The 57,671-nt window shown below is 53.3% G+C and carries 42 protein-coding genes and 1 other annotated feature; of the genes, 6 read left to right on the plus strand and 36 right to left on the minus strand.

Annotation, left to right across the window (positions count from 1 at the left end; all coding sequences use genetic code 11):
- Positions 1-138: 138 nt before the first annotated feature.
- The 19 genes from guaA to DVH26_RS34275 form a co-directional block, all read right to left on the minus strand.
- Positions 139-1,677, minus strand: coding sequence for a glutamine-hydrolyzing GMP synthase (gene guaA, locus DVH26_RS34185; RefSeq protein WP_239630068.1), 1,539 nt, complete (start codon positions 1,675-1,677; stop codon positions 139-141).
- Positions 1,678-2,055: 378 nt separating this feature from the next.
- Positions 2,056-4,584: a transglutaminase-like domain-containing protein gene (locus DVH26_RS34190; RefSeq protein WP_239630069.1), complete on the minus strand. Its 2,529-nt coding sequence runs from the start codon at positions 4,582-4,584 to the stop codon at positions 2,056-2,058.
- A complete protein-coding gene (locus tag DVH26_RS34195) occupies positions 4,547-5,779 on the minus strand; it encodes a DUF58 domain-containing protein (protein ID WP_239630070.1) in 1,233 nt (410 codons plus the stop codon). Before DVH26_RS34195 ends, DVH26_RS34190 begins: the two co-directional genes overlap by 38 nt.
- 12 nt (positions 5,780-5,791) lie before the next feature.
- Positions 5,792-6,769, minus strand: a complete 978-nt coding sequence (locus tag DVH26_RS34200) for an AAA family ATPase (RefSeq protein WP_239630071.1) — start codon at positions 6,767-6,769, stop codon at positions 5,792-5,794.
- Positions 6,770-6,909: 140 nt separating this feature from the next.
- A complete protein-coding gene (locus DVH26_RS34205) occupies positions 6,910-8,574 on the minus strand; it encodes an ABC transporter substrate-binding protein (protein ID WP_239630072.1) in 1,665 nt (554 codons plus the stop codon).
- 27 nt (positions 8,575-8,601) lie between these two features.
- The gene (locus tag DVH26_RS34210) at positions 8,602-9,498 is read right to left on the minus strand and encodes a carbohydrate ABC transporter permease (protein ID WP_239630073.1); all 897 of its coding nucleotides are present in this window, start codon (positions 9,496-9,498) and stop codon (positions 8,602-8,604) included.
- Positions 9,499-9,516: 18 nt separating this feature from the next.
- The gene (locus DVH26_RS34215) at positions 9,517-10,437 is read right to left on the minus strand and encodes an ABC transporter permease (RefSeq protein ID WP_239630074.1); all 921 of its coding nucleotides are present in this window, start codon (positions 10,435-10,437) and stop codon (positions 9,517-9,519) included.
- A 115-nt stretch (positions 10,438-10,552) separates the two neighbouring features.
- Positions 10,553-12,904, minus strand: a complete 2,352-nt coding sequence (locus tag DVH26_RS34220; protein ID WP_239630075.1) for a helix-turn-helix domain-containing protein — start codon at positions 12,902-12,904, stop codon at positions 10,553-10,555.
- Positions 12,905-12,994: 90 nt separating this feature from the next.
- Positions 12,995-14,179, minus strand: coding sequence for an alpha/beta hydrolase family protein (locus DVH26_RS34225; protein WP_239630076.1), 1,185 nt, complete (start codon positions 14,177-14,179; stop codon positions 12,995-12,997).
- 212 nt (positions 14,180-14,391) lie between these two features.
- Entirely contained in the window at positions 14,392-16,782 is a 2,391-nt protein-coding gene (locus DVH26_RS34230) for a glycoside hydrolase family 95 protein (RefSeq protein ID WP_239630077.1), read from the minus strand.
- An 89-nt stretch (positions 16,783-16,871) separates the two neighbouring features.
- Positions 16,872-18,179 carry an ABC transporter substrate-binding protein gene (locus DVH26_RS34235; RefSeq protein WP_239630078.1) on the minus strand — a complete coding sequence of 436 codons (1,308 nt, stop codon included), beginning with the start codon at positions 18,177-18,179 and terminating at the stop codon, positions 16,872-16,874.
- A gap of 96 nt (positions 18,180-18,275) precedes the next feature.
- Complete coding sequence (locus tag DVH26_RS34240; RefSeq protein ID WP_239630079.1) at positions 18,276-19,892, minus strand: extracellular solute-binding protein; 1,617 nt, start codon at positions 19,890-19,892, stop codon at positions 18,276-18,278.
- A gap of 101 nt (positions 19,893-19,993) precedes the next feature.
- Positions 19,994-20,860 carry a carbohydrate ABC transporter permease gene (locus DVH26_RS34245; RefSeq protein ID WP_239630080.1) on the minus strand — a complete coding sequence of 289 codons (867 nt, stop codon included), beginning with the start codon at positions 20,858-20,860 and terminating at the stop codon, positions 19,994-19,996.
- Positions 20,861-20,911: 51 nt separating this feature from the next.
- Positions 20,912-21,766, minus strand: coding sequence for an ABC transporter permease (locus DVH26_RS34250; RefSeq protein WP_239635588.1), 855 nt, complete (start codon positions 21,764-21,766; stop codon positions 20,912-20,914).
- Positions 21,767-22,157: 391 nt separating this feature from the next.
- Positions 22,158-22,532 (minus strand): Rieske (2Fe-2S) protein, encoded by a 375-nt coding sequence (locus DVH26_RS34255; protein ID WP_239630081.1) that lies wholly within the window; start codon positions 22,530-22,532, stop codon positions 22,158-22,160.
- Between the two features lie 4 nt (positions 22,533-22,536).
- A complete protein-coding gene (locus DVH26_RS34260) occupies positions 22,537-23,631 on the minus strand; it encodes an amidohydrolase family protein (RefSeq protein ID WP_239630082.1) in 1,095 nt (364 codons plus the stop codon).
- A gap of 94 nt (positions 23,632-23,725) precedes the next feature.
- Complete coding sequence (locus DVH26_RS34265; RefSeq protein ID WP_239630083.1) at positions 23,726-25,243, minus strand: extracellular solute-binding protein; 1,518 nt, start codon at positions 25,241-25,243, stop codon at positions 23,726-23,728.
- A 103-nt stretch (positions 25,244-25,346) separates the two neighbouring features.
- Entirely contained in the window at positions 25,347-26,225 is an 879-nt protein-coding gene (locus DVH26_RS34270; protein WP_239630084.1) for a carbohydrate ABC transporter permease, read from the minus strand.
- Positions 26,226-26,266: 41 nt separating this feature from the next.
- Positions 26,267-27,247 (minus strand): ABC transporter permease, encoded by a 981-nt coding sequence (locus tag DVH26_RS34275; RefSeq protein WP_239630085.1) that lies wholly within the window; start codon positions 27,245-27,247, stop codon positions 26,267-26,269.
- A 209-nt stretch (positions 27,248-27,456) separates the two neighbouring features.
- On the opposite strand from DVH26_RS34275, the gene DVH26_RS34280 reads away from it, so the two are divergent.
- Positions 27,457-29,757, plus strand: a complete 2,301-nt coding sequence (locus DVH26_RS34280; RefSeq protein ID WP_239630086.1) for a helix-turn-helix domain-containing protein — start codon at positions 27,457-27,459, stop codon at positions 29,755-29,757.
- 51 nt (positions 29,758-29,808) lie between these two features.
- Here DVH26_RS34280 and DVH26_RS34285 read toward each other — a convergent pair whose 3' ends face one another.
- From DVH26_RS34285 to DVH26_RS34305, 5 genes are all read right to left on the minus strand, one after another.
- Entirely contained in the window at positions 29,809-30,102 is a 294-nt protein-coding gene (locus DVH26_RS34285; protein WP_239630087.1) for a Dabb family protein, read from the minus strand.
- Between the two features lie 27 nt (positions 30,103-30,129).
- Positions 30,130-32,343 (minus strand): helix-turn-helix domain-containing protein, encoded by a 2,214-nt coding sequence (locus tag DVH26_RS34290; protein WP_239630088.1) that lies wholly within the window; start codon positions 32,341-32,343, stop codon positions 30,130-30,132.
- Positions 32,344-32,427: 84 nt separating this feature from the next.
- On the minus strand, positions 32,428-33,744 hold the full coding sequence (locus DVH26_RS34295) for a polysaccharide deacetylase family protein (protein WP_239630089.1): 1,317 nt from the start codon (positions 33,742-33,744) through the stop codon (positions 32,428-32,430).
- Between the two features lie 198 nt (positions 33,745-33,942).
- Positions 33,943-34,422: a thioredoxin-dependent thiol peroxidase gene (gene bcp, locus DVH26_RS34300; protein WP_239630090.1), complete on the minus strand. Its 480-nt coding sequence runs from the start codon at positions 34,420-34,422 to the stop codon at positions 33,943-33,945.
- 66 nt (positions 34,423-34,488) lie between these two features.
- Complete coding sequence (locus DVH26_RS34305) at positions 34,489-35,796, minus strand: serine hydrolase domain-containing protein (protein WP_239630091.1); 1,308 nt, start codon at positions 35,794-35,796, stop codon at positions 34,489-34,491.
- 259 nt (positions 35,797-36,055) lie between these two features.
- Positions 36,056-36,332 (plus strand) — a binding site (T-box leader).
- A 173-nt stretch (positions 36,333-36,505) separates the two neighbouring features.
- Here DVH26_RS34305 and metG point away from each other — a divergent pair.
- Positions 36,506-38,134, plus strand: a complete 1,629-nt coding sequence (gene metG, locus DVH26_RS34310; RefSeq protein WP_239630092.1) for a methionine--tRNA ligase — start codon at positions 36,506-36,508, stop codon at positions 38,132-38,134.
- Positions 38,135-38,294: 160 nt separating this feature from the next.
- On the opposite strand, the gene DVH26_RS34315 is transcribed toward metG, so the two are convergent.
- From DVH26_RS34315 to DVH26_RS34325, 3 genes are read right to left on the minus strand one after another with little or no spacing between them, the layout of a single operon-like run.
- Positions 38,295-39,080 carry an ABC transporter permease gene (locus DVH26_RS34315; protein WP_239630093.1) on the minus strand — a complete coding sequence of 262 codons (786 nt, stop codon included), beginning with the start codon at positions 39,078-39,080 and terminating at the stop codon, positions 38,295-38,297.
- Positions 39,081-39,086: 6 nt separating this feature from the next.
- A complete protein-coding gene (locus DVH26_RS34320; RefSeq protein WP_239630094.1) occupies positions 39,087-39,881 on the minus strand; it encodes an ABC transporter permease in 795 nt (264 codons plus the stop codon).
- Positions 39,874-40,935: an ABC transporter ATP-binding protein gene (locus DVH26_RS34325; protein ID WP_239630095.1), complete on the minus strand. Its 1,062-nt coding sequence runs from the start codon at positions 40,933-40,935 to the stop codon at positions 39,874-39,876. Before DVH26_RS34325 ends, DVH26_RS34320 begins: the two co-directional genes overlap by 8 nt.
- A gap of 372 nt (positions 40,936-41,307) precedes the next feature.
- On the opposite strand from DVH26_RS34325, the gene DVH26_RS34330 reads away from it, so the two are divergent.
- The 4 genes from DVH26_RS34330 to DVH26_RS34345 all read left to right on the plus strand — a co-directional run bounded on the left by DVH26_RS34330 (position 41,308) and on the right by DVH26_RS34345 (position 50,162).
- Positions 41,308-42,402 carry an LCP family protein gene (locus DVH26_RS34330; RefSeq protein WP_239630096.1) on the plus strand — a complete coding sequence of 365 codons (1,095 nt, stop codon included), beginning with the start codon at positions 41,308-41,310 and terminating at the stop codon, positions 42,400-42,402.
- A 229-nt stretch (positions 42,403-42,631) separates the two neighbouring features.
- Positions 42,632-43,429, plus strand: a complete 798-nt coding sequence (locus tag DVH26_RS34335) for a PhzF family phenazine biosynthesis protein (protein WP_239630097.1) — start codon at positions 42,632-42,634, stop codon at positions 43,427-43,429.
- 57 nt (positions 43,430-43,486) lie between these two features.
- On the plus strand, positions 43,487-44,833 hold the full coding sequence (locus DVH26_RS34340; protein WP_239630098.1) for a glutamate-1-semialdehyde 2,1-aminomutase: 1,347 nt from the start codon (positions 43,487-43,489) through the stop codon (positions 44,831-44,833).
- Between the two features lie 778 nt (positions 44,834-45,611).
- Positions 45,612-50,162, plus strand: coding sequence for a glutamate synthase-related protein (locus DVH26_RS34345; RefSeq protein WP_239630099.1), 4,551 nt, complete (start codon positions 45,612-45,614; stop codon positions 50,160-50,162).
- Positions 50,163-50,333: 171 nt separating this feature from the next.
- On the opposite strand, the gene DVH26_RS34350 is transcribed toward DVH26_RS34345, so the two are convergent.
- The 9 genes from DVH26_RS34350 to bioB all read right to left on the minus strand — a co-directional run bounded on the left by DVH26_RS34350 (position 50,334) and on the right by bioB (position 57,508).
- Positions 50,334-50,801 carry a YiaA/YiaB family inner membrane protein gene (locus DVH26_RS34350; RefSeq protein WP_239630100.1) on the minus strand — a complete coding sequence of 156 codons (468 nt, stop codon included), beginning with the start codon at positions 50,799-50,801 and terminating at the stop codon, positions 50,334-50,336.
- A gap of 251 nt (positions 50,802-51,052) precedes the next feature.
- Positions 51,053-51,541 (minus strand): hypothetical protein, encoded by a 489-nt coding sequence (locus DVH26_RS34355; RefSeq protein ID WP_239630101.1) that lies wholly within the window; start codon positions 51,539-51,541, stop codon positions 51,053-51,055.
- A 116-nt stretch (positions 51,542-51,657) separates the two neighbouring features.
- Entirely contained in the window at positions 51,658-52,287 is a 630-nt protein-coding gene (locus DVH26_RS34360; protein ID WP_239630102.1) for a nucleotidyltransferase family protein, read from the minus strand.
- 41 nt (positions 52,288-52,328) lie between these two features.
- Complete coding sequence (locus DVH26_RS34365; protein ID WP_239630103.1) at positions 52,329-52,964, minus strand: adenylate kinase; 636 nt, start codon at positions 52,962-52,964, stop codon at positions 52,329-52,331.
- 201 nt (positions 52,965-53,165) lie between these two features.
- A complete protein-coding gene (locus DVH26_RS34370) occupies positions 53,166-53,633 on the minus strand; it encodes a GlcG/HbpS family heme-binding protein (protein ID WP_239630104.1) in 468 nt (155 codons plus the stop codon).
- 185 nt (positions 53,634-53,818) lie between these two features.
- Complete coding sequence (locus DVH26_RS34375; RefSeq protein WP_239630105.1) at positions 53,819-54,481, minus strand: bifunctional 2-keto-4-hydroxyglutarate aldolase/2-keto-3-deoxy-6-phosphogluconate aldolase; 663 nt, start codon at positions 54,479-54,481, stop codon at positions 53,819-53,821.
- Between the two features lie 118 nt (positions 54,482-54,599).
- A complete protein-coding gene (locus DVH26_RS34380; RefSeq protein ID WP_239630106.1) occupies positions 54,600-55,574 on the minus strand; it encodes a sugar kinase in 975 nt (324 codons plus the stop codon).
- The gene (gene kduD, locus DVH26_RS34385) at positions 55,574-56,329 is read right to left on the minus strand and encodes a 2-dehydro-3-deoxy-D-gluconate 5-dehydrogenase KduD (RefSeq protein ID WP_239630107.1); all 756 of its coding nucleotides are present in this window, start codon (positions 56,327-56,329) and stop codon (positions 55,574-55,576) included. The genes DVH26_RS34380 and kduD overlap by 1 nt, the downstream gene beginning before the upstream one ends.
- Positions 56,330-56,506: 177 nt before the next feature.
- On the minus strand, positions 56,507-57,508 hold the full coding sequence (gene bioB / locus DVH26_RS34390; RefSeq protein WP_275590440.1) for a biotin synthase BioB: 1,002 nt from the start codon (positions 57,506-57,508) through the stop codon (positions 56,507-56,509).
- Positions 57,509-57,671 lie beyond the last annotated feature (163 nt).

Below are 57,671 nucleotides of genomic sequence, written 5' to 3' on the forward strand. Positions count from 1 at the left end.
GCATAGTCGCGGAATGGAGCCCTAGACTGCTAATTGCGAGCGATATTGATGCAATAAGAAAGAGCCCTTTTCCAAGGCGGAAAAAGGCCCTTATATCTATGCCGTGTCAGCAGGCAGTCCTTCTGCACAAGCGAATGATTATTCCCACTCAATCGTAGCCGGCGGTTTGGATGTAATGTCGTAAACAATCCGGTTCACGTTGTCGACTTCGTTGACGATACGTACGGAAATTTTCTCCAACACGTCCCAAGGGATACGCGCCCAGTCAGCGGTCATGCCGTCGATGGAAGTAACTGCGCGAATGCCTACGGTGTAGGAATACGTACGGGCGTCACCCATAACGCCAACGCTCTTCATGTTCGGCAGCGCAGTGAAGTACTGCCAAATTTCGCGGTCGAGTCCGGCTTTGGCGATTTCGTCGCGCAGGATCGCGTCGGATTCGCGCACGATCTCGAGCTTCTCTTCGGTCACTTCGCCCAGCACGCGGATCGCAAGACCCGGTCCAGGGAACGGCTGGCGCCATACGATAGCTTCAGGAAGGCCGCACTCTTCGCCTACTTTACGAACTTCATCCTTGAACAAAGCTTTAAGAGGCTCAACCAGCTCGAATTTCATATCTTCCGGCAATCCACCCACGTTATGATGCGATTTGATCGTGTGAGCCGTCGCCGTGCCGCTTTCTACGATATCCGTGTACAAGGTACCTTGCGCCAAGAACGCGAAATCGTCGAATTGCGCCGACTCCTCCTCGAACACGCGGATAAACTCGTTGCCGATAATTTTCCGTTTTTGCTCCGGATCGTCCACTCCGGCCAATTTGCCCAGGAAACGCTCGCGCGCGTCGATTTTGACCACTTTCATATCGAACTTGCCGACAAAGGTCTCCATAACGCCTTCCGCTTCCCCTTTGCGCAGCAAGCCGTGGTCGATGAACATACAAGTCAATTGGTCTCCGATCGCCTTATGAATCAGCATCGCCACAACGGAGGAATCCACGCCTCCGCTCAATGCGCACAGTACCTTTTTGTCGCCTACCTGCGCACGGATATCGCGAATCGTATCCTCGATAAAGCTTTCCATGCTCCAGTCGCCGGCACAGCCGCACACGTGGTACAGGAAATTGTGGATCATGTCGTTACCGTACACGGAGTGGCGCACTTCCGGATGGAACTGAACCGCGAACATCTGCTTCTCCGGGTGGCTCATCGCCGCTACCGGAGCATGCTCCGTGCTGGCATCAACGACGAAGCCTGCAGGCGGCTCGACAACGAGGTCGCTGTGGCTCATCCATACCGTTTGCTTTTTGTCCAGGTTATGCACGAGGCCGCAGTGGTCGGCGAAATCAACCTCCGCTTTTCCGTATTCGCGCTTCGACGCTCTTTCCACTTTTCCTTGAAGCTGATGAGCCATCAGCTGCATCCCGTAGCAAATGCCCAGGATCGGCACGCCTAAATCGTACACGCCCGGATCTACCAGCGGGGAATCTTCACCGTATACGCTCGCAGGTCCTCCCGAGAATACGATCCCCTTAGGCTGAATTTGCTTCAGCTTCTCGGCAGACGTGTTGTAAGGCAGCAGCTCGCTGTATACACCCAAATCCCTGATCCGGCGAGCGATCAGCTGGTTGTACTGTCCGCCAAAGTCCAGCACTACAATAATTTCATTCGGCTTGTCCATATTGTCCTCCTTAAAAGTTCGTTCCAGTTCGTTCAACTAAACATACAACAGATGAGCTATCGTTCCCGCGGGCGGTAAAGCCAGGTTCGCACGCAAGCGTCAGCCTTTTCGATCCGACAAAAAGTATGGCGCTCTGCTCTAAATCAATAGTCATTATTATAAGCTTACGGAAAAGAAAGGGCAATGCCTGTGTCGAAAAAGGACGATAGGCAATAAGAGTCGTTCCTAGTATTGTCATTTTTCACTAGCGTCACTAAATTTGCACAAAAAAATCCTCCCTGCCGGGAAGCGCAAGCAGCGGGAAATTTTTCGAGGCCGGAAGGAAATCCGGCTGTTCCCGGACGAAGAAAAAAGCCCGCAAGCCGGGGCCATCCGGCATTACAGGCTTTTTCGAATATCCGCCCAAGCTTCATAAAGCTTGCGGCTTGTAACCGCGGCGGACCCGCCATGGTATTTGAGCGCTTCCCGAAGCCGGACAAACCGCAGCAGCGATTGTCTCTGCTCCTCCGTCGCATTGGAACGGGTGAGCAAATACTCGCGCATCGTTTGTGCAGGCTCGGCCCGCCCGAAGCGGCGCTGCAGCTTGCTCCACTGACGCTCGGCCAGCCGGTGTGCGGCGTGCGAGCGCATGCGCTCAAGCCCTAACAGGCGGCTTATGTTGGCCTGGGAGCCCGAAGCGAAACGAACCTTCTCTCTGCTTCCCCCAGGCTTGAGCTGTAGCTTTATCCATAGCCATGCGCCGGCAGCTGTCAAAGCAGCCGCAGCTATCCACAAGGATAAAGGCAGGTACGGCGCTATCCACAACGCGCCCTTGTGCAAAACTGCGAGTCCAGCCGATGCCAGAGTGGATAAGAAGGCCGCCGTATGCTGCGCCATGAGGATAAAGCGGTTCATGGACGATTTCAAGCTGTTGTAGATGGAGGATAAGTCCCATCCATCGTCAGGTGTCTCCGCTGGCGCGGCCGACGCGGCGGCAGCCGCTTCCTTGTTGGCCGACCCGTTGTAGCCGGGGGTCGGATCGAAGGCGACCCAGCCTGTTGACGGGATGAACACCTCCACCCAGGAATGGGCGTCTTGATTGCGCACTTCGACCTGATATAGGGTATCTCGGCCGGATTCGGCCGGTTCTGCGGAAACGACCTGTCCCGGTGCGAACCCTTTGACCCAGCGGGTATGCACCCCCACGGTACGCAGCATGACCGTCATCGCGGTGGAGAAATGATCGCAATAGCCCATCCGCTGCTCGAACAAAAACTGGTCTACGAAATCCTGCCCGCCGGCAGGCGGTTTCGTTCGATCTAAATTGTAGGTATAGTGCGTTTTCAAATAAGTTTCAACCGCCTGCGCCTTATCGTAAGCCGTACTCGCGTTCGCCGTTACCGTTCGGGCCAATTCGGCCACTCTGTCCGGAAGCCGGTTCGGCAGCTGTATATACTCATCACCTGGCAAACCAGTCTCAGTACCGGGTGCAGCAGACCGCCGTCCTTCCTTATCCGGTACGGTTACCTGAACCGCATAGGAAGCTAACGGATCGGCCAGCGCGGGCAGGAAGTACCGGTCGGTTTTCATATCCTTCCACACCCAATCGGGTGATACAAGCTTGCCCGTCTCGGATACAAGGGACTCCACCTCATGCAGGGAGCCTCCCACAAACAATTGGCGGAACGGCTGCTTCAAGTACACCTGCTGCGTCACGATGCCGATATGCGGTTCTTCCGGAGGGACGGAAGCAGGAACGAAGCCCTCGTTATCCATGCCCGCCCTATTTCCGTCAAGCTCCGCAGCCTGCTTCGTATCCGGCTTCGTATCCGGCACGGCAAGCACCGGTTCAGACACGGTCTGCTGCCAGCCTTGACCGGTATACGTCGATTTGGACTCCCCTCTCCAATAGGTGAGCCGGGTCGTCTTGGCGATGAATGCAACCGCATCGTCCTGGGTCAAGGGCGAGCCCAGATGCGAATCGTCGGTGCTGTATCCGGTTCGGCCCGCCGATAAGGAGGCAAGGGCGGCTCTTTCGCCGATATGCTCGGCTCCATCAAATAGCCGTTCCCATGGCGCCAATGATCCAGACCATTCCACCGTCTTGCCTTCCGTAGGATGCAATTGAGCCCCCATCCAGGCGCATATCACGAGCATTGCGGTAACAATGCAGCTGGAGGCGATCCGTTTCCAGAGGCCGGCCTGTTCCGCCCCAGCGGAGTGAGCTGAAGCCGTCACCCGGCTTGCACCACCGGCGACAGCCCCGTTAGTACCCGCCGATACATCCTCCGAATAACCTGCCCCCGCCTGCTTCCAACGGAGCCACCGTTCCGCCTGCAGCCAGCCCTGCAAGAGCAGACCGGCGCCAACCGCGCCCAGCAGACTGGCAGACATGTCGGTATCGAACACGATCTGTAGCGCAATCAGATACAGCATCGTCATAATGACAAACCAGAGCAGCTGCATCCGGTCTGCGACGAACGATTGCAGCACCCAGATGAAGAAGCACCATCCGGTCAAGAACAGCATCGTCCTAGTCGCGGACGAAATGTACCCGAACTGTCCCGACAGCGCATGAAGCGCATCCGACGACAACTCGCGCAGCCACGAAGCCCACCAGCCGGCCTCGGGCAGCCAATGCCCGCTGTGCAGCACCGCGGTCACAGCAAGGATGGCCGCTGCCCGCAAAGGCCAGGCGGCGGAGCCTGGCATGCGGAACATGCCGACGGCAAGGAAGAAAGCGAACGCCCCCAGGAACGGGGCGATCCGGTACACTTCCGTGACGTCGGACAGCTGCTGCAGCGGGACGAGCCATGCGCGGATCAGCCAGAACAGCAGCAGCGCGTAGCCGATGCGCAGCGGCCACGGCTGCTCCGGCTCCGCCGGAAGCTTATGCGCCGGCGGCGGCACGGTTGGCTTCTGCGCCATGGCCCTCACCTCCTGCGGCGGCGCGGCGTCCGGACGCGCTGACCGCCGTAAACCGGCAACCTGCTGCCTCCGCCCGCTGCCGCCATTGCTCTGCCGCGTCGGCTGCGGCGCCCTTGCCGTGCACATACACCATGTGCACCTCGCGCCCTCTCAGCCGGTACAGCAGGCGCAGCAGCTGCTCATCCGGCTGCGCCGTAACGACGGCTACGCCCGCCCCGGGGCCGGCCTGCTGCGCTTCGCGCTGCACGCTGGCCGCAAAGGGCAGGTCGCCGTCGCAAGGCAGCTGCGCGAGCAGCTCCAGCAGCTCCGTGAAGCGCTCGCCGCCCCGCGCTTCCGCCGCTTGCCCTTGCCGGTCCGACGCGGCAAGGCGCACGCGCAGGCCCAGCTGCAGCCCGCGCTGGGCAATGCCTGCCGCGGCCTCGACGGCCGTGGCGAACGCCGCTGCGTTCGCTACGCCCTTGGCCGCGTCGAGACAGACGAGCAGCCGGTCGAAGCCGGGCTGCTCGGTCTCCTTCGCGCGCAGCATGCCCGTGCGCGCGGTGGAGCGCCAATGGATCCGGTTCAACGGATCCCCGGGCGCATACGGCCTCGTCCCCTGCACGAGCGGGGACGAGGCTTGCCGCTGCAGCCGAAGCTGCGGCCGGCGCGGGAGCTCCTCTCCCGCGGCAGTGGCAGCCGACGCCAGCGGCAGCGGCTTAGGCAGCACAAGCATCCGGTGCTGCCCTGCGCTTACGCTGCGGAGCCGGAGCCGCAGCAGCCCGAACGCGTCGGAGATGCCGACGCGGGTCTGCTCCAGGCTGTAAGCTCCGCGGGGCAGGCCAGGCACGTGCAGCGACGCTTGCACGGCGCCGGACATCGTCAAGCGCACCGTGTCGCGCACGATGACCGACTCCCCTGTACCGGTATGGGTCCAGCGCTCCTCAACAAGCAGCCAGCCGGAAGGAAGTCTCCAGCCTCCCGGTTTGATCCGAAGCTTCATGCCGATTGCTTCTCCGCTCCAATACCGCTGCGTCTGTGCAGGCCGTTCGATCCGCACGGCGCGGGACCAGCTCACGTACCCAACGCATAAATAAAGCAGCAGCATGCCGAGACCGTAGAAGCAAATCCATGCGGAGCGGCCTCCGTACCCTTCCGCCCAATACCAGGAGCCTGCCCAGCCTGCAAACAACAACAGCAAGGTCGCTATATTGCGCATGACAGCTCCTCCTTACTGTGCCGGGGCATAGGCACAGGAAGGGATCGGAGTGGAAGCGGCGATCGATTCCATCACCGCTTCCGCCTGCCTTTGCGCCATAGCCGCTTCCGGGCTCAGCATGAGACGATGGGCTAATACCGGCACCGTCAGCTGCTTCACATCGTCGGGAATGACATAGCCCCGTCCCGACAGAAACGCTCTGCCTTGGGAAGCCCTCATTAGCGCAACCGTAGCGCGGGGACTCGCTCCGAGAGCGATGTCCGGATGGCTTCGGGTCGCGGCCGTAAGCTGCACGATATAGCTCTTGACGGCATCGTCCACGTGGACGCGGGACGCTTCCTTTTGCAGCAATACGAATTCCTCGGGCAGCAGCAGCGGACGAAGCTGGTCAACCGGAGGCCGGGACTCCACCCGGTTCAGCAGCTCCTGCTCCTCCATGGCATTAGGGTAACCAAGACTCAGCTTCATCAGGAAGCGGTCCAGCTGCGCCTCCGGCAGCACGAACGTTCCTTCGAAGTCGAACGGATTTTGCGTAGCCAGCAGAAAAAACGGCTCCGGCAGCGGGTACGTCTGCCCGTCTACCGTAATCCGTTTCTCCTCCATTGCTTCGAGCATCGCCGATTGTGTTCTCGGCGTCGCCCGGTTCAACTCGTCAGCCAGCACCAGATTGGCCATCAAAGGCCCGGGACGAAATTCGAACTGCGCCGTCTGCTGATTGAATATGCTGCTGCCCGTCAAATCCGACGGCAGCAAATCCGGCGTGCATTGAATCCGCTTGAAGCTGCCGTCGATGGTGCGAGCCAGCGCTCGAACCATCATCGTCTTCCCGACTCCGGGCACATCCTCCAGCAGCACATGCCCTCCGCACAATAAGGCGATCAGCAGCTTTTCTATGACATCCCGTTTACCGATAATGACTTTTTCCATTTGATAGATTACCCGCTCCAGTACGGCCTGCGGCGGATCGAAGAAAGATGAATGCACCTGCATCGCGAAATACCTCCTCAATAGATTTACACTCTATTGACTCTAGTATTTCCAAACCGCCCGGTCTTTAGACGGTTCCTGCACATTCCTGCCGGATGTTCTCCCGCCGCAGCGCCGATTAACGCGGATAAAATGTCTTAGGGTTACTTTTTCTTATGCTTTGAATCGTAAGCGTCCTGATAGATTTGCAAATATTTTTTCAAGTTCATATTTTCAAGCGTTTTAATATAGTTGTCCCAGCCCTTGTCGATATCCATATCTCCGATAATGAAACGGGCCGTCATCTGATTGATGTAATCGCCGATCGTCTTGGACAAATCCGCGATTTCGGCCGATTGCTCCTGGGAGAAGAAGAGCGGAGGCACGACGTTCTCCAGCTTTTGGGCGTACGGCTCGTACTTGGTTTTCGTTTCCTTGTACAGCAGCACTTCCTGATCGGAATCGAGCGCTTTGTCCTCACGGGCTTGGCTGAGCCGCATTTCGCTGTTGCGGAACGACGGACCGGTCTGCTGCCAATGGACGTTTTGCGGGAACGCCAAATGCGTCAGCTGCTTCCACTTGGCCGGATTGCCGTCAATCCCTATCAATCCCGGCTTGGCGACCTCCCAATCGCGGTCCTGCACGCCGACCAGGCTGCGCATCGAAATATCATAGGCGTACATAGCGTCCGCCCAACGTACTGCAACCTCCGGATACTTGGCCGCCTTGGTCACGATGAACTCCCCGAATTTATGCCCGCCATACGGGAACAGCGCAGTAGTGCGGACTCCTTGCGGACCCTTTAACGGCGGTACGGCGACATAATCCTTCCACCGTTCCAGCTCCAGCGAGGTCAATCCTGCAGGCGACAGCATCGGCATCGCTCCTACAAAAACGGCGTCCGGGTTCGTGCCGAGCTTTTTCAGCTGATTCGAGTCCTGGGTGAACGTCTCGGGAGCGATCAGCTTCTCCTCGTACAGCTTATGGATATATTTCAGCCCTTCCTTCCACTCGGGCTTGTTGTACACGACATCGATTTTGCCGTTTTGCAGCACCATCCGCTCGCTCATATCGTCTACGATAAAGGCGGACATGAGAAAGCCGTCGATCTGGATTTTGCCGCTCGCGTTGTTAGCGCTCACCAGCGGAATTTCGTCCTGCTTGCCGTTCCCGTTCGGATCCTTCTCCTTGAACGCCTTCAGCACTTGATAAAATTCCTCCGTCGTTGTCGGAACCTGCAGGCCGAGCTTATCGAGCCACGGCTTGTATATCCACATTTTTCTCGAAATCGTACAATGGAAGCAGTCGTTAATATGCGGCATATCGTATATATTTCCGTCCGGTGCCGTTACCGCCTCTTTAATAAACGGCATTTTCTCCCATATTTTCTTCGTCTCGATACCGTACTTCTCGATATATCCGTTCAGCGGAAGAAAGACGCCCTGCTTGCCGTAATTCATCTGCTGTGCAGGGGAAACGGCCATATCCATGATGACGTCCGGGTAGTCTCCGCTTGCCAGCATCAAGTTCAGCTTATCCTGAAAACCCTTCTCCGGCGCGACCTCCCATTCCACATGCACGTTCGTTTTATCCTCGTACCATTTGGTAAATTCATTCGTCGTAAAGTCGACGACGCTTCCGTTGCCCCGTACGAGCACCTTTAAATTCACCTTATCCTTAACGACGGGGAACGTCCCTTCCGGGGTGACCACAGGCGTTTTGTCATCGGATGCGGTTCCCGGATTCGCCTCTTCCTTGGCCGTACATGCCGTCAACAGCAGTGTGGAGCACAGAATCGTACTTAGCAGCGAGCCTACGATATTTCGCAAAATAAATCCCTCCTCGAATGGTTGCCCTTACCCTTTCAATGAGCCGATCATAACGCCTTTCACAAAATGTTTCTGCACAAACGGATACACGATCATCAGCGGAAGCGTGGCGATCACGATCAGCGAATATTTGAGCAGCTCCCGCAGCCCTTCTCTGGCCGCCGCATCCTTCACGTCTACGATCATATCGCTGCTGATGTCGTTTTGGACCAGCACATCTCGCAGCACCAGCTGGAGCGGAAACAAGCTCTGGCTTTTCAAATAAATCAAAGCATTGAAGAACGCGTTCCAATGGCCGACGGCGTAAAACAGCGCATTGACCGCAATGATCGGTCCGGACAGCGCCAACACGACCTTCCAGACGAACTTGAAATCGTTGCAGCCGTCCAGCTGCGCCGCCTCCAGCAGTTCCGTAGGTATCGTCGTCTGAAAATACGTACGGGTAATAATCATATTCCATACCGACAGCGCACCGGGCAAAATCATCGCCCACGACGAATTTAACAGCCCCAGCTCCTTCACCAGCAGGTAGCTCGGAATCATCCCTCCGGAGAACAGCATCGTAAAGACGAACAGCAGCATGATGCCGTTTTTGCCGAATAAATCGGACCTGGACAAAGGATACGCCGCCAAGATCGTCACGACGACGTTCAATGCGGTTCCCGCCACCGTATAGTAGACGGAGTTCCAGAAGCCCGACCAAATCAGCTTGTGCTTGAACACCGCCTCATAGCCTGACAGCGTGAAATCGACGGGCCAAATCCACACCTTCCCGGAAACGACCGCCTGCGGCGAGCTGAAAGAAGCGCTTACAATAAAAAGAACAGGATATAGAATCGTCAGCAGGAACAACGTCAGCACCGTATAATTCGTTATCGAAAACAGCCGGTCGCTTCTTGAATCCCGCACCGTATTTCGTTTCACCTTGAAGCCCCCCTTAAGCTACCATAGACTCGACTGCTTCGCCCGCCGTGCGATACTGTTGACGAACAGCAGCAGCAGCAGGTTAATGACCGATTTGAACAGGCCTATCGCCGAGGAATACGAGAAATCAAGCGCAGGGGATGCCAGACCGATCTTGTACACATAGGTGTCGATAACTTGCGAAGCCGTTTGGTTCAGCGGGTTTTGCATCAGCAATATTTTCTCGAACCCGGTATCAAGCATATTTCCTGCATTCAGGATCAGCAAAATGACGGCAATCGGCATAATGCCGGGCAGGTCGATATGCCGCATCCTCTGCAGCTTGGTCGCTCCATCCACGACAGCAGCCTCATGCAGAGCCGGATCGATACCCGCCAGCGCAGCCAAATAAATAATGCAGCTGAAGCCGACGTTCTGCCATATCCCCGACCATACATAAATGTGCGGGAAATAATCGGCATTGGCCATGAAGTTGACCGGCTCGAAGCCCAGAAGCTTAATGGCATTGTTCACGATGCCGGAATTCGGCGACAGGATCTGCAATATAATGCCTACCATGACCACGATCGAGAAAAAATGCGGCGCATACGTCAGCATCTGCGCGGTATTCTTGAACTTTTTATTGCCTACGTAGTTGAAGCATAAAGCCAGTAAGATCGGAACGGGAAATCCGGCGATCATGCTGTAAAAGCTGAGCACGATCGTATTGCGCATAATGGCTGCGAAATCGTAAGAGTGAAAAAACCGGCTGAAATGCTTCAGCCCCACCCAATCGCTTCCCCAAACCCCCTTGGTTACGGAATAATTCTGGAAAGAAATCAGCGCCCCGTACATCGGCACATACTTGAACAAGACGATGTACAGGATCGGCACGAGCAGCAGCACGTACAGCTGCCAGCTTCGTTTAAGCCTGGCTGTCGACGACGAAGCCGCCTGCATAACTCACTCACCTCCTTTTGTTACCATCAAACCACATTTCCCGGAACATACAATTGGAAATGTTTATTGGAGTGTGCAATGGTTAGGCAAACGGATTATTCCTTTTTTAAGCGAGTTAGCTTTTCTTAATCCCGGCCGTGCCGGAGCCGCTGAGTCGCGCCGTTGTGCGCCGAAAGCTGGTCGCGCTGACGCCGTTCAATCGCTTGAACGCCCGGCAAAATGTATTGAGCGAATTGTAGCCGACACGGCCGGCAATTTGCTGAATCGGCAGCTCGGTCTCCGCCAGCATCGTCTTGGCGTGGTCCATGCGGATCTGCTCCACATAATCGGAGAAATTGATACCGACATGCTCCTTGAAAAATTGCGACAAGTATACCTCCGACATGCCGAATCGGGACGATACCGTGGTCAGGCTCAGGTCCGGCTGCATGTACGCCGTCTGAATGTGAGCCGTCATGTCTGCGCTTAATTCGGTATGCTGGCTTCTCAACCGTTCCTTCACAGCGTCGCACACCAGGCCGTACGCTTCCAGAAGCGCGTCGAACTGCTCCTGTACGCTATGATTCCGAAATACGACGGACGTTTCCATCGCTGCGCCCTGAATGCCTCCCGCCACGTGGTCCAGCAGCTTCGCAATTGTCGCCCACAATTCATATACAAACAGCTGCTGCATCGTTAAGGTCAGCTGTCTATCCTTGAAATTCACTGCATACAGCTCCTCGAGCATTCGGAGCGTCTCGCGCTTCTCCCCCGCCATCACCAAATGAATGATTCGCTGCTCGACATCGGATGGATAATAAAAGCTGTTGCTCGTGACCGGCAGCTCGTCGTAGCGGATGATTGTATCCGGTCTTCGCTGCATTTTATAGGTTAACGCAAATTTGGCTTCCTCAAAGGAACGGGCAATATTCATCACGCCGTCGTATTCATTGCCGACACCGAATACTACCTTATATTGAAGCTGTTGATCGAGCTCGTCGCTTATGGATTGCAGCAGGCTGCCGATAAACTTCACGGTTTGTCCTGTGTTTGCAGGAAGAGAGTCGGAAACATGGCCGTGAAACAGCAGGACGATTTTATCCTGCTCGATATCGTGAAGGTAGCCGCTTCCACCTAGCCTCAGCTGAATAGCTTCCTTAACGACGACGCGCATCATATCGAGCTTCTCTAGCACGACCGGATGATATTCTTCGCCGTATCCTCCCAAATCGGCGATGGCGACGCGGAATCGGCTGCCGTTCCATTGCAGCCCGATATGGCGGGAGACCGCCTCCATCGCCTGCCGGTTCATCAGCTCGCCCCTCATCATTCGCTCGAATAAGGCCGCCTTCAAAAAAGGGAGCTGCTCCTTGTAATCGGCCTGCAGCTTCTCGTTGTTCGCCGCCAAAGCCGCGAAGCTGTTCTGGATATACCGGTACGCATCCTTCTCCTGCTCCTGGTCGGATTCGTTGTCCCCGCCGAATCGTTCCCGGATGCCGTTCACAATCCGCTTCAGCGGCTTGCTGTTTCTTAACGCCATAAAGTAAGCGGTTACAATTCCAGCCAGCAATGACAGAGCCAGCACTACGTAGATGTCTCTTTTTAAATAATGCACCTTTTCCAGCACAATAGCGGCCGGCTGCGCAACGACATATTTCCAGCCGTTATCCGAGGTAATGTACGTTATCATCCGGTTCCCGTTGCTCGCATCAGGGAGGAGTACTCCATTAGGCTCGCGGCCGTCGAATCCGATCGGGGTTACGGGTTCCGAGCCGGAGGATACCGAGCTGATGATCTGGTTGTGCTCATTGGCTATATAAGCCCAGCCGCCGCCCGAGAGGTTCAATCCTTTTAGCAGCTTTTGAATATTATCGTTATCGATCAAGACCACGATGCTGCCGTTATGATGGTCCGGAAATCCGAGCGACTGAATATAAGTGACGACACGGTACGTTTTACCGCCTTTCGTGATGGCAGCCGCCGGAAGGATATGCTTGTCATAGTAGCGGCTGAAGAACAGCTCGGTCCACTGGCTGTAGCTCTGCCCCGCATAAGAGAGATATTGATCGTAAAATTCGGAAAACCGGTACGTCATGTTCGGCCGCATGGCCAGTTCGCTTCTTTTGAAAAAAATAAAGTATTCCAGCAAAAAGTTGTTGGACAGCGAATAATCGTAGAGGCCGAGCCTCGTATCCAATATGCGCGAAGGAGTGACCCCCTCGAACGGATCCTCCACGTATTGGAACTGAATCACCTTGGAATTGGCTTGAAGCTGTCTTACGATCATGTCGATTTCGGAAAACCGCTGGTTCAATATTTGGCTGCTCTGCTGCAGCAGCGTCCGGTTCGCCTTGACGACTTCGTCCTCGACGACGCGGACGGTATTCGTATAATTAATGACGCTAATCGTCAAAGGAATTAACAAAATGACAAGGTAAGGAATTAAAAAGGTTCTGAATATCCGATCCCCCCGCGTCCTTTTCTTCACGTCGATCTCCCCTTAGCATCGTGGATTAACGCAAATCGGGGTGCACGAAAGCACCCCTTGCAAGACCTGTATGCCGCTATTGCCGGTCGCTTACGGCAGCCGGCGAATGTCCGAGCAAACGACGCCGTCCCGTTCATCCGTAATTAGGACAAAATAAGCTTGTGCACCGTCCGGTATGACCGCCGTTATCTCTTGAGAATCGCGGTCGATCGTAACCTCCGCGGTCTTCCAATTCATTGCGAACCAATCGGACGTGTCCGTTGCGTACCTCAGCTCCGCCTGCCGGACGGCGGTATCGCCTGAGTAGCTAACGGCTGCAGTGTTACCGTTCGTCTGCAGCGGAGACACGTGCAGGAGAGGCTCGGTTCCCTTCGTCATTTGATCGGCGAACCGGTAAATCTCCTTTGGCTGCCAGCCTTTGACATGGGAATGTCCCAGGCCGAACTGGATGCTCAGCAGCGACTCGCTTCGGCGGCTGCGAGCCGTCTCGAACGATTTGCTGAACAGGTTGAGAGGAAAATGTGCGTCGGCGTCGCCGTTTACCCACAGCATGGGCATCGTCACGTTCGGCAAGTGGGCCGACGGGTCCCACAGCCGCTTAATGTTCTCCGAATCCGCTTCGGGCATGCGGGCGAAGCCTTCGCCGTACCGGTTCGTCGCCTCGTACAGGTAGCCGCACCCGTAGACGGGTATCGCGAAGGAGAACCTGCTGTCGACGCCGGATACGATGCTTGTAACGATACCGCCCCAGGAGATGCCGTTGATGCCTACACGGCTTGCATCCACCTGCGGCAGCGAGCGAATGAACGAGTGCGCCTTGATAACGGCGGCGACCGCGTGGTACATCCACTGCTCCTCTACCGGCAGTGCATAGTCTTCGAACTCGCCCTGCCGTGATGGACCGCTCCAAGCATGCTGGGGCCGCTTGCCCTCGCTATCCTTCTCCAGAGGCAGGTGTCCCTCCAAATCCATAGCAATGGCCGCATAGCCCCGATCCGTCCAGATGCGTACCCACTCGTGAAACGCGGTCCCTCCTCCGCCATGAACAAGCACCATCGCAGGGACCGGTGCAGCCGGATCGGCCTCCTCAGGCAGCGCATAATACGCAAACACCCGGGTCGGCTTTCCTTGATAAGGCAAGCCATCATAATAGACGGCTTCGATATTGCCTTGGTCCATCTCCGGAATGCAAACAATCTGCGGAGCTGCCGATAGTTCCGCCATATTCCATGGATGAGGCAAAGGGTTGGTAAATGGGCTTGTAAGGCTGGACAAAGCTTATTCCTCCTCTTTAACAATACGATCCGTTTTAGAAAATTATAGCAGGGGGCCTTGTTTAAATCTATGTTAACGTTAACAATTTGGAGGATAAAAAAGCTGCAATGTTCCCATGGCTGCATCGCTGACCAACGGCTTCTGCCGGCTATCGCACCCAACCGGATAGCCTCTTAAATATAGAAAAGGGGGCGCCAGCCCCCTCACTAATGCTACATCTTCAGCTCCAGCTTGAGCGGAACTCCCTCTTCCAAATGAATGCCGACGATCCGGTTTCCATCGCACCGCAGTCCTTCCACAGGAGATACCGGACGCGGGAATTGCAGCGTCACGTCCTGGCTTCGGCTGCGCGAGAGCAGCTCCAGCTGAACCGTGCCCGCATCTTGATCCCATGCGATCGTCACTTCAACAGCACCTCTGGCGAGCAGCGGGCCTGCCTGTCCTTTTCTCCACTTGGTCGGCAGAGCCGGCAGGATGCGGAGCGTACCGTTCAGCGAGAACAGCAGCATCTCCTGCACGGCTGCCGTCCAGCCCATATTCGCATCGATCTGGAACGGTGCCCAGTCCGCATCTACGCCGACGCCCATTTTGCGCCAATCGTTATGGAACGTATAGAAATTGTTAATAACGCAGGTTCGGCTCAGCAAATCCAGACATTCCAGCGCCAAATCCCCTTCACCCATCCGCGCGTAATGATTGGACATATGAGCAAGCGACCAGCCGGTCTGCTCCTTCAGCCCGATTACCAGCCGTTTCTTGGCGGCGGTGACGAATGCTTCGAACAGCTCGGGATCGTTCTCCCTTGTTACTTCCGTACCCGGGAATACCGGATAAATGTGCGATTGATGGCGGTGATGGTAATTATCCGTAAAATCCGGATGCATCCATTCGCTGACAGCACCGTCCTCGTTAATCCGGTAAGGCGGGATGCGCTTCAGCATCGCCTTCCATTTCTCTACCTCCTCTTCATAGACGCCGGCAGTCTCCGCTCCTTCGATCAAATGAGCGAGCACCTCCTTCGCAATGGCGAAGTCCATCGTGCTGTTGATCGCCGTCTCGGTCAGCGGCTTCTTGCCCGGCCCTTGCATATAATTGCCCGGCGCGTTCTCCGGTGAATTCGACGGGCAGCTGACATAATAGCCGTCCTCGTCTTCGATGAAGAAATCCTCGTAGAACAACGCTGTTTCTCTCAGGAACGGCAGCGCCCGCTCCCGCAAAAACTGCTCGTCGCGAGTGTACAGGTAATAATCGTAGTAATGCTGGGCAATCCAGCCCGCCGCCCCGGTCCAATGAATAATATGCGGCGCTTTATGCTTCAGCAAACCTGTATCCGGCGAGGTCGGAGCCGGAATGTAGATACCGCGGCAGCCATACAGCCGCTTCGCATTAGTCCGGAAATCGTCGATCAGCCGGTCGAAGTAATCGAACATGGCCAGGAGCAGCTCCGGCATATTGCCCGAGAGCGCCTGCCAATAAATCATCTGAATGTTCTCGTTGGACATGTTGAACGCCCACATGCCCTCATATTCTCCGCACCATAAGCCGTACAAGTGGCACGGCTGCCCGCCGTCGCGGGAGCTGGAAATGAGCAGATAGCGGCCGTAGGCCCACATTTTCTCCGTCATTTCGAGCGATGCCTCTCCGCGGTAGGCGTCGAGCAGCAGCTCCTCGTTCGATCGGTCGTAGCCGTCCGCCTGGAGGTCCAGCGTCGAAGCGCGGAACAGCCGTCCGTGCTCCGTCACGTGTGCTGCGAGCAGCTCGTCGTATTGGAGCTGCTTGCCGGCCAGCTCGTTGCGGAGCCGCTCCCATTCCGCTGCGCGTTCGCCGCGGACGAACGGCTGGATCACTACGAGCACGCTCTGCGCGCCGCTCACTTTCAGCCGTCCGTCGACGGTTCCGAGCACGCCGCCTTGAGGGATTACCCGAGCGACGGCACCGAAATCGGATTCGTCGTCGTTTTCCGCCGCATACAGGAGCAGGTCTCCCTCCGCGATCAGCTCGACCTTCTCCGGCAGTGTCGCCGAGCGGCGAATATCCTTCGGATCGTGCAGCTCGAGGCCGAACGTCGCTTGAATCGGATCGGGACCTTCGGCGCGAATCTCGAATACGATCCAGTCCGCCGGCCGCGACACGAATACCGCCCGTTCATACCGGGTAGGGCCGTCCGACCACGATACCGTCACTTCTCCGGTTTCCATGTTCAGCTCCCGCTGGTAAGCCTTGAATCCATGCGGGGAAGGCATGATGACCTTGAAATCGGCCAGCGGGAGCGGCCATGCCATCTTCGGCTTGTAGCCCCGCTCCTCCAGCGTATCCGCCATGATACGGTTCGCCTTCGGGGCGTCGCCGCCTAACAGCAGGCTGCGCACCTCCGGCAGCTTGTCGCTAATATCCGGCAGATCGGGAGTTTGGCTGCCCCGCCACAGCTCCTCATGCGTCAGCATGATCGTTTCCTCGTATACGCTGCCGTATACGGCGGCGCCTATTTTTCCGTTGCCGGAAGGCAGAGCCTCCCGCCACTTCGCTCCCCACCAGGAGGAAGGGTAACGCAGTATCAGCTTGTTTTTGTTGTCCTCAGTCGGTTTCTCTCCAGTTGTATTCATCCTCATCGTCCTCTCCTTGCGTCTATTAAGAAAATTCAGGGCGAAATAGGACCCGCTTTACAGGCGGGTCCTATTTGCCATGGCCGTAACTACTGCTGCTTGCGCTGCTCCTCGATCGACTTGTTAATCAATTCCTCGGCTTCGCGCAAAGCCGTATTGACATCCGCCTGGCCTGTTGCATATTTCTTGAACTGGGCGCGCAGGATGCCGAACGCTGCCGCATCGTATTTCGTAATCGACGAGAACGGCTTGGCATTTTTGTTTTTAATGAACGCTTCGCGGTTTTTGCCCTTCAGCACCTCGATATCCAGTCCGAAGTCCTTGTTAATGTCCGCATTCGTAAGTACCGCCGCGTTGCCGTTGCGGGCAATGAGCCGCTGGGCATCTTCGGTCAGCATGGCGCTAAGAGCCAGGAACGCCTGATCCTTATGCTTGGACGTCGTCGAAATCATCCGTCCCCCGCCCTCGAACTGAACGCCGGTAGCCGGTGCCTCCGGGAAGCTCGGAAGACTGACGACATCGTAGTTTAAACCGTTTTTGACCGCTTCCGGCATCGATGAGAAGAAGGAGCTTGTGGAATACATCGCGAGCGTCTTGTCTTTGGAGAACAAGTTCAGCCCTTTGCCGTAAGTCGTTGCATCCACTTCGTTTCCGGTTATTGAATAAAACCGCGCCCAATTCTCAAACATCTTCTTCCATTCGGCGTTGTTCACGATCGCTTTCTCGGTTTTCTCGTCGATGATTGGAACGGATAACTGATTGTACTGGATTTGGAACGCATCCTGGAAGTCGTAACCGCGGTAGGCTATGCCTCCGTCCGTTCTTGTTACCTTTTTGGCAAGCTCGTATACCTGATCCCAAGTCATGCCGTCTGTAGGGTACGGAACGCCGAAACGGTCAAAAATGTCCTTATTGTAATACATCGTCACCACGTTGCCGGATACCGGAAGCGCATACAATTTTCCGTCACCCGAATGCTTGCGGGCCGTATCCAGCGCAACAGGATCGATCTTGCTTGTATCGACGTTATATGTTTTCAAATACGGCGTCAAATCTTCGGCCAAGCTCAATGACTTGTACTTGCTTATGTTCGAGATGTTATCCCCCAAAATATCTGGCACCTCGCCCGAAGCGATAAGCTCGTCGATTTTTTTGCTCATGGGAACCAAGGTTATGTCAATGTGCGGATATTTCAATTTGACAGGGTTTACGATCAGCTTCTGGAACAGTTCCTCAGACATATTTCCGTAAAAGGTGAGCGTCACAGGATCGGTATTTATTTTTGCTGCTGCCGGGAGCTCTTCCTTCTTCTCCTCGCCTTTGCTTGAACAGGCTTGCGCTACAGATGCCAGTGCGACCAGCGTGGATAGCAACAATAAAGTATTCCGTTTTTTCATGGATAATCCTCCTTAATTATGAATTCATATTGGAAAAGGGAGGAGACCTCGGGCCTCCCCCTCAGGTGTCCCGTGCTAGAATGCGGATGCCGCGTACTATTTGAATTGATACAATTTATCGCGAAGCAGCGCTTTATCTTTATTGTCGGAGTACCATTTGGCATACCATTCGTCGACCTGTTTGCCCCCTGCTTTATCCCATAGAGCCTTCGCTTCGGTCACCGCCTGATCCGGAGTATATGCGGCACCGCTGACAATTGCCTTGATCCACAAATCCTCGATCTGCTTCTTGATGGTCGTATCGATCAGCTGGATATCATCCGGCGCAATCGGCATGTGCTCCCCGTGGGTAATATCCGCAATCGGACGCTCCGGAGACAAATAATATTCGTTCGCCTTTTTCAACAGGTTATAAAACTCTTTTTCCAGCGGATTGTCCTGGTTAAGCGTCTCCTCGTACTTGCCGCACTTGCCTTCCAGTGCCGGGGAGAACAGCATGCGGAAGTCGCCCGCGTAAGACAGCTGCTTCTCTTTCTCCTTGTCGACAAATACCGGACAGCCGTTGCTCCCCTGTTTAAAATGAGTGCCTTCCAGACCGTATTTCAGTGCTTTTCCGGTTGCCTCCGATGAAATGAAGTCGATATATTTCATGATCGCTTCAGGATTTTTCGCCTCAGTGTTAATGACTGCCGTCACCTGCACCGGATTGTTAATAGTAGGACTGAATTGGCCGTACGGGCTCTTCGGCAACGGGATGACGGCGACTTCGGCATTCGGATTGTTCTTCTTCAGCGACTCGTAAATTTGCAGCCATGCTGCGCCTGTCGTTTGTCCGCCCCACATGCCCAGCTTACCGTTGACCCAGTCCTGCTGCGCTTTTTGCCCGCTCTTATCGGTCAAATAATCCTTATCTACGATGCCTTCGTCATAGAGCCGCTTCTTAAACACCACAGCCGCTCGCGCACGCTCCCAGTCATGAATGAGCTTGCCATCCTCGATAACCCACCTTACGTTTTGAAACATGGCGTTAATAATCTGGTTGCTTATAAATGCGAGGGAGGCGCCGTACGTATCTTTTTTGCCGTTGCCATCCGGGTCCTGCTCGGCAAATGCCTTCACAACCTTGTACAAATCGTCCGTCGTCTGAGGCGTATCCAGCTTCAGCTTTTTCAGCCAATCCGCCCGGATGAACAGCGCGTGGTTCGTCTGCAGGCCGTTTATGACGCCGAAGCCGTACATTTTGCCGTCAGGCATAGTCGACACTTCCTTGAGTACCGGGTATTTCTCCAAGAGTCCCTTGTACGTTGTGCTGTACTTGGCGATCAGGTCATCGACCGGCTTGATTTGTTTTTGGACATACAGCTGGCCGCGAAACACGTTGGAAAAATCAAAGATGAGATCGGGCGCGCTGCCGGAAGCAAACAAGGTTGTCAGCTTGGCCGCCGCATCGTTGCGGGGAATCGCCATAAATTTCACGTTGACCGGTCCGTTGGCATTGATCCACTCGGTCCAGCGGTTTTTCTCTATCGTCCCTTCCTCCTGCGGCACGAGGCCGCGGTCGTACACCGTTGCGCTGATCTCGGGCTTTTTCCCGGACGTTTCCTTCCCCTTAGCATCGTCAGTGGAGCTTGCGCAGCCTGCAAGTACCGCCGTTGCTGCGAGCAGCACAGCCGAACCGGCGCGCATCCATTTCACTACTCTTGTTCTGGTCATCTTTTACGTGCCCCTCCATTGTTCAAACCTCATACTTGTTGAGTATGCCCCTCCCGGAAAGGAATCGGCGGCATCACTCCCTTCCAGAATGATGATGGCCGCTATCCTTTGATAGCTCCGATGAGTACGCCTTTGACGAAATACTTTTGCAGAAAAGGATACACCATCAGCATGGGAACGACCAAAACGACGATCCCTGCGGTTTTGATCCCTTCCGGCGTTATAGAAGCCTGCATATCGCTGGCGTTCATTTCCTGCATCAGCGACTGGCTTTGGTTCATCTGCTGCACCAGCACCGTTAAATTATACTTGTCCGTCTGATTAATATAAATCAAGAGCGAGAAGAAGGCATTCCAGTACCCTACCGCGTAAAATACGGACAGTGTCGCGATAACCGGCAGCGAGAGCGGCAATATAATCTGCAGCAAAAATCTCCATTCGCCGCAGCCGTCCATACGGGCGGCATCGTCCAGCTCCTCCGGGATCCCATCGAAATACGTCCGCATGACGAGCATATTGAATGTGCTGATCAGCCCCGGAAGCCACAAGGCGCCGTAAGTATTGATCAAGCCCAGCGACTTCAGCAGCAAATACGTGGGAATGAGGCCTCCGCTGAACAGCATCGTGAAGACGGTGGCCATCGTAAAGAAACGGCGGCAGTAAAAATAGCTTCGCGACAGCGGATAAGCGGCGAGCACGGTGAACACCATGCTGAGCACAACACCGACGACGGTGATGATGACGCTGTTTTGGAGCGCATGAACGATTTTCGAGCCACGGAACAGCAGCTCGTACGATTCCAGTGTCCACCCCCGCGGCCATAAGGTGACCAGACCTGAGGTGACGGCGTGCGGGCTGCTTAACGATACGGACAGCACGTGCACCATCGGAAGCAGACAGGTGACCGCCGCCAGGACAAGAATAAAGCCGGTAATACCGTGGTACAGTCTTTCTCCTGATGTTCTCATTCTTACCTCCTGAGCTCCTGCAACGTGCTTTGTGAACGGTTGAACGGCAGCTTACCAGATGCCTCTATTGAACTTGCGGGCAACGGCATTCGCCGAAACGACGAGAATGAACCCTACGACCGATTCGAACAGCCCCATTGCGCTCGTCAGGCTGAACTGCCCCTTTTGCAGGCCAATCGTGTAAATGTACGTGCTGATAACCTCCGCCACACCGGATACGACGGAATTTTGCAGCGTGTATACCTGGTCGAAGCCGACCTCCATCACTTTGCCCATAGAGAGGATCAGCATGAGCACGATGGTCGGCGCGATGCCCGGCAGCGTCACGTGCCACAGCTGCTTCCACTTCCCGGCTCCGTCTATACTGGCCGCCTCATAGAGGCTCGTATCGATAGAAGACAACGCAGCCAGATACACGATGGCGCTGAAGCCTGCTTCCTTCCATATGCCGGACCCTACGAAGATAACGAGCCAGGACGTCTCATTGTATAGAAACGGGAACGTGTTCCCGGTCCACTGCCGAATCCAGTGATTGATGACTCCCGATTCCTGAGAAAAGATCGTCACGACGATGCCGCCGACGATGACCCATGACAGAAAGTGAGGCAAAAAGATCAGTGTTTGCACCGTCTTTTTAAACCATAGCTTTCTTACCTCGTTCAGCATGATGGCCAGTATAATCGGGAACGGAAATCCGACGATAATGTTCAGCAAGCTCAGGATCAGCGTATTGCGGATGATGAGCAGCGAATTCGGATTGCTGAACAATAGGCGAAAATGCTTCAACCCGACCCACGGGCTTCCGAATATGCCGTCGGCAAAGTTATAGCTTTTGAATGCGACGATGACCCCGGCCATAGGAGCGTATTTGAAAATAACGTAGAAAGCGATGACGGGTACGAACATGACGATCAGCGGGAGGTTTTGCTTGAACCTTCTTTTTCGTCTCAGCGCCAGGATGCTGCCCAATCTTCCCGCCGGCGCTTGCAGAGCGTTACTATCTAGCTGTTGCTGGCTCATGACTCACCTCGGCCTTTCGTGTGTTGAACACCAATGTAGCCGAAATAGGGCGCTGCGGCAATGGACAGTATTCCGCGAGGTTACTGAATTCCTTTTTTCCTTATACAGCGGGGCTTGGAAGGCCGATGGTCACTTTTCCGGGAGTGGTCAATTTTCCGAAAAGCATGATGCAGGGCCCGCAAATGGCGGTGTTTAGCGAGCGAAGACCTTCATCCTGCACGACAAAAAAGCCGCTTCAAGCGAAGGTTCAAATTTCGCTTGAAGCAGCTTCTTTATTTTAAATCAGCACATAAACCTGATCGCCTTCCACTTCCACCTCGTATCCGCGCAGCTTAACCGATTCGTCCGCCAAATGCCTGCCGTTTGTCAGATCGAACTCCCAACCGTGCCAAGGACAGCGTAATATCTGCTGGTCCTTGCCGTATTTGTACTCATACACCATCGATGGCAGCCGTGTACCACAAACTTTGCCTACGCAGACCGGTGCGGCGGCATGAGGACATACATTTCTCCAGGCGTAAAAGCTGCCGTGGACGTTAAAAATACCAATCTCCATCCCCTTTACTTCCACGACTTTTCTTCCATTTTCCGCTTCCGCCAACTCTGCAACGGACGCAACCGCATATCGTGTCCTAGACTTCACTTCGCTCACCGGATTAGGCCTCCTTCCCCGCTGACGTTTCAGCCTTCGTATGCAAGCCGTACAGCTCCATGGCATTATCGGCCAGAATCTTTTGCCGCAGTTCTTTGCGGATCGGCTGCAGCGCCATCTTCGGATTGTCGAAGTCCCAGTGCGGATAGTCGGAAGAGAATAGGATGATGTTATCCGCTCCGATCATATCGAATATTTGATTCAGATGAACCGGATCGGCCGGCTCTTCGATAGGCTGCGTCGTCAGCCGGATATGCTCCTTTATATATTCCGAAGGCAGCTTTTTCAGCCATGGAACGAGATCGCGCAAGCCTTTATAGTTTTTGTCCATCCGCCACATCAGATGAGGCAGCCAGGCAATGCCGCCTTCAATAGCGACGAATTTGAGCTTCGGAAACTTTTCAAATACCCCTTCACAGACGAGACTGTTCACATGCGCCATATAGTTGATAGGCAAAATATTGTGCCATTCCAAATAGGTGGTCGGATAACCGGACGGTGTCGGAGCTCCGGCAATCCCTCTGCCTTCCGTTCCGGGATGGACGGCTACCGGCAATCTGTTGCGTTCCGCCGCTTCATAGATCGGATGGTAAAACCGCTGGCCGTACAGCATCCGCGCTCCGCTGCACATAATGACCTGCACCATATCCGGATGCTTCGCCATCCGGTCGATTTCCTTTGCCGCTGACTGGGGATCGGCATGATTAATAAGAATCGAGCCTTTATAAACCGGGCTCTCCTTCAGCCAAGTTTCGACCAGCCAATCGTTGTAGGCGCTTGCCACCACATTGCCGTAATCCGGATTGGGATTCAAGGAGATGCCCAATATCCCTGACCCTGTCAAAATTCCGTAATCAATCCCGTACTTCTCAAAATGATGCTTCAGCATATGCTGAGGATCGCTGCCGGGGGTTCCTCCGCCCTCAGGTACGGCGTCTTTGCGCATAACCCCTAGCGGGGAGTACCAGCCTCCCGCATAACCGGGCCCGGCGGACAGCCAATAATCATGCCATACCTTCGGCAGGAAAGGCAGCAAATCCTTGGGCTTGGCTATGGCATTGTGAACATCGGCATCGATAATATTCGGCTTGTTGCTCATCAGTTCAATTCCTCCTCGATCGGAATGACAGCTTCTAAGTACAACATCCCTGCCTGCCGAAAATCCGACAAAGCAAGCAGGGATGCTGTACATCTTATTTAGCCTTATAAGCCTCGTTTGTTTCTTGAATGATCTTCTGGAACTGCGGGTCGGTTTTCAGCTTGGCGATATATTCGTCCCAAGCCGCCATCGTTTCTTTGCCCAAGATCACTTTGATCTTCATATCCTGAACCTTTTTGTACAGATCAGGTCCGACGGTCAAGGCCGTTTGGGAAATTAACCCGTAGCCGGGGTCAGGCTTGCTGAACGCCGCTCTGTCATCGACGATCTTCTTATTGCGGTCGTAGAACTCTTTCGGAATGCCGTTATAGTACGCTCTTTGGTATTTGTCGTACATTTGGAATATTTGCAGCAGGTTGTTGGTGATGTCGGGTATATTATCCGTCTTGGCCTGCTCGGTAGCCACCTTGAAGCCATCCTTCACTGTATAGTGCTTATCGGCCAGGCCAAATTGCGTAATCGTTGAAATTTCTTCGCCGTTTCCTTGATCTACGAAGGCAAGAATCTTTTTTAGCTTCGCTTCCGGTACCGTTTTCGGAATAACGTACATCCCGAATACGCCGGAATCCTTGCCGGCAAACTTCCCTTCCGGCCCCATGACGTAGGTCAAAGGATATGAATCCGCTTTCGGATCGATTTTGCGCAAGGCATCGGTGTACAACCATTGAGGGTTCAGCGCCGATCCGAATACGCCGGCTTTATTCGCCATATACATCTCTCTCGCCTGCGTCGATTTCATGACGGCAAAGTCCGGCGCGAGCACCTTCTCGTCGTACGCTTTTTTCAGCCATTCGAGCGCCTGCTTTTGGCCGGGATCGAACAGTACCGGCGTGAGCTGGCCGTCTTTCAATTTCCATTTGCCGACCGACCCGGTAAATACGTTCTCCACCCACCCGAATGCGCCCATGCCGTCAGGATCGACGTGCCCGGTAAGTCCGAACGAATCCGCTTTTCCGTTGCCGTCAGGATCTTTTTCCGTAAAGGCTTTGGCTGCCGCATAAATCTCATCCATCGTTTCCGGAACCTTCAGCCCCAGCTTATCCAACCAATCCTTGCGGACGTGGACGCCCCAGCTCCCTTCTAACGGACGAGGACGCGGGATGCCGTAGTTTTTCCCTTGGATTTTGGCGTTATCCCATATTTCTTTAGGCAAGGCGCTCAAATTTTTGTAATCTTTAATATAAGGTGTAATATCCCAGAATGCCCCTGATGCGGCCATTTGCACCACTTGCGAATCGTATACGTTGCTGACGAAGGTCAGATCGGACAAATCGCCGGAGGCAAGCGCCACCTTCGTTTTTTCATTGATGGAATTAAAAGGAACCCACGTAATATTCAGCTTCGTATTTGTTTTTTGCTCAATGGCCTGAAGCAGCTCATTGCTTGAATCTACCGCTTGTGCCCCCTGCTGGTTAGCAAAAATGGAAATTTCCGTCGGCTTATCGGACGACGCATCGCCTTGCGCCCCTGTTGCCCCTTGTCCGGAGCAAGCCGTGAGCATTGCCGGGATTACAAGCGATACCGTGCATGTTAGGGTAATCGTCTTTTTCATACCAGAACCTCCCTGCTAATTGTAATGTAACGCAGTCTAAGCCTTGTTTCAATCGAAGTCCCTTCTTGATTCTCCTTCACCGGAACCGCAAGAAGTCATCGCATCACCCCTTTATCGAGCCTACCATTACCCCTTTGGCAAAATGCTTTTGTAAAAACGGATAAACAAGCAGGATAGGAACGGTTGAGATGACAACCGCCGCCATTTTCAACGTATCGGTGGGGATAGCTATCTCACTGGACATTTGGTTCGCTATTTCGCCGGAGGACGAACTCGACGAGTCGATCAGCAGCATTTGCAGCACAACCTGCAGCGGCCTTAAATCCGCTTTGTTGATATACAAAATGGCTGAAAAAAACGTGTTCCAATACGCCACGGCGTAAAATAATCCGAAAGCCGCCAAGGACGGGAGCGAAAGCGGTAAAATGATCCTCGCGAACACTCCTATATCCGAAGCTCCGTCTATTTTACCGGCTTCCTCCAGTTCGTCAGGGATACTTTCGAAGAAACCCTTCATCAAGATCACATACCAGCCGCTTGTCAGCACAGGAATGATCAGCGACCAGATGCTGTTCATCAAGCCGAGCTCCCGTACCACCAGGTACGGAGGAATAATGCCCGGGTTGAACAAGGTCGTCATCAAAATAAGAATAAGCAGGATACGGCGTCCTTGCAGCCGTTTGCGGGATAGCGTATAAGCTCCGGCCGACGTTACAATCAGGCTTAACGTAGTTCCTGCCACGGCCAGAAACGCACTGACTCCGGTTGCTTTGACAAACACATTGTTCGCCAGCAAATATTTATAAGAGGTCAGCGTCCATTTCTCCGGAAACAGCACAAGCCCTTTCTGCAAATACTCAACAGGCGTGGTAAAGGATACGACAAACACGTAATAAAAAGGGAACAGCATTATAAGGGCAATACCTATTAATAGTATCAATACCGTTGAATCAAACAGCTTGTCGGTTACACTACGGTTCATGCATAGCTCCTCCTACCCTTCATACATCCGAGGTGCTTGAATTAATAAACGCCTTCCTCGCCGAATTTTTTGGCCAGCCGGTTGGTTATAACTACAAGCACGACGCCTACAATCGATTTGAACAGGCCGACCGCGGTGCTGTAGCTGAACTGCGCCTGCTGAATCCCGCTGCGGTACACATACGTATCGAACACATCCGCAACGTCGGACACGGCTCCGTTCATCATCAGGTACACCTGCTCGAAGCCGACGTCCATCATATGGCCGACCCGCAAAATGAGCAAGATAATGATGACATTCCGTATCGCCGGAATGGTGACGTGCCAGATTTGGCGAAGACGCCCGGCTCCGTCTATTTTGGCGGCCTCGTATAGCTGGGTGTCTACCGAGGCAATCGCAGCCAGGAAGATAACCGTCCCCCAGCCGGCTTCCTTCCATATGGATTGAAAGGTCAGAAGCAGCCAGAAGAAGTCCGGATTCGTAAGAAAGGCAACTTTTTCAAAGCCAAGCGCGAACAATATTTTGTTGATAACGCCTTCGGACGTGGACAACATCAGAAACGTAATCCCCGCAATCACGACCCAGGATAAAAAATGCGGCAAATAGATGATCGACTGCATCGTCCGTTTTACCCATTCAAGTCGAACCTCGTTTAACATAATGGACAGCAGAATGGGCAGCGGGAAAAACAACAGCAAATTTAATACATTAATAGCCAGCGTATTACGAAGCAAAATAAAAAAATCTTCATTGGAAAAGAAGCGCTGAAAATGCTCCAAGCCTACCCAAGGGCTGTCCCAAAAGCCGACATAGGGCGTGTAATTTTTAAAAGCGATCAGAATCCCCCACATCGGCACGTATTTAAATACAAGGAAATACACCAGCATGGGCATTGCAATGAAATATAAATATTTGTCCCTCACCAACCCCCGCCACACGGTACGCACCCGCAGAGAACGTTTATTCTGTGAGGCCGTACGCCATCCGCTTCGCTCCAAGGATAACCGCTCTTGTTTACTCATAGCCAATCCCCCCTCTCTTTGTTGTTCTTGGTCCCAATATAAAAGGCGCTGCCGTTTCCGGCAATTGGACTCTTATTCCTCGGCGTTTCCGGCGATTGAATTCTTATTCCCCCGTATTTCCCGGGATTGCACTTTCATTCTCGAGCCCAAAACCTATGGCTTTGCAGCGGTTGTTTGTATTAAGATAAAGCGTACGGGGGGTGAACGGCATGTGGAAATATAAGCACTACAGGAATACTTTTCTAATAGCTACCATCAGTGCTTGTTTGCCTGCGGCCATTATCGGTCTGTTTGTTTACATCTTTGGAACCGCTAACATTGAAGCGGAGGCCAAACGGACTCACCAAAACCAGGTGTCCTTCGCAACGGAACGGATCGACAGCAACCTGGCCCATCTGGAAACCGTAATTGCACAATGGTCGTTTAACTTAAACCTCAGCAACACCTACGGCAATCTTGATGTAGAAAAAGATTTCTACAACATTCAGCAGGTTATATTCAAGTCGCTTACCTGGATTAAATCATCCGACCCGCTTATTGAGGAGGTCAGTCTATACCTTGATAAGCAGGAGGTTCTTATTACCGAAAATAAAGGGATTTTGAAGTTCGACTCCCAGGATACCCTTAAACTGTACCGCTCGTTAATCGCATATCAGCGTGACATCTTTTGGACCGATACGATTACCAATAACAAACATGCGGCACCCTATATGCTGGTCATGAGGCTCCCGGGCGGGCTGGTAAAGACTGAAGCCGCTTTAATCGTGGAGATTAACTCGAAGCAGTTGAACCGCTTGATCGGGGAACTGGATCCGGGAGGCGAAGGCTCGGCGCTGCTTATGCAGCAGGACGGCAATTATATCTCGTTCGGGCGCGACGGAGCGGCCGGACCAAGCGAGCTGGATGTATTCGTAACCGATGCCGTTAAAGGGCAAGGGCAGGACCGCGGCTCGGTCATTGAAACCTGGCAGGGACAGACGTTCTCCATCTCGTTCGGCAAAATGAAACGCATCGGCCATATATGGACCGTCGCTACCGCTACCCCCATAGAGCAAATGACAAAGCCGGTCAAACTGCTGTCGCACGTCGTTATTTATGCCGGTGCGGCAGGCCTATTGTTTGCATTGGGGCTGTCCTGGCTTGCATCACGGCAGCTGTACCGGCCTATCCGCCGTCTTGCCGCGCTGCTGCGCCCCGGGGGGAAGCCCGGCTTCGAAGGAACCGACGAAATCGATTATATTGCTAGCGAATGGAACAACTTATCGCGGGAAAGCCAAACTTTGCAGGAAAGGCTTGATACCCACCTTCCCTCTTTAAGGGAAAGCTTTTTGCTGCAGCTGGTGCAAGGCCATCTGTATTTCCTCAATGACGCAGAAATTACCCGCAGGATGGAGGAATACGGCTGGGAGGTTCAAGATAAGCTCCATGCAGCCATTGTGCTGCAGCTTCACGGGCTGTACAGCTCGGAGGGGAGATTTTCGTCCGGGGATGAGCAGCTGGTCACTTTTGCTGCTTTCAATATTGTGGAAGAGCTAGTCAAAAGTAAGGCTCTGGATGCCAATGTCATCAATTTTCAAGATTTAACCGTCGGCCTGCTAGTCCGGCTTCACCGGGACACCGCCATGGAGGACGTAAAGTCCGTGCTGTATCATTTGGCCGGAGAGCTTGCCGCCACACTCCATAATTTGCTGAAGGTGCATACCACTGTCTGCGTCGGTAAGACGGCCGGCTCGCTCAGCCACATTCCGGCTATGTTCGACGATACGCGCAAGGCACTTAGCCATAAAAAGCTGAATGAGCAGCAGCAAATTTTGTATATGGACGAAATGATGCCCGAAGGCCAGCATCAGATTATGTATCCGCTGGAAGCGGAGAAGGAGATCATTCAGGCGCTGCGAATGGGGATGGAGGCGGAGCTGTACAAGGGGATGGACGAATTTTTGTCCACGCTGCAGCGGCAATCCGATAAGGAGATTCAAGTGCGGCATGGCTTGCTGCAGCTGTACGGCAATTTGCAAAATGCGATTATGCTGTCCGGGTTCAGTCCGCTTCAAATTGTTGGCGGCGAAATGCTCTGGGAGGAGCTGCTTCACCTGCAGGATCCAAATGCCGTGCTGCAGAGCATCAAAAACAATCTTGTCCGCCCATACATCCGGGTGCTTCATGTGACCCAGGATATCCAGCTAAAGCAGCTTGTTGAAAAAGTATTGATAACCATCCATGAGCAGTATATGAAGGATATTTCCTTGGAGTATTGCGCCGATTTGCACGGCACGTACCCGAAGAAGCTGAGTCTCGGCTTCAAGCAGGTAACGGATAAAACGTTTATCGATTATTTGACCAAGTACCGGCTGGACAAAGCCAAACAATTGCTGCTGGAAACCGATGAGAAAATTAACGATATCGCTGTCCGGGTCGGCTACCAGCCGCCTTACTTCAACCGGATTTTCAAAAAGAACGAAGGGATGACGCCGGGGCAATTCAGGGAGAAAGGGGGAAGCGCTGACTAAGTCAGGCGTCCCCTGAGAAGTCAGGACCGGCTGTAAACCGGGTTCACCGGTTCACCACGTGTAATCCAGTACGATCACATCGGCAAAATGCTCTCTGACCTGGCCTACAATAGACCGGTGCCGTTCGCTGGGCAAATACGCGTCGAGCGAAGCTTGATCTACGAAGCCGATACGCATGCCGACCTCGAAGCCTTGGCTTTTCCCTTCCTGGGAATGGTTTAAGCCTACGGAAAATTCGGCGATGCCTTCAATGTCCTTCAACTTTTGCAGTGTGTCCACTACTTTGTGCTTATCGGCTTCTGAGGTTCCCTCGTGCAGCTTAAACAATACCAAATGTTCTACCATAACCATCTTCCTTTCAATTATTAGATATTATTCCTTCTTGCGGAATTCACCCGGCGTAACACCGGCCAGCTTCTTGAAGACGCGCATGAACGACCTTACGTTCGGATAGCCGACCTGCATGCCTATTTCCTGTACGGAGCCGTTCGTCACCAGCAGCAGCTTCTGCGCCTGCTGAATCCGGACATCAGCCAAATAATCGAGAAAGTTGACGCCGAACTCCTCTTTGAACATTTGGCTCAAATATTTGGCGTTAACGTCAAACTCGCCGCTCAAGTAAGTCAACGACAAGTCCGCATTCGCGTATTGGTCGTTGATATATTCTTTGACCTGCAGCATCAGCGGATGATTGCTCCGCGTCCCCCTCAACTCGTCCATCCGGCCGAACGCTTCCTTCAGAGTATCTGTCAAGTCCCGCTCCAGCTCGCTGATCGTATCCAGGCGTTCAATGGCCGCATGCAGCCTCGGGAGCGTCTCCTGCATCCACAGCTCCTGAAACTCCGCAGGCAGCTCCAGCAATTCCTTCTGCATATGATAGATCATATAATGCAGCATCGAAACGACGTCATCCCGTGTGAAAAAGCCTTCGACCAGCTCGCGGAAAAGCCGGTTCAGCTCGAGCTCCCACTCCTTGTCTCCGAGCCGGAATTTTTGCCCGATCGACCGCATAAGATGCAGATGCTCGTACACCTCTCCTTGGGCTTTGACGGAAATATCCTTGTACTCGATAATCCGGTCGCCGCCAAGGGCCGATTTGTATTTCAAAGCATCAATAGCTTCTTCGTACGATGCCGCGGTCTCCCCGATCTCTTCAACCACCGTACCGACTCCTATCGTGACGGTGAAAGCGAGATGCTGGCGCACCCACTGGATAGCCCTCTGCAGCATTTGCACGGTCGGCTCCGGCTTCTCCTCGGACGCGGGAAGGTGGATCAAGACACAGAGCCGCTGATTCGACGTCCATTCCATCCAGACGTGAATCCCCTCATTTTGCGATAGCTCGCCAATCACACTGCTTAAAGTAAATTTCAGCAAATATTGATCCCGCAAATGGTACTGTTCGCAGTATTCCGCATACTTGTCGATTTCCACTACGGCCATGACGATCCGCGCCACCTCTTCTTGCAGCCCGTACAGCTTCATCTCCGCCTTGAACTGCTCGCGGGTAATCGGCTTGCTTCCTTCTATCATATCCATAAAAAAGGTTCTTTTGCGGAAAATCAAATCTTCCTCCCGCTGCTTCTGAAACGTCATCGTCCGCTCGACCAAATCATCGAGCGCCGTCTCAATGAAGCGGAACTCGTCCTGACCTGACAGTCCGGCAAGCGAGCTGCTCTTCTGCGCAGCATAGGCGTCGATCCGGGCTACGATGGATTCGATAGGCTGGTAATTGCGCCTAGTAACGTAAACGATCCAGACGATGCCGATCCCGATCATGAGCAGGCTGAGGCCGAACCAAACCGCCGAGTACGAAAAAATGAACAAAGGCACCTTTTCGTTCAAGAGCCCGCTCTGGATATGCCATCCCGTATACTCGGACGTAATGTCGGAAATGATTTTACCGCCGGATTTGCTCCCTACTACCGGCTGTCCTTCACGGTCCACCAGCTGAATGAAGTTGACGTTGGATTCCGTCATATCCTTAATCAAATTTTGGATGGCCTCCGTTTGTACATTGATGACGATAATGCCCTGCTTGGCGCCGAGCAGCGGCACGTTTTTGACTAATGTCACCACGTCGGTAGACCTTATTTGATCTTCGAACTCTTTGTAATTCCTCGCATTCGTCCACTTCGTAGACATGCCTTGCTGCAGGGCATTGCGGATAAACTCTTTGTCCCCGAACTCCTCCACCGGCGCCATCAAGGTGTTGCTCAAAACCGTCTGGTCGGAGGACCGGACAAGATAGATGGAATCGATCATAGGAGTATTGACTATTAATTCTCGCAGCTTCACTGCGACCTCATATTGGGTTATGGTAGAATTGCCTGTATAATATTGGGAGAAAAACTGGGATATTTTATCGTTCGTCCGGACTTCTTTGATCATTTGCTGCTCAATGGTCCTCATCGTATGATCGATCATCTGCATAACGTGCTCCGCGAACACTTTGTTTGCTCTTATCGTTTCTTTCTTCGACAGCTCGCTTGCCGATATGGCGGAAAGCAGGATGAGCGCCAAGGCGATGAAGAAAAAAATAGGCAAATAGGATAAAAGTAAGCGCTTAAACCAATTCTTTTTCAATGTGACACACCCCGAATTATGACTAGCATCTATACTCCATTATATCGTATATCCGGGGAGTGCGGGATGTTTCCCGAAAGTTTCTCAATAATCCAGCATAAAGGCTAAGCCTGCGCTATCCACAGCACGGACATGCTTCATTTCCTTGCTCTCCTCTTCCTCCGTTACCCGGCAGCCCAACAACTCCACGGTATCCTGCAAAGGCACGTATACCGTCCCTTCGCGAAGCTCCATCTGCGGAAGATGGTACGACGTTTCCTTCCCGCCGTCCATCAATCGGAGCTCATGACGGGAGAAGTCGTATTCGGCTCTATACATTCCGTACCGGGCGACAGCAGTCCGCTCCTCTTGCTTCCATTCGATATGCCCGCCCATCCCCTCGATCAGAACGCGCAGCGGTACTTGATAGCTTCCCTCCGCCATTCGGTACTGCTCCGGATCAAGCAGTACGTCTTTGGATCCAAGAGACAACAGCAGCGGACTTTGCTTGACCGCGGCCGATTCCATCGCTATGGAAGCTCTATGCGCTCCCGCTCCTGCCAGCAGCTTTTGATGCAGCGGCTCGTTTATCGCCCGCCCCCATTTCACCTTGCCGCTGGAAAAGTGAACCGGCTGGACCGTCTCGGTCAGCGGCGCGAACGCATAGCCCTTTTGCTTGAACAGGCTAATGATCTCACGCAGCGCTTTTACTGTCTGTTCGTGTCCGGTCCCATCATGCATCAGCAGGATGACCTCATGTCGGAACGGGCCTTTTTTCACCGTTTGAACGATTTCGCTTGCCGGAACCCCCTGCCTGGACGAATCCCCGCTATCGATATTCCAGTCGTGCACTTCATATCCCGCCTGATCCATATAATAGAAGTAAAACGCGTCAAAATTGCCGAACGTCCCTCCGGGCGCCCTGACCAGTCTCGGCTTGATTCCCGCGTATTCCTCCAAACGGCTTTCGGTCTTCTCCACCTGGTTCCAGAACGCTTCCGCACTCGAATAAATCTCGTTATATTGATGATTGTATGTATGATTGCCGATGGCATGCCCTTCCTCCACCGCCCGGCGAACCAGCTCCGGATGCGACTCCACCTGCTGCCCCAGCACGAAGAACGTCGCTTTCACGTTCTCATCCCTGAGAATGTCCAGCACCTCGCCCGTCAGCTTGCTGGGCCCGTCGTCAAACGTCAAATAGACGGTCGGCCGCTCCGGCGTCACATACGCCTTTTCTTCCCATATCCGCTTCCCTGATGTCAGTTCCGAATACGATTGGTGCACGCTCATCCTGTTTACATCATCGGCCGCCTGTGCGGGCAAGGCCGATAGCGGCATGAGAGCCAGAGTGCACATCATGATGGCGGTCAGCCATAAGCCGATCCGGCGCGAGCGAAGCATTCGGAACAAGTTGAGCATGAAGAATCCCTCCGCATAATCTATTAATTTCGACTTAATAGACTATATGGGAGACTGGCCGATCGTATGCCATCATTCATGACCCCTCCGGAAGAAAACTAAGGAGCTTTTTTACAGCCTCTGAACGTAAAAAAAGAACAGCCCGGTCTATCGACCGGACTGAGCTTATGAAGCACGTGTGAAGACCGTAAAAACGGCTTAAACCCGCTGCGCCAAATGATCCTGGACCGCCTTCAGCGTTTCCTCCACATGTCCTTTTATCTTCACCTTGCGCCATTCCCTTAACAAAGTACCGTCCTTATCTATAAGAAACGTGGAGCGCTCCACACCCATATATTGTCTACCGTACAGCGTCTTTAGCTGCCACACATCGTACAACTCGGCCACCCGGTGATCCTCGTCGGACAGCAGCAAAAAAGGCAGGCCGTACTTCTCGATAAACTTCGTATGCCTCTTCACCGGATCGACGCTGATCCCTATGATCACCGTATCGGCAGCGGCGAACAGCTCCGAGCGGTCGCGGAAATCACAGGCCTGCGTCGTGCAGGTCGGCGTCATATCTTTAGGGTAAAAGTACAGAAGCACATGCTTCCCTTGAAAATCGGACAGCTTCACCTTATCCCCGTTAGAGGCGGGAAGCTCAAAGTCCGGCGCTAGTTTCCCAACTTTAATTGTCATAACGGCTATCTCCTTAACACATCAGTCAAGTCGAGTATAGCGCTTCTTGCGGTAATATACAAACGGCTACTCCGTCTGATCCCCTGTTTGCTTGAACGCTGCTAGGGAAGCCTTCAGCTTGTCCACAGCGGCATCATTGGACGGCAGCGGCTGATCCGACTTCACCGCCAGTATGGTGTTCACCAGCATTTGCTCCGGCATGAAATCGTCCTTCTGGTTGTCGGCCGTAACCGCCAATATCAGATTCAGGTCAGGGACGACAAAGATGCGCTGACCTCCCGAGCCTGCAGCGAAGAACACGTTATGCTGCTTCGATGCGTCCGAACCTGCTGCAACCCGCTTCAGCCACATCAAGTAACCGTAATCCCCGGTTGTGCCGTTATCGTAAGTAACCTTTGTCTGCGGTTGAACCAAGGTCTCCACCCATGAGGCAGGAACGATCTGCTCGTTCTCCCACTTGCCGTCATGCAAGTACATCAAGCCGAACTTGGCCATATCTCTGGTGGTAAGATTAAGTCCCCAGGCTCCGCCCAGGACGCCTTGCGGATCTTGGCCCCACGTTACGTTTTTGATGCCCATCGGGTCCAGCAGTTTGCTCTTGGCGAAGCTGCTGAGAGGGATCCCGAGCGCCTTCTGCAGCAGGACCGCCATCAGATGGGCGTTGCCGTTGCTGTATTTGAATACCGACCCCGGTTCGGTGACGACGTTACGTTCCAGTATATACTGGCCCCAGTTCGGAGACTCCATCATCTCGTTGGATGAACGTTCTCCGGTATTATCCCACTCGAGTCCCGAGGTCATAGTGAGCACGTTCTTGATAGAAATGTCCGCCTTCTTCGAATCCGATGCCGTTTCCGGGAAATAATCCCTCAGCCTCTGATCCACGCTCTTGATGATCTTATCTTCAATCAGCATCCCCGTTAATGCGGAGGTGAAGCTTTTGGTAACGGACAGCACCGACTGCCGCTTATCCGCATCCCAATCGCGGCTGTACCCTTCCGCAAGCAAATAGCCGCCCCGCACAAGCGCGAAGCTGTGAACGTTCTTGTCCTTCATTTGATCGACCATAGCCGCTAAACCGGCGGAATCGATACCGTGTTCTTCCGGCGCCGCCGTCTTCCACCCGTTCGTAGGCCAGTAGTCAAGCGGCTTCGCTTTTTGGATGGCCTGCACCACTTCCGTACCCGAATAAGGCGATTGCGCCTCAGGCAGCTTCGTCTGGGTCTGTGTCTGGTCCACAGGCTTCTTGCCGCAGCCGGCCGTAACAGCCAGCGCGCATGCCATTAGCAGCAATCCGCCTCTTTGCAGGATACGGCCGGTTGGCCGCGTTCCCGCAAAGCTGCTCTTTCTCTCTCTTTGATTTCTCTCCACCATACGGTTTCCTCCATTGCTCTGAATCCTACCGAACGTATGCGGCTTCTGTGCCGCTTTTGTTTATCTTTTTCTCTGATAGGACCTTCTCTTCTCCCTACCTTTCCAGTATACAAGGCAATTGTGAACGAACTTTTACGCTAAAATGAGTATTTGCTAAATATTAGCTGAAAATTCGCTGAAAATTTACTCTCGCAAGCTGGGTTCTTCCCTATTGCTTTTCGTTCCAATCTGGATATAATGGGTTACTAAGGAATAAATGGAAAAAGCTTTGATGAGAAAGAGTAGTTGGAACGAATTCTTTGAACAGAGAGCTCCGGCAGCTGAAAAGGAGCAAAGAAAACGTCCGATGAATATGGTCTCTGAGCTGTGCATCGAACCCCGGTCTGCGTGTTCGCCGGGAAGTAGGCTGCATCGGGCGCACCCGTTACCGTGCTAGGGTATAACCACCGCCTGCGGTGCCGTACCTGAAGAGGTCCGTATTGCGAAATGCGGATAAATTGAGGTGGTAACACGTGAGTCATACTCTCGTCCTTTCGGGGACGGGAGTTTTTTGTTTTTAGAGGTTGTTTAAAAAGTCCGCTTTGATAACGAAGAAATAGCGGGAAGTCATTCGACATCGAATCTTGAACGAAGCCGGGAAGTCCAACCTTCTCGGTTCTGAAAACGGACTTTTTAAACCTGTATTTAATAAAATAGGAGGCTGTTAAAGATGAACATATTCATTGGAGGGGCTTGGCCATACGCGAACGGCTCGCTTCACTTGGGACGCGTAGCGAGCTTGCTGCCGGGAGATATTGCCGCGCGGTATTTCCGGCTCAAGGGGGAGAAGGTGCTGTACGTATCCGGCAGCGATTGCCACGGGACGCCGATCGGCATCCGGGCCGCACAGGAAGGCGTCGTGCCGCAAGCTATCGCGAGCCGGTATCACGAGGAGTTCGCCGACTGCTTCCGGAGACTCGGCTTCTCATACGATTTGTATACGCGCACGGACGATCCGTTCCATCATCGGGTCGTACAGGAGCTGTTCTTGAAGCTGCTGGACCATGGCTTCCTGTACAAAAAAGCCGTAGAGCAGACGTTCTGTGCCGTCTGCGATCGATTTTTGCCGGACCGTTACGTGGAGGGCCGCTGCCCGCACTGCCGGAGCGTCGCCCGCGGCGATCAATGCGACGCCTGCTCCGCGCTGCTCGATCCGTCGGACTTGCTGGAGCCGGCCTGCAAGCTGTGCGGCAGCTCACCGACACGGCGCGAGACGGATCATTATTTCCTCGCTCTGTCGAAGCTCCAGAGCCGGCTGGAGGAGTATGCTTCCCAGGCCGTCGGCTGGCGGGACAATGCAGTGCGGCTAACGCGGAGATATCTCGACGAGGGGCTGCACGACCGCGCCGCTACCCGCGACCTGCCATGGGGCGTCGATGTGCCCCTCGAAGGCTTCGAGGGGAAAAAGATTTACGTCTGGATCGAAGCCGTAAGCGGCTATTTATCCGCCAGCATGCATTGGGCCGAATTGAACGGCACCGACTGGAAGCCGTTCTGGTCCGAAGAGGCCGCGGCGTACTATGTGCACGGCAAAGACAACATCCCGTTCCATACGCTGATATGGCCCGCAATATTGCTCGGCGCCGGCGCAGGACAGCTTCGCCTGCCCGATGCCATATGGTCCAGCGAATATTTGACGCTGGAGGGCCGGAAGTTCTCCACGAGCAGCAACTGGGCCGTATGGCTGCCTTACCTGCTGGATCGGTACCATCCGGATTCGATCCGGTATTTCCTGACCGCCAACGGGCCGGAGCAGCGGGATACGGACTTCTCGTGGCGCGAGTTCATTTACAGCCATAACGGGGAGCTGCTCGGCGCTTTCGGCAACTTCGTCAATCGGACCTTGAAGTTTATCGGCAAGTCCTTTGATAACCGGATCCCTTCAGGGAACATGGATCCCGAGGTGAAACTACGCTTGGAGTCGCTATATGCAACAACGGCGGAGCTGCTGGAAGCCGGCCGATGCAAAGAAGCGCTGGAAGCGGTCTTCGCATTCATCCGCAGCGCCAACAAATATTTCGACGAGCGCAAGCCGTGGATACAATTCAAGGAAAGCCCCGCCGACTGCGGGGATACGCTGTATACGTGTGTACAGATAATCGCCAATCTGTCCAACCTGCTCTCGCCGTTTTTGCCGTTTTCGTGCGAGACGATCCGCGCCTCTCTGGGAATTGACGAGCCCGGCTGGCGTTATACGGAGGTTCCTCCTCTCGCCCCGCTTCATTCGTCGGAAGCGTTGTACGAACGCATCGATACCAGCCGTATCGAGGAGGAGCTTGACCGGCTGCGCAACGGGTAATCGAATGGATACGCCGCACCTCAGAGCCCCCACAGCCCGCGCCCCTCTGTCCTCTCTGAAAACAAACAAAGCCGGCTCCAGGCTAATCAAGCCTCGGAGCCGACTCTTTTTTGGTAACATGCACAGCCGAAAGAAATCAACCTAAACCGCGATTGAACCGTTACGATCCGGCGCCGCGGTACCGTTTGACGCCGAAATTCCAGATGAGCAGCGCTATTGTCAGGAACACCGCGCCGACTACCGGCGTCAGCAGCGCGAACATCCCCCAATTTTCACGGTCGAGGAAGTATGCCGCCGGATAAAAGCCGACGAAGCCGAACGGCAGCACCCACGTCAATAACAGGCTGATCAGCTTGTTATAAATCGTCACCGGATACCGGCCGTAATTTTGCAAATTCCACAACAGCGGCAGGATGCCCGTCGGGGAATCGGAGAAAAACGACAGCGACGTAAAGAAAATATACACGCCTCCGTAGATCATGATTGAGCCGGCTACCAGAAGCACGAACACGAACGGATCGTACCAGGTCAGGTCCAGTCCCAGATGGGACCAGGAGTACACCATGATGAGAAAGCCAGTCAAGGCGCTGAACAGCGACGACGGGTCCATATTCTCCAGCATCAACTGCACCAGATTATAGGCGGGACGCGTCAAAATCCGGTCCATCTCTCCTTTAACAATGTAGCGTTCGCTGAAGCCCCACAAGTTAAAAAAGGTAATAAAAATACCGTATGGCACCATAAAGTAACCGTAGATGAACAAAATTTGCTGCTCGTTCCAATCGCCGATCGCCTTCGTATGCTGAAACACCACGAGGATGAAAAACAAGTTCAGCCCGTTGAACAGCAGGTCGGACAGCACTTCAATCCAGAAATCGGAACGGTATTCCATCCGGGTTTTCATGTAATTTTTCAAATAATCGATAATCAGGCCCGCATAAAACATCCGTTCTTAACCTCCTTGCACAAACAGCCGCGTCCGCGCGCTGCGCCATAATACGAATAACGGAACGATGAGCAGCACGAACCAGACGGCCTGTATCCCTAGCACCTGATAAATGGCGTTTCCAGTAACCTTCCCTGTGAAAACGGAACCCGGCAAATACGTGATAGCCTGAAACGGAAGCAGCTTGAGCAGCCCTTCGGCCCAGCCCGGGAAAAAGGACATCGGGACGACCAGCCCGGAGAACAGATCGACGGCGACCCGCTTCATGCGCATCATGCCTTCGTTATTTTCCAGGAAAAAGGCGAACAAGCCGGTAATAATATTAATCTGCGTATTAATAAGGAAGCTGAAGAACAGCATGATGAGGAAAATTCCCCATACGGCCGGGTCCGTAGGCAGCTTCACCGGAAACAGGAACGATACGATCACCATGCCCGGAGTCGAGAACAAAAACAGCCGGAACAGCCCTTCGCCGAGCCCCTGCATCATTTTGACGATGATGTAGTTATAAGGGCGGATGAACTGGATCGCCACGCTGCCGTCCTTGATTTCATTGGCGATTTCACGGTCAAGATTGTTGAAGTAGAACGCCCGCGCCATCCAGGATACAGCCACATAGGTAGTCATCTGGGCTACGGTCATGCCGCCCAGCGTCTCGCTGGTGCCATAAATCGCCTTCCACAGAAAATAGTACGCCCCAATATTAAGGGCATAAATGATAATGCCGCTATAGTAATTCACACGGTAAGCCAGCATCATCAAGAACCGGATGCGGATCATGTCGACATAAGCGTTAAGCATGGACGGTCACTTCCTGTTCGCCCGCCAGCTTCTCGTGAGCGGCTGCCTTGGCTTCGGCCGAGCCCGATTTATAGATCTCGCGCACGATATCATCGGTGTTCGTTTCGACGATTTTAATATCTTCGATGCCGAGGACGCCGACGACGCGGCTCAGCACCTCGGAGACGTTAGCCTTCTCCTGAGGGATGAATACCCGGGCGGTCAGCTCGTTGTCGAGCGACCAATCCACCTGAAGCCCTGATGTCAACTGGCGCAAACGCTCAAGCGACACCGCTTCGGTAAATTGCAGCACCACTTCCTTGCCTTTACCCCACGTAGCCTTGAGCTCATCCAAACCTCCATCGTATATAATGCGTCCGTCATCAAGCATGATGACCCGAGAGCACAGCGCTTCGATATCCTGAAGATCGTGGGTCGTGAGCAAAATGGTCGTTTCATAACGCTGGTTCATCTGCTTCAGAAACTCGCGGATTTCCGTCTTGACGACAATATCGAGACCGATCGTAGGCTCGTCCAGAAACAGAATCTTCGGATTGTGCAAGAGCGACGCCGCGAGCTCACAGCGCATTCTTTGGCCCAAGCTCAGCTTGCGCACCGGACGGGTCAGCAGCTCCTGCAGCTTAAGTCTCTCCACCAGCTCGTCGAGACGCTGCTTAAAGTCGGCTTCGGAAACCCGGTATACTTTTTTCAGCAGCTGGAACGATTCGATCACGCCGATATCCCACCACAGCTGGCTGCGCTGCCCGAAGACGACGCCGATTTCGCGGACGAATTTTTCCCGTTCCAAATAAGGAATGTAGCCGTTCACCCGAATGTCTCCGGATGTCGGTACCAGAATACCCGTCAGCATTTTGATCGTCGTTGATTTGCCCGCGCCGTTCTCGCCTATGTAGCCGCAAATTTCCCCTTGGGGAATTTGAAAGCTGATGTCTTTGACGGCCCTCACCTGGTTATACTCTCGTTTAAATAGATCGCGAACGGCCCCTTTCAGACCTTCGCGGTTTTTCTGCACCCGAAATTCTTTTCGCAGATTATGAACTTCTATCGCCTGCATAATTTCCTCCCGAACTGGTTAATAGATGATCAAACAGACATGCACCGTTCGACACGATACGAGCACGTCCGATTGTCCGAATTTAGCGAAACTTGCTATCAAGAAACGGAACAATTTATAATGGAATCAACTCTTTTTCGATACATCCCGTGAAAAGGCAACACGAAAAGGTCTTCACTTCGCACAAGGCTGCTGTGAAGCTTACCGCATCTATATGAACGAAGAACATCCGGGGCATTCGAAACTAGAACTACTCTTTCCTATATACACCATGCATGTTCCTTCAGCATTTTCAAACCCTATGTACGTTATGATACACGAACCGATTGCAAAGGGAAAGCGACTGACAAACTAAGGAAAGGATTTGTTCTTATGGTCAGAAAAATAAAGTGGATCTTCCTGACGGCATTGTTTCTGCTTTTGGTAGCAGTCGGCTATTATACATATGCCTTTTTACATTTTGCCAACAACATTCAGGCCAAGCCGGACAACACCAAGCTGTTCAGCGGGATCACGGCCCAGAATACGACGAAAGTATCCGAAACGTACACTCCGCCCAAATGGGAAGGCAAGCAGCGCGTCAACGTGCTTCTGCTCGGAGGCGATTCCAGAGGCTTGAAGAAAAATGAAATCCCGCGCTCCGATACGTTAATGGTCGCCTCCATCGATCCCATAACGAAAAAAGCGTACTTGTTCTCCATTCTGCGCGATACGTATGTGAAAATTCCGGGGTATGGCGATGACCGGATCAACTCGGCTCTGGCGCTGGGCGGCCCGAATCTGGCTATGAGAACGGTCGGCGATTTGTTAGGCATTCCTATCCAATATTATGTGTATACCGATTTTAAAGGCTTCATCGCCCTGGTGGACGCCATTGACGGCATCGACATCGAGGTGGAAAAGGATATGAAATATTCCGATTCCGAGGACGGCCACGAATACGACATTAATTTGAAAAAAGGGATGCAGCATCTTAACGGGAAAACCGCGCTGCAATACGTTCGCTTCCGCCATGACGCCCTGAGCGATTTCGCCCGGACCGAGCGGCAGCGCAAGTTCATTCAGGCGGTAGCGGAAAAAATGCAGTCTACTTCGTCCCTGATCAAGCTGCCGAGAATACTGAACAGCGTCGATCCGTATATCGAGACGAATTTGACGACGACCGATATGCTTAAGCTTGGCTCTCTCGGTTATGAAGCCAAGGCTTCGGGTATGGTGAGCGAACAAATTCCTCCTTCCGAGCTGTTAATCGAGAAACGCGTCGGCGGCGCCGATGTCTTGTCGGTGAACCGCGATAAGCTGCAGTCTTATATCAAAGCTTTGTTCGAAGACCGCGATCCGTCATTGAGCCCTAACCAAGTACCGGCAACCAAAGATCACGGCAAGGGCGGCACGAACAACAGCAAAACAACGAACGGCTCAGCCGTTTTATCCAGTACGCCAAAGACCGGATCCGTGCATAATTAAGCAAATGAGCCGTAAATAGACGGTATAACCGGATTGACAGGAACCAGAGGGGCATCCGCTTCCGGTTCCTTTTTTATCGTTCCGATTACGCGGTCGGCCGTCAGGTTTTCAGAAAACGGAAAGTTACCTATAATGTAAGGATAGGTTGAAATGTCGGCAGGCAGATTGGAACTCTCAAGCTTGAAGCATACAGCAGCATACACACGATTATGCAAAGGAGATGTTCGGAATGATTCCCATTTATACAGTCGATGCGTTCACCTCTACCCCTTTCTCCGGAAATCCCGCGGCCGTTTGCATTTTGCAGGAATTTCCTCAGGACGATGCCTGGCTGTTGAAGATCGCCGCCGAAATGAATTTGTCGGAGACGGCTTTTTTATGTCCGATGGACAGCGTCGGCAATTATCGGCTCCGCTGGTTCACACCGGAAGCTGAAGTCGATTTATGCGGACATGCCACATTGGCCAGCGCCCAAGTATTGTGGGAAAGCGGAACGGCGTACAGAATCGAGCAGCTTCGCTTTCATACGAAGAGCGGTCTGTTAACCGCCAAACGTCTGGATGACGGCATTGAGCTGAACTTCCCGATGGAGGAGGTCGTCCCCTGTGAGTCTTCTCCCCTGCTGGAGCAAGCGATCGGCTTCAAGCCGTCGGCCGTCTACAGCAACCGGATGGACTACCTGATCGAGGTGGAGAATGAACAAGCGGTTCGGGAATTGAAGATCGACTTTCGGCTGCTGAAGGAGCTGCCGATGCGCGGTCTGCTTGTAACGAGCCGTGCCGACGATCCGGAGCTCGATTTTGTATCGCGCTGCTTCTTCCCCGCTCTTGGAATCGACGAGGATCCGGTAACGGGCTCGGCCCACTGCGCGCTGGCTCCCTATTGGAAAGAACGGCTCGGCAAAAGCCAGTTCACCGCAAAGCAGCTTTCCGCGAGAACCGGCTTGCTCCGACTGCGTGTCAGCAATGAACGCGTGCTGATACAAGGCAATGCAGTCATTGTCGTCAAAGGGTTACTGCTTCATTAATACTGCATGCATTATCATCCGTTTACTTAACTATGTTAACTATAAAGGAGCTTTAACATGACCACCCCCATCATTCCATCGAACGCGAAGCCGCGTTCGGAATCCTTATATAAGGAAGCGCTGCAGCATATCGTCGGCGGCGTCAACAGCCCTTCCCGATCGTTCAAGGCGGTAGGCGGCGGCGCTCCCGTATTCATGAAGCGCGGACAAGGCGCATACTTCTGGGACGAGGACGGCAACCGGTACATCGATTATTTGGCGGCATACGGTCCCATCATTCTCGGACATGCTCATCCTCACGTTACGGCGGCCATCGTGCGCGCAGCCGAGAACGGCACGCTGTACGGAACGCCTACCGAGCTCGAAATCGAGTTCGCCCGCATGATCAAGGCGGCCATTCCGTCGCTCGATAAAGTCCGCTTCGTCAATTCCGGTACGGAAGCGGTCATGACGACGATTCGCGTAGCCCGCGCTTATACGGGCCGCAACAAAATCATCAAGTTCGCCGGCTGCTACCACGGCCACTCGGATCTGGTGCTCGTCGCCGCGGGCTCCGGCCCGTCGACCTTGGGTATCCCCGATAGCGCCGGCATTCCGATGAGCATCGCGAATGAGGTCATCACGGTGCCGTTCAACAACGCCGAGGCGCTGCATGCGGCGCTCGAGCGCTGGGGCGACGACGTCGCGGCGGTGATGGTCGAGCCCATCGTCGGCAACTTCGGCATGGTCATGCCGAAGCCGGGCTTCCTCGAGGCGCTGTGCGCCGCCGCGAGAACCAACGGCTCCCTCGTCATATACGACGAGGTGATTACCGCGTTCCGCTTCCATTACGGAGCGGCGCAAACGTTCGATGGCCTGGAGGCTCCTAGCCTCGCGGCCATCGAGCCGGACCTGACGGCCCTGGGCAAAATTATCGGCGGCGGCTTGCCGATCGGGGCTTACGGGGGCCGTAAGGAAATCATGGAGCAGGTAGCGCCCCTGGGCCCGGCTTATCAAGCCGGGACGATGGCGGGCAACCCTGCTTCCATCTCGGCAGGCATTGCATGCCTGCAGGCACTGCAGGAGCCGGGCGTCTACGACCGGCTCGACAAGCTGGCCGCCAGCCTGGCCGGCGGCCTGGACGCCGCAGCGCGCAAGCACGGGATTGCGCTGACGATCAACCGCATCCGCGGTGCGCTGTCGACCCACTTCTGCGATCATCCGGTGACCGATTACGACGAAGCGCAGGATACGGACGGCGAGCAGTTCGCCTGCTTCTTCCGGCTGATGCTCGAGCAGGGCATTTGCCTCGCTCCATCGAAGTACGAGGCTTGGTTTATGACGACCGCGCATACCGAAGACGATATCGCCGTTACGGTAGAAGCGGCGGAACGCGCCTTCGCCGTCATGGCGGGCGAGCGATAAGAAGGCCGCGGAGGCTCCGGCGCAAATAGAAGGACTGCAGCATACAATGGCTGCAGTCCTTTTGTTAATTGGCCGACTCCGTCCGGCGGAGCGGAAATCTTGTCTTTTTCTCCTGCCGGAGGCTTCAGCCTTAATGCTTTCCGCTTTGTAACTTTATCTTTTATCGTTTTAAGTTTAACGGGCTTAAACCCCAAGGCGATAAAGGTTTTTCCCCGTTTACTACGTAAATTGCCCTCTGTTTTCTTGGGGTTTCTGCTCCTATCTTCTGTTTTTCACTCTTTTTGCTTTTTCAAAAGACGAACTATTAACCATTAGGTATATAGATTTGTTCGTTTTTAGCCAAACGACACGTTTCGTTCACATTTTCCCTTTATTCACCAGTTATGCAAAATAGATAGCGCTTACATCCAACGATTCCCCGTAATGTTCTATTGTGCATCCATCAATTTCGTGATATTCTATTAATACTTTATTTTTCATTAAAATCGGCTTATTTATAAGGTTTTCACCATGTAATTCGTTTTGTTTTGCGCCTAATTCACGAACGCGGCAGCCGTTTTTTTAGGGAAGGATTCTAGTAAAAATGGTCCGCAGAGCTAACGCCAAAAGACAGCGATTTCTGATTATGCAGAGAAAATGAATAATTATTCATTTCACAGGAAGAGATAACTGGGTCCCCTTCCTTGCCATATCGGAACATGAACAAACCTTGCTCGATGACGATTTAGTACCCGCATACTCTTAATGGGAGGTGACGGTCAGCCTGCTGACCACAAGAATGAATGAAGTAATGCGTAATGAAGGCCGTTTTCAGAATTTGTTAGGTACCGAGCACGATAGCTGCGGTATCATTTGTATCGTGGAGAAGGACGGATTCCCATCCCGCGATAATATTCAGAAAACGATTGATGCCCTTGTCAAAATGGAACATCGTTCGGGATTTATTAACGGCGAAGGCGACGGCTGCGGTATTTTGACCGACATTCCGAGAGCGCTTTGGGAGAAAAAGCTTTCCGAAGCAGGCCTTGACGGCAAACTCGCTTACGATCCGCGTTTTTCCGTAGCTCACATCTTTGTTCCTCGCAAGCTGGACATTTCCGTAGCCGATATGCAAAAAGGCATCCGCGAGATGTTCGCGCAATTCGAAGTTTCTATTATATTGGAACAAGAAAATCAGGTTGACAGCAGCGTCTTGGGAGAGAACGGACGCAATGACGAGCCAACCTTCTGGCAAATCGCCGCTATCTGCGACAAACAGGAAGCTGTAGTTGCAGACCACCTCTTCGAGCTGCATGTTGCTATCGAAAGCCGATACACCGTTCACGTCGCCACATTGAGCAATGTCACCGCCGCTTACAAAGTGATGGGCGCAGCCAGCATTCTTCCTAAGTACTACAACGATACACGCGATCCTCTCTTTGCGGCACAAGTTACTATCGGTCACAACCGTTACTCCACTAACACTCAGTCCAGCTTTTTCCGTGTGCAGCCTTTCTCTTTGCTAGGCCACAACGGCGAAATCAACACCGTCAAAAAAATGCGTCTCGAAGCGGACATGGTCGGCGTTCAGCTCGTTGAGAGCGGAAGCGACTCCCAGGACATGAACCGCACAATCGAAACCTTCATTCACCGATTCGGCATCAGCTTATTTGAAGCGATGGAAGTCGTGTTCCCTCCTATTATTAATGAAATGAAACAGTTCCGTCCAGAATTGCAGGACTTGTATGTATACTATCGTCAAATTTGGGGCCATTACGCTCAAGGTCCAGCAGGGATCGTATCCCGTTACGGCAACGAATGTATTTTCAGCGTCGATGCTCTTGGTCTTCGTCCGGTTTGGATGGTAGAAAGCGAAACTTCGCTGTACTTCTCCTCCGAGCAAGGCGTAATTACCGTAGATGAAATGGTAGCTGATCCGAAACCTATCGCCCCAGGCGAGAAAATCGGCGTTATCTTGACTCCTGGCGAGCATGTGCAAGTAATTCCATACTCCGGAGTTCAGAACCTGGTGTATGATCGCGCAAGCAAACGCGTTAACTTCCAAGGATTGCGCAAGCACTTGAAGGATGAATTCCCTGCAGTGGAAGCGGCAGCTCAAGAAGACATTACCGCTACGGATGCTCTGTACAGTGCATTCGGATGGGACCGCGAAGGCATCCAAATGATCGAAACGATGTCGGAAACAGGCGCTGAGCCGATTCGCTCCCTCGGTCATGACGGACCGCATGCATGTATTAACTGGGAACGTCAAAACATTCCTGACTTCATCAAAGAAAGCGTAGCTGTCGTAACGAACCCTGCGATCGACCGTGACCGTGAAATGGAGCACTTCTCCACTCGCGTTGTCGTAGGTCCTCGTCCTGTCGTTTACGGCCAGCCGGATCAACGTTTGCGCGTTGAATTGCTGACTCCGCTTGTGCTTGAAGGCAGCAACGGGATAGACTCCCTGGCTGAGCTGGGTCAACCTAGCTTCGAGCAGCTGCGTGCTTTGTTCTCGGCTCAAGGCGCTAATGCCGTAACGACATTGTCGCTTACGTTCGCACGCGGCACTTCCTTGAAGGACGCGCTCGAGCAATTGGCTTCCGATGCCGTTGCCGCTGTGAAGAACGGCACCGTATTGCTTATTCTTGACGATGCCGCAGTCAATCAGGAAGAGCGCTTGTTCATGGATCCGCATTTGGCGGTATCCAAAGTCGACATCGCTCTGCGTGCAGAGAAGCTGTCCGTCGGCGACAACCTGCGCCGTCAAACGACCGTCGTGCTTCGTACCGCTGCGATCCGCAACCTGCATGATATTGCCGTTGCATGCGGACTTGGCGTCGATATCGTATCTCCATACCTGCTGTTTGCTACGGCTGCCGACAAAAACGGCGCTCCTGCAGCACGCAAAGTATATGCAGCCTTGTCCAAAGGCTTGGAAAAAGTTATTTCCACTATCGGTACTCACGAGCTGCGCGGCTACACCCGCTTCTTCTCGTCGATCGGCTTGAAGCCGGAAGTATCCGATGTTCTCGATATCGTTAACTACCTTGGCAGTGACAATGCCGGTACGGGATTTGCCGAGCTGGAAAAGGATGCCGAAGCCCGTTATGCGGACTTTGCCAATCCGAAAGCCAAAGCGGCGCGCAACTTCCACTTCTTCCAACGGATGTGGAAAGCTTTGGGCGAGGCTGCCGCAGGAACCGCTCCTTACAGCGATTACCGCGACAAGCTGCGCGAAGAAGAGAAGCGCAATCCGATTTCGATCCGTCACGTTGCCGACTTCAACTACGAATTGGCGCAGAAGGAAGGCCGCAAGCCTCTCGATCCGTCCCAAGTCGATATCGGTATCGGCGGTCACGATTTGCCAATGCTGATCTCCTCCATGTCGTTCGGTTCCCAGAACGAAACCGCGTTCCGCGCTTATGCGGAAGCCGGTGAGCGTCTGAACATGGTTACCATGAACGGTGAAGGCGGAGAGATCAAAGATATGCTCGGCCGTTACAAAAGAACTCGCGGCGCGCAAGTAGCGTCCGGACGTTTCGGTATTAACGTAGAGCTGGCTAACGCCGTTGCTTTCCTTGAAATCAAGATCGGTCAAGGGGCTAAACCAGGCGAAGGCGGTCACTTGCCAGGCTCCAAGGTTACAGCCAAAATCGCGGCTGCCCGTAACGCAACGATCGGTTCCGACCTGATCTCGCCATCCAACAACCACGATATTTACTCTATCGAGGACTTGGCGCAAATCATCTCCGAGCTGAAAGAAGCAAGCGGACGCAAAGCGAAGATCAATGTTAAAGTTCCTGTCGTTCCGGGTATCGGTACGATTGCAGTCGGTGTTGCCAAAGCGGGTGCGGATGTTATTACATTGTCCGGCTTCGACGGCGGTACGGGTGCTGCGCGTATTCACTCCCTAACTCACGTTGGTTTGCCTACCGAGATCGGTACCAAGCTGGCTCACGTAGCTCTGATTGAAGCAGGCCTTCGCCATAAAGTCGAGCTTTGGTCCGACGGCGGCTTGAAGTCCGGTGCAGACGTAGTCAAAATGATGATGCTCGGCGCTAACCGCTGCGGCTTCGGAAGTATTTCCATGCAGGCTATCGGCTGTACTACATGCCGTGGTTGCCACCTGGATACTTGCCACGTCGGTATCGCAACGCAAATCGACTCGATGGAAGAAGCCGAAGAAAAAGGTCTTCGCCGTTTCGTACCTCGTGTATTCGATTTGGCTGTTGATTCCCTTGTTCGCCTGTACGGCGGCATGGGTCAAGAAATTCGCGAAATCGTCGCTCAGCTTGGCTTCTCCAGCGCACAAGAGCTTGTCGGCCGTTCCGACCTGCTGCAGCAGGTAAGCTGCCTGGATAAAATCGACTTGTCCGACATTTTGCGTCCGGCTCCGCTTTCCTTCGCTGCCGCTCACGAAGCTCAGCTGGAAGCAGCCGCTACGGTATCCTCCGATATCCGTATCGCTGCAGGTGCCGAAGGTCAGGAGTTCTTCCCGGATTCCTTGTCGTTCGACGCTCCGATCAACCGCAGATGGTCCAAAGTGGATGCGGAATCCCGTATTCTGGGAAGCCGTTATGCCAGCCATCGCGTAAGAGACCGTTTCGACGGAAGCTACGACGAGCTGCCTCCAGTATCGCTTACATTGACCGACGGTTCCGTACCGGGTAACGGTCTGGGTGCATTCAACGCACGCGGCGTTGACATCACCGTACACGGCGGTGCCGAAGACGGTGTAGGTAAAATGGCATTCGGCGGTAAAGTTGCAATCCTGAAATCTCAAGGCTCCCACGGCCAATTTATCAACGGTTCCGTTGGTAAATCGTTCGGCTACGGCGCGCAAAAAGGCTTGTTCCTGATCCAAGGCAACGCAGATACTCGTGCCTGCATCCGTTTCTCCGGCGCAGACGTAGTATTCGGCGGAGAGATCACTTCTCCGTTGGAGGATCACCTCGGCGGTCTGGCTAGCCGCGCTAACCTGAAAGGCTTCGCGTTCGAATACATGACCAACGGTCGCGCTGTAGTTCTCGGCGATCCAGGTCCATGGATTTGCGCAGGTATGACAGGCGGCGTTATCTACCAGCGTCTGAACCCTGAGATGGGTATGGACGAAGCAGCTATCGAACGCCGTATCGCTAAAGGCGCGAAAGTGAAAATCGAGAAAATCGGCCCGCAAAGCCTGAAAGACTTAAACGAGCTGCTCGGCGCTTACCATCAAGAATTGGCGGCTTCCGGTCAAACCGAAGCTGCGGATAAAGTGGCGCACTTGCTTGCTAATCTCGAAACCAGCTTCGTACGTATCGCTCCAGTTAACCTGCAAGCCGATCAATCGGTAGCTACGGAGTAATTCTTCAAATTACAGCACTAACACATCCCATCAGAACTTTGCGGTTCTGGTGAGATTTTTTTTACCACAATAGAATTTATAAAATTCCGAGGTCATGGGGATGCAAAATTCTATTTGGCGATAAAAATGCCTGCCGTTGAACCGGAATCGATTCGCGGCAGGCGCCTTTTTTTAACCGTTGAGGTTCTGGTTCTGGTTCTCCATAATCTCCTTGTCTTCAGCGTTATCCCTGGTCACTTTTTGCACCCCGATGGAGCTGTAGGAGATCAGCAGCATAACGGCGATGTAGTAGCCTTTTACATTTAGCTCGAACGGCGCGTTGAATAGACCGATGAAAAACATGCCGAAGCCGATGATCAATCCTGCTAGCGCCAGCCCTGTAAAAGCCGGAGTGTTGCGGTAACGATGCTTCGGATTTTCATTTTTAAGCTCCCGGTCCTCCGCGTTGTCCCTAATTACTTTTTGGGTCACAATACTTGTGATGAGGATCAGGAACATGCACAGCAGATAGTAGCCTTTCACATTCAGTTCCCAGTCAGCATTGTAAATACCGATGCAGTACAACAAGATTCCAGCGGCAAGAGCAAAATAAGAAGCTGCTGTAAAAGCGGGGGTATTACGTCTTTGATATTTTGGCATGGGGAGCCCTCCTCTTTTGGTTACGAGCGACTAGTATACAGATGGTAAGTTCACTACGACGGGTTGGTTATTATTTACATTTATAGTAACTCACCGAGCATTATGTGAAAAGGCTTATTTTCATCTAGTACCTGCTCCTAAATGGATGCTTCGGTCCAAGTCGACGCGATGGAACCTGGACACCAGGAAGGTGTTTTTTTGCTAGTTAAGCTCGTACTTCCCCATACAAAAAAGCCGGACCGATGTCCGACTTACTTCCCGATTCTACGTTTGATCGCGTAGATACCTGCACCGGAAACCACTAATGCACCGGACACTATCGCTACAAGCGCCTGCTGCCAGTAGCTCCTTCGAGGCGCCAAAGTTATACTCTCGCCTAGTGCCTGCTCGTCGAATCCGGCGGCCAATCCTGTATTTCCGCACAGCTTCGGCTGCATCCTGCCTTCACTCGTACCGGCAAAAACAATATACTCCTCACCCTTGGTAAACTCAGTCCAATAATTTTGATATAACATGGTCGTTTCGCTGACCTCGCCTTTCCATACTTTGCTTACGGCGAAAGTCAGCCTATCTTTAGCTTCGGAGACCAGCCTGCCCTTGAATACCATGTCGGAGTACCCCAGCTCCTCTATCGGCTTTCTTGGCGGAGCACATGATAAAGCCCACGCAGACGGCACGAAGAAGGCGTACAACCCGAATAATAAGATCATGGTGAGCGTAAGACCTGCCGCTCTTTTCATTGAACCCCCTCCTGACAACAGTGAATGGCAGATTCCATTTCACTTTCTATCGACGAAACCTCAGGCAAGGAAGTTGCAGGAAGGAACAGGAGTCTCATCTTGATTTTATGCTGCTATCATTGCTTGAAACCGTCAATCTCCGAGTAAAACCATTGCAAATGATCTTTTGACAGCGCCTTTTCGATCAGCTCCTGGCTGTAGCCTGATTGGCCCAAAGCCTCCATAATCGAGTGGATACGATCCGTCCTTTTCCTTCTTAGATTGGATTCCAGCTGGATTTCCAGAGGAACCACAGCAACCGTGCAGGGTCCTGCATTCACGTTTTTGTAAAGGCTCCATATGAATTGCCCGCCTTCCCATATCCCGTCGCCCTGGAGCGAATCAGGAATCCCGGCCGAATTGGAAATATGTACTGCTTCGACCTGGAATCCGTCGATGTTCCATCGTCCCTTTGTCCAGGAGAAGCCGGAATCGAACGTTTGGGTGAAGGTGGGCTCCACCGCCGACGACAGCCAACGGTCTCCGTGCGGCTCCACGCTTTTCGTTTCAAGCGCATAGGGCTGCAACAGCTCCGCGAACTCCTTTATCCCTTCCCGATGCCTTGTATAAATATCCAGGTCTCCCGGCGTCATATTGCAGCCTTGCAGGACGGACCCGACGGAGCCTACCAGGATCCATTCGATTCGTGATTTCGATTGTGCATAACGCTCGCATACGATAGTTAATGCATGCTTCCAATCCGACATACTTTCACCTCGCCTTAAGAAGTATGGCTGTCCTGCTCGTTCTAGTCCCTCTGCAGCAGCTCCGCAATGTCTTCCGACAGTTCATGGATCTCCTTGGAGCCTGAAACCGTGCGAAGAACGGATTTACTGTCATAATATTCAACAAGCCGGTCCGTAAGCCTCCGATTCACCTTCAATCTCTCTTTTACAGTCTCTTCCGAATCATCCGCACGCTGAATCAGCTTGGCGCTGCAGTAGTCGCATTGACCATCTATTTGCGGCGGATGGTTCATCAGATGAAATGTTTTACCGCAAGCCGGACAAACTCTTCTTCCCGTCAATCGTTCCAGCAAAAGAGCTTCATCCGTTTCAATATAGATGACATGGTCTATCATTTTATTTCGAGCCGCAGCATATTGATTCAGAGCCTCGGCTTGCGCCAAATTGCGCGGAAACCCGTCCAGCAAAAAGCCCTGGCTGCAATCATCCTGATCCAATCGCTCCAATGCGATGCCTATGGTTATCTCGTCGGGCACCAACTCCCCTTTGGCAGTATACTGTCGGGCCACTAAACCTAGCTCCGTGCCGTCCTGATCTGCTTTTCTGAATAAGCTTCCTGTAGAGATATGAGGAATGTTCTGTTTATTGGAAATGAACTCGGACTGCGTTCCTTTTCCGGATCCAGGTAGTCCAAGCAATTGATGTTCATATACGCCCCTCCGCTCTTCTATTTATTTGTAATAAAAGTATAGTTTACCATGTGAAATTAGCCAATCCTTTTTGGTGATTTTTCCCCTTTTAATAAAGAAAAAAGCTGCCCGGATGAGCAGCTTCGCATTTTTTCATATGGTTGAATGTACTCCTTCTTTCAGGTAATGCTCCCTCCGAAGTGCGGTCTGCTAGCACAGGGAATTAACGGAACCGATTCGAACGGAAGCCCCCTGCTGGTGCTCGGTCCAGCGCATGCTCTCGAATGCTTGAACGGCTGCAGCAGCCACCTCGATATCTTGAGCGCTTGTTCCGCCGCTTACCCCAATTCCTCCAACCAGCACGCCGCCTCTCATCAGAGGGATGCCTCCCCCCAAAATAACGACTCTGCCATGATTAGTCGTATTAATACCGAAGGATGGCCCTCCTGCCTGCGCATTTTGCGCGAGGTTAGCCGTCGGCATTCTCATGGCGACACTCGTCCACGCTTTGTCCTGGGAAATACCGATACCAGCTATTCGGGCATTGTCCATGCGGTAGAAAGCGACCAGGTTTCCTCCATCATCCACGATAGCGATATCACTGGCAAGACCAAGCTCCCTGGCCTTGCGTTCGGCAGTTTGAAGCAAAAATTTAGCTAATTCCAGCGTCATTTTCATTTCTCATATTCACTCCATAGGTTGTAGTCTATGCAGTATATGGTCAATGGCCCGAATGGGTGACTTCCTGCTAAAGGAAGCCTGATTGCTAACGCTAAGAATATCGTAGTCATATGGCATGAAAAAAAGGCCGCCGACCCCTTTCGGGAACAGTGACCTTTGTGTCTTGTTCTTCAAAGCTTCGCTTATTGCTTGGCAGCGCGATAAGCTTCGATATATTGCGCGGCTTTTTTCGCTACCAGGCTGTAATTGCGCTCTTTGACGGCTTCGGTCGTCAAATCGGAGCCGATGCCTACCGCAACCGCGCCCGCCTTGATCCACTCCGCCAGGTTGCTCAAAGATACGCCGCCGGTCGGCATAATGTTCGCCTGCGGCAAAGGACCTTTGATCGCCTTGATCGTCGCAGGCGAGTACAGGTTGCCCGGGAACAGCTTGACGATATCCACTCCGAGCTCCAGCGCATGCTGGATCTCCTGGATCGTCATGACCCCGGGCATTACAGGCACACGGTACCGGTTGCACAGCGTTACCGTAGCCGGGTTCAATGCGGGTCCTACGACGAACTCGGACCCGCTCAGGATCGCAGCTCGCGCTGTCTCCGGATCCAATACCGTGCCTACGCCGATAATGGCGTATTTGGATGGATCCTGCGTCGAGCTGGAATATTTCTTCGCAAGCGTCTCGATCGCTTGCAAAGCGAAAGGCACGGTCATCGTCACCTCGATGACCTTGATGCCTCCCTCGATGGCCTGCTCGGCCATCTCGACGACTTCCTCCGGCGTCTCGCCGCGGAGTACCGCTACGACGCCTTCGTTACTGATTTGCTGCAGCAGCTTCAACTTTTTCATATGGTTGTCTCCATTCCTTCCGCATCTGCATCTAGGGATTGTACCACCGGCTTGCGATTTCTCCGCCGGCGGCAGACTCCTATTGATTCACCTGAGAGCTGTCGGCTCCCTGTTTATATTAACGCTCTACGTGTTTTACGTTGTTAAGGACCGCTTCTACCTGTTCCCAGGCAGGGATGCCTTCCCAATCGCCTTCCATTTGCACGACCATGCAGCCGATCAGATTGCCGAGACGCACCGCTTCCGTATGGCTGTAGCCTTTCAGCAGCCCTACGATGAAGCCGGCGCAGAAGCCGTCTCCTGCGCCCACCGTATCCACGACCTGCTCGGCCTTGAAGTACGGCACTGCGCTTACTTGGCCCTGCTCGACGACATATGTCTCGTCGTCTCCGCCTTTGACGATGCTGACCGCGTTAAGCTCGCTCAAGCGTTGAACGATTTCGTCGAAGCTCTCCGTTTGGTACAGCAGCTTCAGCTCGTCCAGTCCAGGAAGGAAGTAATCCGCTTCCTTCGCCATGTCTAGCAGCACTTCGCGCGCTTCCTCGATGGACCACAGCTTCAATCGCAAATTCGGGTCGAAGCATACCTTCACCCCGTTTTTGCGCGCAAGGCGCATGGCTTCCTTGGCTGCCGCACGGCAGGACTCGCTGAGCGCCGGCGTAATGCCGGTAACATGCAAATATTTAGCCTGCTTAATATATTCTTCATCAAGATGCTCAGGCTTCAGCGTGCTTGCTGCGGAGTTTTTGCGGTAGTAGTATACCGACGTCTTACCCGATACAACTTCGCGAAGCATGAGGCCCGTAGGAGCCTCTGTAGTCAGCTCAACGCGGGATACGTCGACCCCTTCGCCGCGGATTTTTTTCAGAATCATCCGTCCAAACGGGTCTTTCCCCAACCGGCTGAACCAGCCTACACGATGGCCGAGACGAGCTACACCGATCGCCACGTTGCTCTCCGCTCCGCCGAACAGTCCTTGAAATTGCGAGGAATATTCGATTCCCTTCGTACCGGCTGGCATCATTAACGCCATCGTTTCTCCGAACGTAATGATTTCGGGCTGAAACATTTGAGTAGATCCGTTAGCCGCCATTATCGGTTCATCCATCCGCCGTCAACGCACAGCACGTGACCGTTCATGTAGTCCGAAGCTGAAGAAGCGAGGAATACGGAAGGACCTTGCAAATCTTCCGGAGTGCCCCAACGTCCTGCAGGAATACGAACCGTAATTTGCGCGTTGCGCTCTTGGTCCGCGCGCAATGCCGACGTGTTGTCCGTAGCCATGTAGCCCGGAGCGATCGCGTTAACTTGAATGCCTTTGCTTGCCCATTCGTTGGACAGAGCTTTGGTAAGACCGGCAATCGCGTGCTTGGAAGCCGTGTATCCAGGAACGTTGATCCCGCCTTGGAAGCTCAGCATCGACGCGATGTTGATAATTTTGCCGGAGCCTTGCTTGATCATTTCGCGGCCCACCAATTGGCTTAAGAAGAACACCGCGTTCAAGTTCAGGTTAATAACGTCATGCCAGTCTTGAGCAGCGTGCTCTGCAGCCGGAGTGCGGCGGATAATCCCAGCATTGTTTACCAAAATATCGATTTTGCCAAACGCGGACAACGCTTCGTTAACTACGCGCGGCAATTCGTTTTCATCAGACAAATTCGCGACGACCGTATGGACTTTACGTCCCAGGGCTTCGATTTTTTCCTGTGTCTCTCTGTTGCGGTCATTGCTCGTTACTACCACGATATCAGCACCTGCTTGCGCCAAACCCAAAGAGATTCCGCCACCAAGACCTACGGCACCGCCCGTAACGATAGCTACTTTACCGGTCAAATCAAACAAACTCATCTCTACACCTCATTTAAGTGTTTTATATAACAACACAACCCCAGCACCTGAGGTTGTCCACCCTTATATTATAAGGGAAGTACCCCCAATGTGCCAGAGCAGGCCTGAAAAATTCACAACAAATACTGAAAATTGTCCCTATTCTGTCAGGTTTTCAACGAGTCGCAGCCTGCATGTCTATAACGCGCAAAGCTCGATCTCGAAGCCCAAATCCTCGATCATCCGGTGATCTTCCGCCGCCTCCTGACCTGCCGTTGTCAAATAATCTCCTACAAACACCGAATTGGCCGCATATAACGCCAACGGCTGCAAAGATCGAAGATTGAGCTCGCGGCCCCCCGCCACACGAATTTCTTTGGCTGGATTGACGAACCTCATTAACGCCAGCACCTTCAAGCATTTGCGCGGATTCAGCTCCCTTCTGTTTTCCAGCGGAGTGCCCGGAATTGGGTTGAGGAAGTTGACCGGAATCGAATCGGCATCCAGCCCGCGAAGCGCAAAGGCCGTTTGAACGATCTCCTCGTCCGTCTCCCCCATTCCTATAATACAGCCGGAGCAGGGCGACATGCCGGACGCTTTGGCCCGGTTCACTGTATCTACTCTATCTTCATATGTATGTGTCGTCGTAATAGCCGGGAAATGCTGCTTGCTTGTATTCAGATTGTGATTGTAGCGGTCGACCCCCGCCTCCTTGAGCCGTACTGCCTGCTCCTCTGTTAAAATCCCCAGGCATGCGCAAATTTTCATAGGCATCGTCGCCTTAATTTCCTTCACCGCTTCGATAACCTGATCGAGTTCTTTGCCCGTTGGCCCTCTTCCGCTGGCCACTATACAGTAAGTACCCACCTTCAGCTCCATCGCCCTGCGTGCCCCGTCTACGAGCGTCTTTTGGTCAAGCAGCGGATATTTGTCTATCGGCGCATTGGATATGATGGATTGCGAGCAATAGCCGCAGTCTTCGGGACAGAGCCCGCTTTTGGCGTTGACAATTAGGTTTAGCTTGACCTTATTGCCGTAATAATAACTTCTTACCTTATATGCGGCATGCAAAATAGGCAAAAGCTCTTCATCGCCGGCCTTCAGCACCGACAAGCTTTCTTCCTCCGTCAGCCCATCACCTCGAAGCGCTTTTTCCGCCAGCTTATTCCAATTGGTTAGTGTTGGTATTTTCAGCATCATATTACCCTCCCGTTGGTGTTCGTATTCGGTCTGTCTCATTTCCAAGCGTGGACAGTGACTCTACTATTTTTGAACATCTTATTCTAATTGTCAACTTAATTATATGATATATGGTTAACAATTAGTTCGGGTGCGTTCCAACCTGATCCCTTTTAACTAGCAA

Source organism: Paenibacillus sp. H1-7 (genome assembly GCF_022354825.1).
Taxonomy (GTDB): domain Bacteria; phylum Bacillota; class Bacilli; order Paenibacillales; family NBRC-103111; genus Paenibacillus_S.

Coding starts and splice junctions, on each gene's coding strand:
- DVH26_RS34200 (WP_239630071.1), bottom strand. CDS start 6,769: ATGCAGGTGCATTCATCTTTCTTCGATCCGCCGCAGGCCGTACTGGAG.
- DVH26_RS34260 (WP_239630082.1), bottom strand. CDS start 23,631: ATGAGCAACAAGCCGAATATTATCGATGCCGATGTTCACAATGCCATA.
- DVH26_RS34325 (WP_239630095.1), bottom strand. CDS start 40,935: ATGCAGGCGATAGAAGTTCATAATCTGCGAAAAGAATTTCGGGTGCAG.
- DVH26_RS34265 (WP_239630083.1), bottom strand. CDS start 25,243: ATGAAAAAGACGATTACCCTAACATGCACGGTATCGCTTGTAATCCCG.
- DVH26_RS34235 (WP_239630078.1), bottom strand. CDS start 18,179: ATGAAAAAACGGAATACTTTATTGTTGCTATCCACGCTGGTCGCACTG.
- DVH26_RS34215 (WP_239630074.1), bottom strand. CDS start 10,437: ATGCAGGCGGCTTCGTCGTCGACAGCCAGGCTTAAACGAAGCTGGCAG.
- metG (WP_239630092.1), top strand. CDS start 36,506: ATGAACATATTCATTGGAGGGGCTTGGCCATACGCGAACGGCTCGCTT.
- DVH26_RS34345 (WP_239630099.1), top strand. CDS start 45,612: ATGAATGAAGTAATGCGTAATGAAGGCCGTTTTCAGAATTTGTTAGGT.
- DVH26_RS34360 (WP_239630102.1), bottom strand. CDS start 52,287: ATGTCGGATTGGAAGCATGCATTAACTATCGTATGCGAGCGTTATGCA.
- DVH26_RS34270 (WP_239630084.1), bottom strand. CDS start 26,225: ATGAACCGTAGTGTAACCGACAAGCTGTTTGATTCAACGGTATTGATA.
- DVH26_RS34295 (WP_239630089.1), bottom strand. CDS start 33,744: ATGCTCAACTTGTTCCGAATGCTTCGCTCGCGCCGGATCGGCTTATGG.
- DVH26_RS34280 (WP_239630086.1), top strand. CDS start 27,457: ATGTGGAAATATAAGCACTACAGGAATACTTTTCTAATAGCTACCATC.
- DVH26_RS34320 (WP_239630094.1), bottom strand. CDS start 39,881: ATGCTTAACGCTTATGTCGACATGATCCGCATCCGGTTCTTGATGATG.
- DVH26_RS34285 (WP_239630087.1), bottom strand. CDS start 30,102: ATGGTAGAACATTTGGTATTGTTTAAGCTGCACGAGGGAACCTCAGAA.
- DVH26_RS34350 (WP_239630100.1), bottom strand. CDS start 50,801: ATGCCAAAATATCAAAGACGTAATACCCCCGCTTTTACAGCAGCTTCT.
- guaA (WP_239630068.1), bottom strand. CDS start 1,677: ATGGACAAGCCGAATGAAATTATTGTAGTGCTGGACTTTGGCGGACAG.
- DVH26_RS34375 (WP_239630105.1), bottom strand. CDS start 54,481: ATGAAAAAGTTGAAGCTGCTGCAGCAAATCAGTAACGAAGGCGTCGTA.
- DVH26_RS34240 (WP_239630079.1), bottom strand. CDS start 19,892: ATGACCAGAACAAGAGTAGTGAAATGGATGCGCGCCGGTTCGGCTGTG.
- DVH26_RS34370 (WP_239630104.1), bottom strand. CDS start 53,633: ATGAAAATGACGCTGGAATTAGCTAAATTTTTGCTTCAAACTGCCGAA.
- DVH26_RS34305 (WP_239630091.1), bottom strand. CDS start 35,796: ATGGTGGAGAGAAATCAAAGAGAGAGAAAGAGCAGCTTTGCGGGAACG.
- bcp (WP_239630090.1), bottom strand. CDS start 34,422: ATGACAATTAAAGTTGGGAAACTAGCGCCGGACTTTGAGCTTCCCGCC.
- bioB (WP_275590440.1), bottom strand. CDS start 57,508: ATGATGCTGAAAATACCAACACTAACCAATTGGAATAAGCTGGCGGAA.
- DVH26_RS34380 (WP_239630106.1), bottom strand. CDS start 55,574: ATGGCGGCTAACGGATCTACTCAAATGTTTCAGCCCGAAATCATTACG.
- DVH26_RS34275 (WP_239630085.1), bottom strand. CDS start 27,247: ATGAGTAAACAAGAGCGGTTATCCTTGGAGCGAAGCGGATGGCGTACG.
- DVH26_RS34230 (WP_239630077.1), bottom strand. CDS start 16,782: ATGAATACAACTGGAGAGAAACCGACTGAGGACAACAAAAACAAGCTG.
- DVH26_RS34250 (WP_239635588.1), bottom strand. CDS start 21,766: ATGTTCGTACCCGTCATCGCTTTCTACGTTATTTTCAAATACGCTCCT.
- DVH26_RS34315 (WP_239630093.1), bottom strand. CDS start 39,080: ATGTTTTATGCGGGCCTGATTATCGATTATTTGAAAAATTACATGAAA.
- DVH26_RS34335 (WP_239630097.1), top strand. CDS start 42,632: ATGATTCCCATTTATACAGTCGATGCGTTCACCTCTACCCCTTTCTCC.
- DVH26_RS34190 (WP_239630069.1), bottom strand. CDS start 4,584: ATGGCGCAGAAGCCAACCGTGCCGCCGCCGGCGCATAAGCTTCCGGCG.
- DVH26_RS34195 (WP_239630070.1), bottom strand. CDS start 5,779: ATGCGCAATATAGCGACCTTGCTGTTGTTGTTTGCAGGCTGGGCAGGC.
- DVH26_RS34355 (WP_239630101.1), bottom strand. CDS start 51,541: ATGAAAAGAGCGGCAGGTCTTACGCTCACCATGATCTTATTATTCGGG.
- DVH26_RS34340 (WP_239630098.1), top strand. CDS start 43,487: ATGACCACCCCCATCATTCCATCGAACGCGAAGCCGCGTTCGGAATCC.
- DVH26_RS34330 (WP_239630096.1), top strand. CDS start 41,308: ATGGTCAGAAAAATAAAGTGGATCTTCCTGACGGCATTGTTTCTGCTT.
- DVH26_RS34245 (WP_239630080.1), bottom strand. CDS start 20,860: ATGAGAACATCAGGAGAAAGACTGTACCACGGTATTACCGGCTTTATT.
- kduD (WP_239630107.1), bottom strand. CDS start 56,329: ATGAGTTTGTTTGATTTGACCGGTAAAGTAGCTATCGTTACGGGCGGT.